Raw genomic sequence first — 56,079 nt, forward strand, 5'->3', positions numbered from 1 at the left:
TGGTTAAGCGTGACGTCGTTGAGTACCGCCAGCAACGCGCTACTTTGCTCCGCCAGCCGGGTTCGCGGCGAGGCCGAGTGAATTTCATCGAAGAAGTCATCATCCACCTGAAAATGACTCTGCACCCAGTGCTGCGCGCGGGCATGGTTCAGATTGATATGCAGCCAGAGAAAGCCGTCATCAGGAAGATGCTCACCGAGTTTAACTGCTTCACGGGCATTCAGGCGAACAGGAAGGGCATCGGGAGAAAAGAGATAACCATGAATGAGTCCTGCCACATCATCATCAAAATCACGTTTTTGTGGGGTAAGAACAATGTCTGTCGCCATGGCTATCCTGTCAGCATCATTAATAAAGAGGTTCAGCCTGCTGAAGTTTTGTTACAGCAAAATGACCTCTCACGGCGCAGATCATTTTTTTGTCACAAAAAGCGGGTATCACACAGCGTGAAACAGATGTAAATCCGCATCTGCATCCGCTATGAGGTTTTGCATGAGCGAAAACAGTTTACCCTCTTCAGGCCCGACTCATGGACGACCCGATTTCAATGGCAAAGGTAGCCGCTTCACAAAACCGATTTTCTTTCTTCTGCTGATCGCCGGTCTGGCCTTTGCCGGATTTAACCTGTTTCATGACGTAGAAAAAACCAACACGCCGGTCACCAGTTACTTACCCTTCTTTTTATTAGGCCTCGCGCTGCTGATTGCGCTGGGCTTTGAGTTTGTAAACGGTTTTCACGATACCGCAAATGCGGTCGCGACGGTCATCTATACCCACTCTCTGACGCCCGGTGTTGCCGTGGTCTGGTCGGGATTCTGCAATTTCCTTGGCGTGATGCTCTCCAGCGGTGTGGTGGCGTTTGGGATTATTTCGTTGCTGCCCGTCGAACTGATATTGCAGGCCAGCAGCGGCAACGGTTTTGCCATGATTTATGCCCTGCTCTTCTCGGCCATTATCTGGAACCTGGGCACCTGGTATCTTGGCCTGCCCTCCTCCTCCTCGCACACCTTGATTGGCTCGATCATCGGAGTGGGCGTTGCCAATGCCATGCTGCACGGGCGCAGCGGGCTGAGCGGTGTGGACTGGGAGCAGGCCCTGAAAGTCGGTTATGCCCTTCTGCTGTCGCCGGTGGTGGGGTTTGTCTGCGCCGCCCTGCTACTGTGGACGATGAAGCTGTTTATTCGTAACCGTCAGCTTTATCAGGCCCCGCAGAGCAACGAGCCGCCGCCCGTCTGGATCCGTGGACTGCTGATTCTGACCTGTACCGGCGTCTCTTTTGCCCATGGATCGAATGACGGACAAAAAGGCATGGGGCTCATCATGCTGATCCTGGTCGGCACCATGCCGATCGCCTATGCCCTGAACCGTTCCCTGCCGCCCGATCAGATCCCGCGCGTGGCCGCCCTGACCGACGTCACGGCGCGCCAGCTCCTGCACATTCAGCCTGCCACCACGCCCGCACCGGCCCCACGGGACGTGTTAACCGCGTTTGTCAGCAGCGAAAAAATGAATGCCAACGTGCTGCCGGCCCTGGCGATGACGCTGCACGACGTGGGCGAACAGATCCGCCGCTACGGCTCGATGGAAAATATCCCGGCGCAATCCGTGAGCAACACGCGCAATCAAATGTACCTCGCGTCGGAGTCCATTAAACATTTGCAAAGCGCCCACGTTGCCCTGCCGGACGACACTGAACGCAATTTAACCGCCGTGAAAACCGAGCTGGACAGCGCTACGCGCTTTATTCCTGTCTGGGTGAAGGTGGTCGTGGCGATTGCACTGGGGCTGGGCACAATGGTTGGCTGGCGTCGCATTGTGGTCACCGTGGGGGAACGTATCGGTAAAACCCATCTGACCTATGCGCAGGGTGCCAGCGCCGAACTGGTGGCGATGGTGACCATCGGTGCGGCCGACGCATTCGGTTTGCCTGTGTCCACCACGCACGTTCTCTCCTCCGGTGTGGCAGGCACCATGGCGGCGAACCGATCAGGCCTGCAAATGTCCACGCTGCGGAATCTGGCAGTGGCCTGGATATTGACGTTGCCGGTTTCAGTCTTACTTTCTGCCCTGCTCTACGGGCTGTTTATCCACATCTGACCAGGTGATTCGTTATGGCAACACACGATAACAGCTTCAACCGGGATACATTTAATCAGCGTCTGTTACAGGAGTTCTACGACAGCTACGATGAAGAACTGGAGATGGAACTCGACGACCTGCGTTTTGGCGAGACCACGCCTGACGGGAATGATGAGAAGGCCTGGCGTCGTCGCTATTTTCGCGAACTGCTGCACCTGCAGGGCGAACTGGTTAAGCTTCAGGACTGGGTGATGCGCACCGGCCATCGGCTGGTCATTCTGTTCGAAGGCCGCGACGCCGCCGGTAAAGGCGGTGTTATCAAACGCATCACACAACGCCTTAACCCGCGCACCTGCCGGGTTGCCGCCCTGCCAGCACCTAACGACCGCGAAAAAACCCAGTGGTATTTCCAGCGTTACATTGCTCATCTGCCCGCCGCCGGGGAAATGGTGCTGTTCGACCGGAGCTGGTACAACCGGGCGGGCGTGGAACGGGTGATGGGCTTTTGCAGTGAGGCTGACGTCGAGGAGTTCTATCGTAGCGTGCCGGAATTTGAAAAAATGCTGACCCGCAGCGGTATTCAAATCGTCAAATACTGGTTTTCCATTACGGACGAGGAGCAGGAACTGCGCTTTTTGAGCCGTATTCACGATCCGCTGAAGCAGTGGAAACTCAGCCCGATGGACCTGGAAAGTCGCCGCCGCTGGGAAGATTATACCGAAGCCAAAGAAGAGATGCTGAGCCGGACCCATATCCCGGATGCGCCCTGGTGGGTCGTTCAGGGCGTGGATAAAAAGCGTGCGCGACTGAACTGCATCAGCCACCTCTTGCAACAGGTGCCTTATGAAGACGCTACGCATGATGAAATTATTTTGCCACCGCGTGAACGATCGCAGGATTACCGCCGTAATGACGTGCCGGACACGATGATCGTGCCTGAAAAGTATTAATGGCAAGCGCGGCAGGACGCTGCGCTAACCGGTTTTCACCACATTGAAGGTTTCAGAGCTGGCCTGCTCTTGCAACCGGGCATAACGGTCGATGGCCGTGGCGATATCCTGGGATGATTTTAACGCGCGAATCTCACCGAACAGCTCACCGGCTTCAACGTAGGCTTTACGTAAATACCCGAGCCACTGTTTGATACGGGCAACATGGTACATGCCGGTATCGCCCTGTTTTTCCAGCCGGGTATATTTCTGTAACAGCGCCACCACCTCCGGCCAGGGCATGGGCGCGTCATTGTATTTGATGACCCGACTCAGGTTAGGCACGTTAAGCGCGCCTCGGCCAATCATCACGGCATCACAACCGGTGGTCCGCAGGCAGTCCTGGGCCGTTTGCCAGTCCCAGATCTCGCCATTCGCGATAACCGGAATACGTAGGCGCTGACGGATGTCGCCGATGGCCTGCCAGTTGATCGCCTCGGCACGATAACCGTCTTCTTTGGTTCGACCATGCACCACCAGCTCGCTGGCGCCGGCCTGCTGTACCGCATCCGCAATTTCCATACTGCGCGCGCTGGAATCCCATCCCAGCCGCACCTTCACCGTGACGGGCAACGAAGCCGGTACTGCTGCCCGCATGGCTTTTGCCGCGCGATAGATTAAATCGGGATCTTTTAACAGCGTGGCACCGCCGCCGCTGCCGTTGACCAGCTTTGACGGACAACCACAGTTCAGATCAACGCCCCAGGAGCCCAGAGTAACCGCTCGTGCGGCGTTTTCCGCCAGCCAGTCCGGATGCTGCCCCAGCAGTTGCAGACGGACCAGCGTGCCCGAGGGCGTGCGGCTGGCATGGTGCAGTTCAGGGCAGAGTCGATAAAAGGATTTTACCGGCAAGAGTTGATCCACGACGCGCAAAAATTCTGTAATGCACAGATCGTAGTCGTTGACCTCCGTTAACAGCTGGCGCACCAGAGAATCCAGTACGCCTTCCATCGGTGCCAGTAAAACCCGCATTGTCAGGCGTTTCCGCTACGCTTAGGCGCTGGGCGACGTGGACGCGCGGCTGGCTTGTCAGACGGGCCCGCTGCCGGTCCCTGACGACGGGGCTGTGAACGCTTGTCCCCTTGCGGACGCGCAGCGCCTGCACCCTGTCCGCCCTGGCTGCGACCACGGCCGCGTGGCTGCTGTGACTGACGGCCATTCACGATAGGTTCCGCTTTGATGCTTGGATCCGGCTCATAGCCAGGTACGGCCAGACGCGGAATTTCACGCTTAAGCAGACGTTCAATATCGCGCAGCAGTTTGTGTTCATCCACGCACACCAGTGACAGTGCGACGCCGGTTGCCGCCGCACGGCCGGTACGACCAATACGATGCACATAGTCTTCCGCTACGTTTGGCAGCTCATAGTTTACGACGTGTGGGAGTTCTTCAATATCCAGGCCACGGGCCGCGATATCGGTGGCCACCAGCACGCGAATTGCGCCGGATTTAAAATCAGCCAGTGCGCGCGTACGTGCACCCTGACTCTTGTTGCCGTGAATCGCCGCAGCGGTAATACCGTCTTTACCCAACTGTTCTGCAAGGTGGTTAGCCCCATGCTTGGTTCGGGTAAACACCAGCACCTGCTGCCAGTTACCTTCGCCGATCAGCTGCGACAGCAGTTCCCGTTTGCGTTTCTTATCAACAAAATGCACCTGTTGAGAAACCTGCTCCGAAGCGGTGTTGCGGCGTGCCACTTCCACCTGCTCCGGGTTATGCAGCAGTTTTTCTGCCAGGGTTTTAATCTCGTCCGAGAAGGTGGCAGAGAACAGCAGGTTCTGACGTTTGGCAGGCAGTTTTGCCAGCACACGGCGAATATCGTGGATAAAGCCCATATCGAGCATACGATCGGCCTCATCCAGAACCAGCACTTCCACCTGAGAGAGGTCAACCGCGTTCTGATGGACCAGGTCCAGTAAACGGCCCGGTGTTGCCACCAGAATATCGACCCCGCCGCGCAGCTTCATCATCTGCGGGTTAATGCTGACACCACCAAACACCACCAGCGAACGAAGCGGTAAATACTTACTGTATTCAACAACGTTTTCCCCGACCTGAGCGGCCAGTTCACGGGTAGGCGTGAGGATCAGCGCACGCACCGGACGACGTCCACGTACTGCGCCGGTATTCGCCGACAGCTTCTGTAGTAAAGGCAGCGTGAATCCGGCCGTTTTGCCGGTGCCGGTCTGCGCACTTGCCAGCAGATCGCGGCCGGACAGCACCACAGGAATCGCCTGGCGCTGGATAGGAGTCGGTTCGCTGTAGCCTTGCTCAGCAACCGCACGCAAAATATCGGCACTCAGGCCGAGAGAGTCAAAAGACATGACGAGTATTACTCCGGTCCACTCTGACCGTGTTTCACGGTGTAGTTTTCAGAGGGATAGTGACGCCAGCTGACGCTGACGCGTGAAAAGGGTGCAAACTACGATGCATAAGCGGCGGAGTGTAACAGCTTTAACGTTCCTGTGCGAGATAGCTCACAATTGATTACAAACGGCCTAAACAACAAAGCCACCTTACGGTGGCTTTGGTTATCGGACAGCTCAGTTAACTGCGTTTTTTCTCAATGCGTCGTGCAGGCTCTTTGGCCAGCAGAGAAACCAGTGCCGGGCCCAGTAGCATAACCATGCCCAGGCTGGCCAGCAGCAGATTGTTGTGGAAAATGCGAGAGACCAGGAACAGCGTCATCATCGCAGCGCCGAAGTAGTAGGTGGTCGTCGCCTCTTCGAGGTAATCACCGAGGGTACGCAAACGGGCACTACGCTGCGTGATCAGCATGGCGATAAACACCCCTGCATACGTCACCACCAGGGTACTGCACACTTCGACCAGTGCTTTGTGTTTCCAGCCCCATACCAGCGCGGCAATCACCAGCAGGTGCATAGCGATATGGGCCCAGGTTTGACCGGTAATAATTTGAAAGCGATTAGACAATTTCATTTTTTCTCCTGCAGACCTGGCGGGTTGCCTGAATGCAACCGGATCCGGCCAGGGACGGTTTCATCAATGTAAAGCAAATATCAGATAACGCCTTATTTATTCCTCTTCTTCACCCTCCATTTGTGACAAAGACTACACTTTGTGGTTGATGAAGATGAAAAGGAGCGCGTCGCGAGTATGCCACAAATCCAGCAAGGATTTTCATTTAAAGTCCTGACGATCAATACCCATAAAGGTTTTGCCCCGTTTAACCGACGCTTCATCTTGCCAGAATTGCGCGAAGCCGTACGCGCAACGTCGGCAGATATCGTCTTGTTGCAGGAGGTGATGGGAACACATGACATCCATCCTCTGCAACATGAAAACTGGCCCAATACCTCACATTACGAGTTTCTGGCTGACACCATGTGGAATGATTTTGCCTATGGGCGTAACGCAGTCTATCCGGAAGGACACCACGGCAATGCCGTGCTGTCGCGCTTTCCCATTGCCGAATATCAGAACCGCGATGTCTCGGTGGCCGGTAGTGAAAACCGGGGCATGCTGCACTGCCAGATTACGCTCCCCGCGCCCTACGGTACGCTGCACGTTATCTGCGTTCACCTGGGTCTGAAAGCGGCCCACCGTCGCGCCCAAATGGCAATGCTGAACGAGATGGTGCTGGCCCTGCCGCCGGATGCGCCCGTGGTGGTGGCTGGCGATTTTAACGACTGGCAGGGACGCGCCAATAAAATCCTGCAAAAAGGGGCCGGGCTAAAAGAGGTATTCAGCATCAAACATGGGCGACCGGCACGCACCTTCCCGGCCCGCTTTCCTCTTCTACGACTGGATCGTATTTATGTTCGCAACGCCACGGTGAGTCATCCCTGGGCGCTGCCGCGTAAACCCTGGTCACACCTTTCCGATCACGCGCCGCTGGCGGTGGAGATCCATCTATGAATTTTGACTGGCAAAACGGCAATAAACTGCGCCTGCTGGAAAACGGGGATACGTTTTTCCCCCGGGTTTTTGGCGCAATTCAGCGTGCCGAGCGCAGTGTGCTGTTGGAAACCTTTATCCTGTTTGAAGACGATGTCGGTAACGCTTTACACCGCGAGTTGCTGGCCGCAGCACAGCGCGGCGTCAAAGTTGAAATGATGGTGGATGGTTACGGATCGTCGGAGCTGTCAGACGACTTTGTGAACAGCCTTACCCAGGCGGGCGTCCGTTTTATTTACTACGATCCGCGTCCGCTGGTGATGGGCATGCGCACCAACGTCTTTCGCCGCCTGCATCGCAAAACCGTGGTGGTTGACGGGGTTATCGCCTTTGTCGGCGGGATTAATTTCTCCGCCGAGCACTACACCGACTATGGCCCTGAAGCCAAACAGGATTACACCGTTGAGGTGAAAGGGCCGGTAGTGGCGGATATTACCCGCTACCTGCAAGAGGCAATCGGCAGTCAGGCCACCACCCGCCGCTGGTGGGGACAGCGCTCACATCGTCCGGCTAAGAACGCCCTGCCCGGCGACGCGCAGGTGCTCTTCGTGTATCGCGATAATGATGATCACCGGGACGATATTGAACAGCACTATCTGGATATGCTGCGCAGTGCCAAACAGGACGTGATTATCGCGAATGCCTATTTTTTCCCCGGCTACCGACTGTTGCGGGAAATGCGCAATGCGGCACAGCGCGGGGTTCGGGTGCGTTTGATTGTGCAGGGCGAGCCAGATATGCCGATTGTGAAAGTGGGCGCAGAGCTGCTCTATAACTATCTGGTGGATGCTGGCGTGGAGGTCTACGAATACTGCCGTCGTCCGCTGCACGGTAAAGTGGCGGTGAAAGATCAGCAGTGGGCGACGGTCGGCTCCAGCAACCTCGATCCCTTAAGTTTGTCGCTAAACCTCGAAGCGAACCTGATCATTCACGATCGCCACTTTAATGAGACATTACGCGACAATCTTGAGCATTTACTGGCAGAAGATTGCCAGCGCGTTCAGGAGGATAAACTGCCGCCGCGTAACTGGTGGCAGTTGTCGAAAAGCGTCGTGGTGTTCCATTTCCTGCGCCACTTTCCTGCAATCGCCGGCTGGCTGCCGGCACACACGCCAAAACTGGCCCAGGTTGACCCGCCCGTGCAGCCTGAAATGGAGACGCAAGATCGCGTCGAAGCCAACAATGAAGGAGCGAAATCCTGATGGCAAACACGCATCCGCGCTGGAAACTGGCAAAAAAAATACTCACCGGCCTGTTCTTCGTGGCCGTCATTGTGCTGCTGGTCATCTATGCACGCAAGGTGAACTGGGATGACGTCTATAAAGTTATCGTCAACTACAACCGTTTCGTGGTGCTGACCGCCGCAGGCCTGGTGATCGTCAGCTACCTCGTGTATGGCTGTTACGACCTGATCGGTCGCGCCTACTGCGGTCATAAACTGGCCAGGCGCCAGGTGATGCTGGTGTCGTTTATCTGCTATGCCTTTAACCTGACCCTCAGTACCTGGGTTGGCGGCGTGGCTATGCGCTATCGACTTTACTCACGCCTTGGCCTGGACAGCGGTACCATTACGCGCATTTTCTCACTTAGCATTGCCACCAACTGGCTGGGCTATATCCTGCTGGCGGGCGTCGTTTTCAGCGCGGGCATGGTTTCCATTCCCAGCGGCTGGTTTATTGGCGAAACCACGCTACGGCTGATCGGGGTTGTCTTGCTGGTGCTGGTCGCCTTCTACCTCTGGTCCTGTGCCTTTTCAAAACGTCGCCGCTGGACGGTCAAAGGCCAGACGTTACAGCTGCCTTCATTACGTATGGCGCTGTTTCAGTTTGCCGTTTCCTGTGCCAACTGGATGGTGATGGGCACCATTATCTGGTTGCTACTGGGCCGGGATGTGGGCTATCCGATGGTGCTGGGGGTTTTATTGATCAGCAGTATCGCTGGCGTGATTATTCATATTCCGGCGGGGATTGGCGTGCTTGAGGCGGTGTTTTTAGCGCTGTTGAGCGGCGAAGATCTCTCTCACGGTACCATTATTGCCGCCCTGCTGGCCTACCGGGTGCTCTACTTTATTTTGCCCCTGCTGCTGGCGCTGGTGCTGTACCTGGGGCTGGAGAGTCGCGCTAAGCATATGCGGCATAAAAACGAACAGAAACTGCAGAAGTCGTAACCGGGGAGCGGCTGCTCTGGCAAACCAGAGCAGCCCGTTTTTTAGCGGCGATTGCCGAAAATACGCAGCAGCATCAGGAACAGGTTGATGAAGTCAAGGTAGAGCGTCAGCGCGCCCATGATCGAGTAGCGACGCAGGTTTTCCGTGTCGCGCGCATCAATCTGCTCGCCAATGTTTTTCAGTTTCTGCGTGTCATAGGCCGTCAGGCCCACAAACACCACCACGCCAATGTAGGTAATCGCCCACATCAACGCCGGGCTTTTCAGCCAGAAGTTCACCAGCGATGCCAGCAGAATACCGATCAGCGCCATAAACAGCAGGCTGCCCAGGCGGCTCAGATCGCGCTTGGTGGTGTAGCCATAGAAGCTCATGGCACCAAACATCCCCGCCGTGACAAAGAACGTACTGGCAATGGAGGAATAGGTGTACACCAGGAAGATGCTGGCCATGGTTAACCCGGTCAGGGCCGAGTAGAGCATAAATAACCCGGTCGCTACGGCACCGCTCAGGCGATGGACCATGCCAGAGAGGAAGAACACCAGCGCCAGCTGCACAATAATCAGGCCGAAGAAGGTAATGCGGTTTGCAAACACCAGCTCCATCACCGCCGGCGTGCGGGCGGCAAACCAGGAGACAAACGCGGTGAGTAATAAACCACAGGTCATCCAGCCATAAACCTGTGCCATGTAAGCCTGCAACCCGCGAGATGCAGGCTGAACTATTGAATCATTCTGTGGATATCGGTCCATGATGCACCTCTTGTTGAACAAATGGGTTATTCCCCTGACAGGGGAGCCTGGTTAAGTGTGGCACAGCTCTGTTCAACTGCGCCACAACGCCGTGCTTATTGACGTTTCATGCACTGCTGATAACGACCGTCCACGCGCTGAGCGAACCACGCGGTGGTTAAATTGCGGGTGATTTTAGGACTTTCAAGCTTAATGCCTGGCAACATTTCACGGGGCAGGCGCCGTCCGGCCATTTTATCTGCCAGCGCAAAGACCTGCTTCCACACGTCGCTGTTGCTGAATTCGGCCTTTTCGCCCTGCTCAAGATCGTCGCGAATTTCGCTGTTGCTCATATCCAGGCGTTTCGCCAGGGTGCGCACCGCCAGCTCCGTCGATCCCGCCTTGTCTGAGCCGTACTGAATGAGATCGCCATCCAGCGCCAGTTTCATGCCTGTCGCACGAGAGACTGCCGCCTGGAAAGCGGCATTGCGGCTGGCGTACCAGCCCGCGTTATAGTCCGCAAAGCGGTAAAGTGGCTTGCTGTAATCGGTAGGATAACCGAGCAGGTGCATCGTGCCGAAATAAACGCCGCCATGGCGGGTGAAGACCTCACGGCGGATGGAGCCGTCAACCGGCCATGGGTAGCCTTTGGCATGGGCTTCGGCAAACGCGATGCTCACCTGCATCGGCCCGCCGGTATGCACAGGGTTAAGGTTGCCAAACAATGTCTGCCCCATGGGCACCATCTCGATAAAGTCGTCGAAAATATCGCTCAGATCTTTTTCACTTTTGGCTTTATCCAGCCGCGCGGCATAGCTTTCGCCGTTGCTGGATTTGATGAGCAGCGCTGTGCGCACTAAAAACGCCGGCACGTGAACCTTCGCCGCGCGGCGGTCGATCTCGTCCCAGGCAATTTTTGACATGCCGGGCACGTTACCGCTGGCGTCAAAACCCGACTCCTGTCCCGCTACGGCAATGACCGCGCACAGGTTGCTGTCGCTGGCCTCAAGCCCCTGGGTGCGGAATGAGGTATAGATATCATCTGCCCAGCCTGATTTATTACTGACGTTGGCAGGCAGCAGGCGTTGGATCTGCGCTTTTACATCCTCAGGCTGCTTTGCAGGCGCTTCCGGCGTTTTTTTACTGCTACAGCCCGCCAGGATCAGCACGGCAAGCAGCGTCAGGCGTTTGGGTAAAGAAGTGAATGACATACCTGTCCTCTGAGGGGAAAAAGAGTAGCTTAACACTGCCCCGCTTCGCAGAGCAGGGTGGATTATCTGAACTCAGGTTATCGCTTTTCGCGCAACTGGCGGAAAAGGGATCTGTGATGTCAACGCGCTGGACGGTAACGTGATGCCGTTGCAACGCGACGAGGGCGGCGGCGAGCACGCGTAGGGAAAGATCCGGTTTGCCCCCGCAGCGCAACGCTCGCCCCTAATCCCAGCGCTGAGCGGCCTCATGATCGCTGTTGCGCGCATCCACCCAGCGGTCGCCCTGTTCGGTGGTTTCACGTTTCCAGAACGGAGCGCGGGTTTTCAGGTAGTCCATAATAAACTCCGCGGCGGCAAACGCGCTGCTGCGGTGTGCGCTGGTGACGCCAACAAACACAATTTCATCGCCGGGGAAGAGTTCACCAATGCGGTGAATCACGGAAACCCGCTGCAGCGGCCAGCGCTGGCGTGCGTCATCAATGATTTCCTGCAGCGCCTTTTCCGTCATGCCGGGATAATGCTCCAGCGTCAGGGCCGCCACATCATCCCCCAGATTATGATTGCGCACTTTGCCGGTAAAGGTCACCACAGCGCCGTCTTCTGGACATCCCGCCAGCCACTGGTACTCCTGAGCCATATCAAAGGCAGCCGGGCCCACCCGAATTTGCGTGTTCATTTATCCTCCCGTCACCGGCGGAAAAAAGGCCACTTCATCGCCGTCCTGCAGGGGATGATGCAGTGCGGTGAGCGTCTGGTTAACTGCGGCGAGTAAACGTTCGCTGTCCAAGGCCAACGCCCAGCGTTCGCCCCGCTGCGCCAGAGCAGCCCGCAGCGCCGCCACATCGGGGTAATCCGGAGCCAGGGTGAGCGAATCGGTGCCCACCAGTTCCCGCACCTGAGCAAAAAACAGCACCTTAATCATGGGCAACCGCCTGAAAATCGCCGCTTTTGCCGCCGCTTTTGTGCAGCAGGCGCAGTTGGTCGATGACAATGTCTTTTTGTACCGCCTTGCACATGTCATAGATGGTCAGCGCGGCTACGGAGGCCGCCGTCAGGGCTTCCATTTCTACCCCGGTTTTCCCGGTGAGCCGACACAGTGACGTAATGCGCACCCGGTTCCACGCTGGCTCAGCCACCAGCGCGACTTCCACTTTGCTCAGCATCAGCGGATGGCAAAGGGGGATCAGCTCCCACGTGCGTTTTGCCGCCTGAATACCGGCGATGCGCGCCGTCGCGAACACGTCACCTTTGTGGTGACTGCCCTCAATAATCATCTGTAAGGTTTCCGGCTTCATCAGCACCAGCACTTCAGCCTGTGCCTCGCGCACGGTGTCGTTTTTAGCGGAAACATCCACCATATGGGCTTCGCCAGCGGCGTTAATGTGGGTAAGTTGTGACATGCTCAAAGCTTCTTTAAATGGGTAACAAAGTTGCAGGGACGCGTACGGGCATCCAGTTGCTCGGCGATGATGCGCTCCCAGGCGCTGGTACAGGCCGATGTCGAGCCGGGAACCGCGAAAATTAACGTCTGGTTTGCCAGACCGGCGACCGCGCGGGACTGTAACGTCGAACCGCCGATGTCTTCATAGGAAATCATGCGAAACAGCTCGCCAAAGCCTTCGATTTCCCGATCGAACAGCGGCAGGAGCGCCTCAGGGGTGCTGTTTTTCAGGTTAAAGCCGGTGCCGCCGTTGACGATAACCACCTGCACATCCTCGCTGGCAATCCAGCGTGAGACAATAGCCCGAATGCGGTAAAGATTGTCGGGCACGATGGCGTGGTCGATGACGCTGTGTCCGGCTTCGGCCGCAGCCTCACGTAGATAATCCCCGGACGTATCATTACTGGCATCACGGCTGTCTGAGACCGTCAGCGTGGCAAGCTGTAACGGTTGAAACGCGCTGGCTGGTTTACCCATATTTGCTCCTGCAATTAACCGCCAATGTAAGAAAGATTCTGTGTGATACCGGTATTGCCCTGCAACAGGAAATGCGTCTGTTTCTTCTGGCCCAGGCTGCTGGCAATGCGCGCCTGCAATTCATCTTGCTGATCGTCGGACGCCAGTAAATCACGCAGCGGAATGCCGCCATCGCCAAACAGACACAGGTGCAGGTTACCCTGAGCGGAAACCCGCAGGCGGTTACAGCTGGCGCAAAAATCTTTGGAATACGGCATGATCAGTCCGATTTCACCCACGTAATCCGGATGATAAAACACCTGCGCCGGGCCATCGCTGCGGCCGCTGATACGGCGCTGCCAGCCCTGCGCGAGAAGTCGATCGCGGATCACCTCGCCCGACACGTGCTGCTCGCGAAACAGCGCACCGCCCTCACCGGTTTCCATCAGCTCAATAAAACGCAGTTGAATGGGGCGCGTACGGATCCAGTCAAGAAAGGTCGTGAGGTTGTGGCTGTTGACGTCGCGCATCAGCACGCTGTTCACTTTGACCTGGCTGAAGCCGGCCTCAAAGGCCGCATCAATCCCGGCCATCACCTGGTGGAATTTATCCTGACCGGTTATGGCATGAAACTGGCGTGCATCAAGGCTGTCCACGCTGACGTTCAGGGCGGTGAGTCCGGCATCGCGCCACTGCTTAACGTCACGCGCCAGCCGGTAACCATTGGTGGTGACGGCGATATGGCGGATAGCCGCGTTTTCTCTGACCGCCGCAATGATGTCGGTAAAATCGCGACGTAATGAAGGTTCACCGCCGGTCAGGCGCACTTTCTCCGTGCCCGCCGCCGCGAAGGCGCGCGTGACCCGACGAATTTCATCCAGCGAGAGAAAACTTTTATTGCGGATACCGTTTGGCTGATAGCCATCGGGCAGGCAATAGGTACAACGGAAGTTGCATACATCCGTGACCGACAGGCGCAAATAGTAAAATTTGCGCGCAAATGCATCAGTAAATTGTGACACCAGAACACCTTTCCAATTCGGGAGATGCAGTCATTTCTTCCTGCACCCTGGCAGCGCGTAGGCTACGGCCTGAATCCCCTATCCACCGACGTAGGCATTCAGGCTTGAGTGTACGTTGACCGGCTGGTCAACGCGGTATACAGATGGTAGCGCGATTAGTGGTGATGCGCCATCCACGGCTTTTACTCTGTGTGCTGCATAACGTTAACTTTCACCGTATTTCGCTCACAGGATAAGTTAAAATACCCGGTAAGCATTGACGTAAATTACCCCCGTCGGCATCAACCGGGCCGCTGGCCGGCGCAGACGTGAAAAGGAGAAGTATGAATCGAACACTGGCGGACCTGGATCGCGTGGTGGCCTTAGGTGGCGGACACGGATTAGGACGCGTGATGTCGGCCCTGTCCCCTCTGGGTTCACGCCTCACAGGCATTGTGACCACGACAGACAACGGTGGCTCCACAGGCCGCATTCGTCGCGCAGAAGGTGGCATCGCCTGGGGCGACCTGCGTAACTGTATTAACCAGCTGATCACGGAGCCGAGCGTGGCCTCCGCCATGTTCGAATATCGCTTTACCGGCAACGGTGAACTGGCCGGACACAATCTGGGTAACCTGATACTGAAAGCGCTGGATCACCTTAGCGTGCGGCCGCTGGAAGTGGTCAACATCATCAGAAACCTGTTGAAAGTTGACGCCTTTTTAATCCCCATGTCAGAGCATCCGGTTGATTTAGTTGCAACCGATAGCGAGGGCAACGCGGTGTATGGGGAAACCGCTATCGACGCCATGCAGCTTCCACCGCAGGAACTGATGCTGCATCCTGCCGTGCAGCCCACCCGCGAAGCGCTTGATGCCGTTGCAGAAGCCGATCTCATTCTGATTGGACCGGGCAGCTTTTACACCAGCCTGATGCCCATTCTGCTCATGAAAGAGATGGCGCAGGCATTACGCCGGACGCCCGCTAACATGGTGTTTATCGGCAACCTGGGCCGCGAGTTGAGTCCTGCGGCGGCAACGCTTACCGTGGCCGACAAACTGGCGATGATGGAGCACTACATTGGCAAGCGGGTGATCGACGCGATCGTAGTTGGCCCGTCCACTGACGTCAGCCGGGTGGAAAACCGCCTGATTATTCGTGAACCGCTGGAGGCCGCCGATATCAAGTACCGCCACGACCGCCAACTGCTGCGCGCCGCGCTGGAGCACGCCGTTCAGGGATTTAACTGAATCAGGACACCGCAATAAACAATGTGCGCAATTCCTGCAGCTGATCGCGCAGGCCCGCCGCCTGTTCGAACTCCAGGTTTTGCGCATGTTGCTGCATCTGCCCTTCCAGCTCGTGGATCTTTTTCTGCAACGCCTGGGGGGACAACGCCAGGTAATCGGCGTCTGCCTCAGCGGCATTGCGCTTAGCGGGCTTGGCTTTACCACGCGTTTTCACCACGTTATTGCCCAGTTCCAGAATATCGGTGATTTTCTTGTTCAGGCCCTGAGGCACGATGCCGTTTTCTTCGTTATGCCGCTGCTGCTTCTCACGGCGGCGTTCCGTTTCTTCAATCGCTCTGGCCATTGAAGGCGTGATCTTGTCGCCATACAGAATCGCTTTACCGTTAATATTACGTGCCGCACGGCCAATGGTCTGAATCAGCGAACGCTCCGAACGCAGGAAGCCCTCTTTGTCCGCATCCAGAATGGCCACCAGCGATACCTCAGGCATGTCCAGCCCTTCTCGCAACAGGTTGATCCCAACCAGTACGTCAAATTTGCCCAGACGCAGGTCACGAATGATTTCCATCCTTTCCACCGTGTCGATATCCGAGTGCAGATAGCGCACCTTTTCACCGTGCTCTTCAAGGTACTCTGTCAGATCTTCCGCCATGCGTTTAGTCAGGACGGTCACCAGGACGCGCTCGTTGATCGTAACGCGCTGGCGGATCTCAGACAGTAAATCATCAACCTGCGTCGCCACGGGGCGGACCTCAAGAATCGGATCCAGCAGGCCGGTTGGACGCACCACCTGATCGATGACCTCGTCGCCGGATTTCTCCAGCTCATATTTGCCCGGCGTTGCCGACACATAGATCGTCTGAGGGGCCAGCGCTTCAAACTCTTCGAACTTCATCGGACGGTTATCAAGCGCCGAAGGCAGTCGGAAACCGTACTCTACCAACGTCTCTTTACGTGCACGGTCGCCACGGTACATGCCGCCAATTTGGGGAATCGTGACGTGGGACTCATCCACCACCAGCAGGCCATCTGCGGGGAGATAGTCAAACAGCGTAGGCGGCGCCTCTCCCGGCCCACGGCCTGACAGGTAACGCGAGTAGTTTTCGATGCCGGAGCAGTAGCCCAGCTCGCCCATCATCTCCAGATCAAACTGGGTGCGCTGAGTGATGCGCTGCTCTTCCAGCAGTTTGTTGTTTTCCAGCAGGGTTTTACGCCGGTCGGCCAGCTCAACCTTGATGTCTTCCATGGCCTGCAGAATGCGCTCACGCGGCGTAACGTAGTGCGTTTTCGGATAGATGGTAAAACGCGGTACAACCGATTCAACCTGCCCGGTGAGCGGATCAAACAGGGACAGGCGCTCGACCTCTTCGTCAAATAACTCCACCCGCAGTGCCATATCATCGGACTCTGCCGGAAAAATATCGATGACCTCGCCACGCACCCGGAAGGTGCCGCGCTGAAACGCCTGGTCGTTGCGCGTGTACTGCAGCTCTGACAAGCGACGCAGAATGCTGCGCTGGTCGATGATCATACCGCGCGTCAGGTGCAGCATCATTTTCAGATAAAGATCGGGATCGCCCAGACCGTAAATGGCCGACACCGAGGCAACGACGATAACATCACGCCGCTCCAGTAATGCTTTAGTGGCGGAAAGACGCATCTGCTCGATGTGTTCGTTAACCGAGGCGTCTTTTTCGATAAAGGTGTCAGAGCTTGGGACATAGGCTTCAGGCTGGTAGTAATCGTAATAGGAGACAAAAAACTCCACCGCGTTGTCCGGGAAAAACTCCTTCATCTCACCATACAGCTGGGCCGCCAGCGTTTTGTTCGGTGCCAGCACCATGGTGGGCCGGTTAAGATCGGCGATCACGTTAGCCACGGTAAAGGTTTTACCCGATCCGGTAACGCCTAATAGCGTCTGGTGCGCCAGGCCATCTTCCAGTCCGGCTTCAAGACGACGGATCGCCTCTGGCTGATCGCCGGAAGGCTTGAAAGCGGAGTTCAGTTTAAAATCTTTACTCATGAATGCGGTTCCTGCAGATGAAAGACGGCGGGCAGCCCATTATTTTACTCTGCTATGGCGATTTTGCCAGAAAAAAATACTGGATATAATAACAGTATTGATGCACAGTAACGGCAACCACTTTACGCTTGACTCTTTGACATTATCGCGCGCGCTAACCGGATTCTGTTGCGCAAGGTTATCCCCAAGCCCGATATTGATTTAACATTTGTCAAGCATGTGTCATAAAATTGCAGTTTGATGAATCGGCCCCAATCCGGCAGGCTTGTTTTTTGCTAAGTCACTGAATTAATGTCGTTACTTTAAAAAGCCCAGATTCTCATCATCGGGTTACCAGGCCCCGTATTTCCTCGCTTCCAACCTGTTTTCATTACCTAATGCACAAGGTTATCCACAGGAATAGTGGATAACTAATGACAGCCCTTTGCACATCGGCTGTGTATAATTTTTTTCACTCTCCTTTGGGCGATAAAAAAATATTTTTTTTCGCTTATTTTCTGACGCTAACGGGTAGTGATTTAGCTATCAGCGCAATCCGTGCCTTGATCGGCGACAAGTGCGTCTCACTTTTCTTTTTTTTATTGCCCCATTAACGAGCAGGTGCACTTCCCGGCTTCATGAACCTGCACCAACGCTGTACCGCGTAAGCGTCCTGACGTGGAATTGTTAACTTTTATTTATCTTTAAACAGGGTGATTTTCACTGGTTAGCCCCGACTCCACTCGCCGTTGAGACTCTGGCCTGGTAATTGCATGCTCTCTCATCTGAGTGTTACAGGCAGTAGCCGCGTGAAATGCGCCGCTATCTCATTAGAGCGATTTACCAGAAATGAACGGCGAAAGCATTCAGGTTAATTATCTGGAAGGAGCGCGTCAGATGCTAAGTTTACGGTCGGTGAATCAGTTTTACGGTAAAAATCATATTCTCTGGAATGTGGATCTTGATCTGCCTCCCGGCACCTGCACCGGCATACTGGGACGCCCCGGTATGGGAAAAACCACGCTGGTGAACTGCATTATGGGCAAGCTACCGATTAACAGCGGGACGATCAGCTGGCAGCAGGATGGCTCGCCGCCGGAAGACCTGCTCTCGCAGCCTGCTGAGCTGCGGGCCCGACAGGGGATCGGGTTTGTTCCGCAGGGGCGCCACATTTTTACTCAGATGAGCGTTGAGGATAATTTACTGATTGCCTTACTGGCAGGTGCACAGGCGAATGACGCTTATCGGGCGATCCCGGAAATGATCTTTGATCTGTTACCCGCGCTCTATTCGCTGCGTCAGCAGCGCAGCGGCGACTTGCCGGTCTATCAGCAGCAGCAGTTGGCACTGGCCCGTGCGCTGGTGCTGCAGCCCCGCCTGTTGATTCTGGATGAGCCCGCCGACGGCATGGCGCCCTGGCTGGAAGAAGAGATGGGGAATCTGATTCGTCGCCTTAATCGTGACTACGGCCTGACGATTCTGCTGCTTGAACAGCGCGTCTCGCTGATTCGCCGCGTGGCTGACAACTTTCTCCTGCTGCATCGCGGGCGCAATGTAGCACAGGGTAACGTCGCCCAGCTGGATGACGCGACCCTGGAGAAGTGGTTAACGGTGGCCTGATCGATCCGGCAGCGTCAGATAATGTCCACAGTTTGCCTGCTGGTCTTCCTGGGTTAGCCAGGGGATCACGCCCAGGCAAGGTGCAGGAAGCCGCTGCGTTAAGGCCGCCAGGTAGGCCTGATAACGCTGGCCGGGTGGCTGTACCGTATTGGCGATCCAGCCCGCCAGGTGCAGGCCGCGTGCGCGAATCGCATCGGCAGTCAGCATGGCATGATTGATACATCCCAGCTTGACGCCCACCACCAAAATGACCGGTAGCTGCTCCTCCTCGACCCAGTCTGCATAGGTTTGCGTCTCAGAAAGCGGCGTGTACCAGCCGCCCGCACCTTCCACCAAAATCCATTCTGCCAGCGGCTCAAGTTCCCGCAGCCCCGCCGACAGCGTGGCAAACTCAATCGGTCTGCCCTCATCCGCGCTGGCGATATGAGGTGAAGTCGGCTCCATAAACGCCAGTGGATTGACCTGTTCGTAGCGCAGCGGGACGTTGCTGTAACGCTGTAAGGTCAGCGCATCACTGTTGCGCACGCCTGCTGCGGTGAGCTCGCAGCCTGAGGCCACAGGTTTATAGCCCGCGCTGCGGTAGCCTGCGGCGGTGGCAGCCTGCAGCAGCGCCGCACTGGCAACCGTTTTACCGACTTCGGTGTCGGTACCGGTAACAAACCAGCGATTCAACATTGTGTCACTCCAAACATAAGATGGTAACTGAGGCGGAAACCCTGCTCATCCCGCGGCCAGTGGGCTTCGAGCTGAGCAAGACGCTGGCGCGTTAATACGCAGCCAGACCGTCCGGTATGCAGATGCGTTGCCCCGATGCCCTTCAGGGAGCGCATTGCACTCAGCGCATCGGGAAAATGCAGGGTAAGGGTTTGCGCATGGCAGCGCAGACGCTGTGTTTCACAGGCGGCAGCAATCTCCTGTGCAGGCAAAAAGCGGTTCGCATGGAGACGGCCATCCACCTGTGACCAGGCCTGATGCACTTCTTGCAGGGAGCCCGCGCTCAGGGTGGAAAACAGCAGACAGCCGCCGGGCCTGAGTACCCGGTTAAACTGCATCAGCGCCGCCTGAAGATTCTCGCTCCACTGCACCACCAGATTGCTCCATACGAGGTCAACAGACTGGTCTGCCAGTGGCAGAGCATCAATATCGCCGGCCAGATAGTGATGCGCGGCCCCGTTTTGCCGGGCCTGTTGCAGCATCTGCGGGGAAAGATCCAGCGCCGTGACCTCTTTACCCCGATCGCGCCATATCCGGCTGTACCAGCCGGTTCCGCATCCGGCATCCAGCAGTTGCAAACCGCTGTGCGCTGGCACCTGCGCCAGTAGCGCGTCCCCGCTCAGCCGCTGGAGTTCAGCATAGTGATCATACTGAGATGCGGCGCGGCCAAATGCCCGTGCAACCGCGCCTTTATCAACCTGCAGCGTCATACAGCGCCTCCAGCAGGGCATCAATATCCTCTGGCTCATGGACGGCGGTAAGCGTGATGCGCAGACGGGCCGTGCCCGGCGGCACGGTCGGCGGACGGATCGCACTGACCCAGCAGCCCGCCCTGGCCAGGCGCGCAGACAGCGCCAGCGCCTCGCCGTTATCCCCGACGATTAATGGCTGAATGGCGCTGGACGACGCCATAAGTTGCCAGGGCAACGAGGCCGCGCCGTGCCGGAAATGGGCGATATTACGCGCGAGACGTTGACGGCGGTCATCACCCGCCTGCACCTGTTTCAGCGACGCTAACAGCGCACTGGCCTGGGCTGGCGGCATCGCCGTGGAGTAAATCAGATGACGGGAAAATTGCACAAAGTAATCGGCGGTCGCCTCATCACACAACAGCGCGGCCCCGCTTACGCCAAAGGCTTTGCCAAAGGTCACCACCAGCAGGTCGGGTTTCATGCCCTGTGCCCAACAGCTGCCACGTCCCTGCTCGCCCGTCACCCCTATGCCGTGCGCATCATCGACCAGCAAAAAGGCACCGGCATGTTTCGCCCGGTCGGCGATCGCCTGAAGGGGCGCGCTGTCGCCGTCCATACTGAAAACCCCTTCGGTTACCACCAGCGTTTGCCCTTCGCAGGGCGCATCGAGGCGCTTAGCCAGACTGAGAGGATCGTTATGGGTAAAGCGACGCAGCTGAGCAGGGCTTTGGCTGGCGGCCTCCAGCAGCGAAGCATGCGTCAGTTTGTCGGCCAGAATGCGGTCATTTTTCTCTGCCAGCAGGTGAATCACCGCCTGATTCGCCGCAAAGCCGGAAATAAACAGCAGCGCGCGCGAATAGCCCAGCCAGTCTGCCAGCTGTGCTTCCAGCTCGGCATGTAAACGATGAAAACCGGTTACATGGCCCGATGCACCCGCACCGGCACCGGCCTCGTCCACGCCTTGTTGCCAGCCCGCCATGACGGCGGGATGCTGGCTCAGCCCAAGATAATCGTTACTGGAGAAATGGCGAAAGGTCTGACCGGCATGGCGGATCAGGCGCGTCTGATTCTCTTCAATCACGCGCCGTTCGCGCCAGCCATCTTCAGCACGGCGCTGTATCAGCGCCTGCTGGATGCGTTGCTGCCAGCTCATTACAGCGCCGCGTTATAGAATGTTTCTGTATCGGCATGAAGCAGTTGCTCACTTAACTGCTGCTGCTGGGCATTGTCGCCGTTTGCGGTCTGCGTATGCTCAGGATTCAGCCCCAGCTTACGGAACAGCAGCATATCTTTGTCTTCTTCCGGGTTCGGCGTCGTCAGCAGCTTGCAACCGTAAAAAATGGAGTTTGCCCCGGCCATAAAGCACATCGCCTGGGTTTGCTCGTTCATCTGCTCACGGCCTGCGGACAGGCGAACATGCGAGGTGGGCATCATGATGCGCGCCACGGCGATGGTGCGGATAAAGTCGAACGGTTCAACGTCATCATTGTCTGCCAGCGGCGTGCCTTTCACCTTCACCAGCATGTTGATGGGCACACTTTCAGGCGGCGTCGGCAGGTTAGCCAGCTGTACCAGCAGTCCGGCACGGTCGTTTACGGTTTCACCCAAGCCCACAATCCCGCCCGAACAGACCTTGATGCCGGCGTCACGCACTTTCCCCAGCGTATCCAGTCGTTCCTGATAGCTGCGCGTTGTGATGATATTGCCGTAAAACTCCGGTGAGGTGTCCAGATTGTGGTTGTAGAAATCCAGTCCGGCACTGCCTAAACGCTGCGCCTGACTGTCGCTCAACGTGCCAAGCGTCATGCAGGTTTCCATGCCCATCGCTTTGACGCCTTCGACCATTTTTTCCAGGTAGGGCATATCGCGATCGCTGGGGTTTTTCCATGCCGCCCCCATGCAGAAGCGGCTGGAGCCTGCGGCTTTGGCTTTTTGCGCGGAACGCAGTACCTCGTCCACTTCCATCAGTCGCTCAGATTCCAGGCCCGTCTTGTAGCGGGCGCTTTGCGGGCAATATTTGCAGTCTTCCGGGCAGGCACCGGTTTTAATCGACAGCAGTGTGCTGACCTGCACCTGACGTGGATCGAAGTGCTGGCGGTGCACCTGTTGCGCTTCAAACATCAGTTCAAGAAATGGCCGATCAAACAGCGCCTGGGCCTGAGCCAGAGTCCAACGTTGTGACATTACTTACTCCAAAAAAGGTGTCATCCCGACAGTTAACGTGGTTATACTTGTAAACTAAATCTTTTTATTTTGGTTTACAACTCCGATGTTTACTTCTCAGGACGCTGAATTTGATCGCCAGCATATCTGGCATCCCTACACCTCAATGCAGCAGCCGCTGCCCTGCTATCCGGTTGTTGCGGCACAGGATTATCATCTGCAGCTGGCAGATGGTCGTACCCTGGTGGACGGAATGTCGTCCTGGTGGGCGGCGATACATGGCTATAACCATCCGCGCCTGAATCGCGCCCTGCAACAGCAGATGGGGCAGATGTCCCACGTGATGTTTGGCGGCATTACCCATCCTGCCGCGGTGGCGTTGTGTCGTCAGTTGGTCTCAATGACGCCAGACGCGCTGGAATGTGTATTTCTGGCCGATTCCGGCTCGGTCGCCGTTGAAGTCGCGATGAAAATGGCGCTGCAATACTGGCTTGGGCGAGGCGAGACGCGTCAGCAATTTTTGACGCTCAAACGCGGTTATCACGGCGATACCTTTGCCGCGATGTCGGTATGCGATCCGGATAATTCCATGCACAGCCTGTGGCGCGGCTACCTGCCGGAACACCATTTCGCCGCGGCGCCGCAGTGCGGTTTTGATGACGAGTGGGATGCGCGTGATGCAGAGGATTTTATCCGGCTGATCCAGCAGCATCGGGGGCAGCTGGCCGCGGTGATTCTGGAACCCATCGTTCAGGGTGCCGGGGGAATGCGTTTTTACCATCCGCGCTATTTGCAGTGTGTACGAGAAGCCTGTGATCGCTACGGCATTCTGCTGATCGCCGATGAGATCGCAACCGGCTTTGGCCGCACCGGTACGCTGTTCGCCTGCGAACATGCGGCGATTTCACCGGACATTATGTGCGTAGGCAAGGCCCTGACCGGCGGCACGATGAGCCTCGCCGCTACCCTCACCACCCGTGACGTGGCCGATACCATCAGCCTCAGTCCGGCGGGCTGCTTTATGCACGGCCCCACCTTTATGGGCAATCCGCTGGCGTGCGCGGTGGCGTCAGAAAGCCTGGCAATGGTGCAGGAAGGTGACTGGCGTCAGCAGGTTGCGGCGATCGAGCGTCAGCTGCGTGGCGCGCTGCTGCCCCTGCGTCACGCGCCCGCGGTGGCTGACGTGCGCGTGCTGGGAGCCATTGGCGTGGTGGAAACGCATCAACCGGTCAATATGGCGGCGCTGCAACAGTTCTTTGTCAGTCAGGGCGTCTGGATTCGCCCTTTTGGCCGCCTGATTTATCTGATGCCGCCTTATGTCATCTCCCCTGAGGCGCTGGATAAGCTGGTCAATGCGATTGGGGCGGCACTGGAGCAGCCCGCTCACTTTCTTTCTTAATGTTGCAACGGCTGGACGTAAACCGGCTTTTGGTTAAGATGAAAAGGCAGTGACCATTAACGCAAGGAGATGTAATGCGAGTTTACAGCCAGGATTTACACGACGGCGACAAGATGCCGGAGAAACACGTTTTTAACGGAATGGGTTATCAGGGCGATAATCTTTCCCCTCACCTTGCCTGGGAAGATGCGCCAGAAGGCACCAAAAGTTTTGTGATCACCTGCTTCGATCCGGATGCGCCTACCGGCTCAGGCTGGTGGCACTGGGTGGTGGCGAATATTCCGGCCGAGACCACATCGCTGCCTCAGGGTGCCGGTTCGGGTAAAGCCGCACTGCCCGCCGGGGCGCTACAAACACGCACGGATTTCGGTCAGGCCGGATACGGCGGCGCAGCACCGCCTGCCGGTGAAACCCATCGTTATATTTTCAGCGTTCATGCGCTGGATGTGGACAAAATCGACGTCGATGAGGGTGCCAGCGGCGCCATGGTCGGGTTTAACGTGCATTTTCACGTGCTAGCCAGCGCATCGCTGACCGTTCATTACGTCTGATCGCCGCATAAAAATGCCGCTTCCGGCCTGTCGAACGATTCCGGAAGCGGCAATTTGCAGGTTATCCTGCCAGCTGATGTACCACTACCCACATCGGACCCTGTCCAACGGCGTAACGGCCCACCGGCTTCAGTAAGCCCTGTGGCTCAGTGATATTGTAGACTTCAATGTGGTGTGACTTCTGCCCCGCCGCCACCAGGAACTGGCCCGCGTGATCGATATTGAATCCGCGCGGCTGCGTTTCGGTCGGCTGAAACCCTTCGACTGTCAGCACGGCACCGTCTTCGCTGACGCTAAATACCGTTAAGGTGCTGCTGGTGCGATCGCAGGCGTACAGGAAACGTCCGTCTGGCGTCAGATGAATATCGGCAGCCCAGCGGGTACCGGTAAAATCAGGCGGCATCATATCCAGCGTCTGTACCGACTCAACCTTGCCCTGCGCATTGTTCAGCGCCCAGACCTCGACCGTGCTGTTCAGCTCATTGACGCTGTAGGCGTACTGTCCGTTGGCATGAAACGCCATGTGGCGAGGCCCGGCGCCTTCCGACGTGGTAACCTGCTCCTGCGAATGCGGGGTTAACTGACCGTCTGCGCCAAGGGTAAACAGGCAAATGCGATCCTGCTTCAGGGCAGGCACGTACAGCGTCCGATCGGCATTGTCGATATTGGCGGAGTGGCATCCCGCCAGGCCGTTAATGACCTGGCTCGGTGCCTGTGGCACGCCGTCATCCCCTATTGGGCTGATACTGACGCACGCATCGTTGTAAGAGCCGCAAAACAGGAAACGGCCGGCATGATCGGTGGAAATATGGGTCGGGCTGCCCGGCAGAGGCGCCTGTCCGGCTTCGGTCAAGGTGCCGTCTGAGGCGATGCGAAACGCCAGTACACGGAAGTCGGGGCGCACGCCTACATACAAGAAATCTTTTTTTGGACTCACCACCATAGGCTGAACCTGACCGGCGACGTCCGTAACCTGCAGGAGCGTTAAGGTGCCATCTTCATTCAACTGCCAGACATGGATTTGTTGACTCTCGGGACTGGCGGTGTAGACAACCTGCTTCATGTATTCTCCTTTTTCGCTGACTCATGTTGTTCTGTGGGTCACTGTAGCGCGTTTTTTTCTGTCTCGCTGGAATGATTTGTGCCCTGATTTTTGTTTCTGTACCACGGTCAGGTGTAGACTTACTGTTCTGCTAACCCATCCCGATGAGAGGATTAATGAGCTATCGTGTAATCGCCCTCGACCTTGACGGCACGCTGTTAACCCCGACGAAAACCATTCTGCCCCAATCCGTGGAAGCGATTACTCAAGCGCGTCAGGCTGGCGTCAAGGTGATTATCGTGACCGGCCGTCATCATTGCGCTATCCATCCTTTCTACCAAACGTTAGCCCTGGATACGCCTGCAATCTGCTGTAATGGTACCTATTTGTATGACTATCCGGCCAAAAAAGTGCTGGCCGCTGACCCGCTGGACGTCGGCAGCGCGGTGCGCGTCATTGAGATGCTGGACGAACATCAGATTCACGGCCTGCTGTATGTAGACGATGCAATGCTGTATCAAACGCCAACCGGCCATGTGATTCGCACACTGAAGTGGAGTGAGTCGCTTCCGCCGCACCAGCGTCCTGTGTTTAAGCAGGTGGACAGCCTGGCGCAGGCGGCCAGAGAGGCCGGGTCGATCTGGAAGTTTGCCCTGTCTCATGAGAACACCACCGAACTGCAGCAGTTTGCGCAGCGCGCGGAAACCGAACTCGGGCTGGCCTGTGAATGGTCATGGCACGATCAGGTCGATGTAGCCCGCGGCGGCAACAGCAAAGGCAAGCGCCTGGCGCAGTGGGTAGAATCCGTGGGGCTGAGCCTGCAGGACGTCATTGCCTTTGGCGACAACTATAACGACCTGAGCATGCTGGAAACGGTGGGGCTGGGCGTGGCAATGGGAAATGCGGATGACGTGATTAAATCCCGGGCAAAAATGGTCACTGGCACCAACCTGGAAACCAGTATCGCCGACACGCTTTACCAGTACGTCCTGTAATCCTGCCCAACCCGGCAAGGCACGCCTGCCGGGTTCAGGCCGTCACCGACACGCTTTTAATCTGGGCATACAGCCACTGTGACGGCCGGATATTGAGCTCGTCGCGCGCCCAGGGCGAGATGCGCGCCCACAGTTCGCTTACGCCAATGCGCAACCTGACCTCAACCTGATCGCCCACCTCAATGAGTTCGACGACCTGCGCAGGCAGGATATTGCGGATAGAGCTGTGCTGAGCCGGTTGCAGCGTCAGGGAGACGTCCGCCGAGGCAATACGGATCCGCAATGCCGATTTAACGGGCAAATTCACCCGACTGACCCAAATATGTTGATCGCCCAGAGACAGCGCCGACATAGGATAATCAGGATGGTGCTCCAGCACCTGCACACGCAGCACGCTGGTCAGATCGCTGGCGGGCAGCCATGGCCGCATTGCGCTGCTGCTCCAGACGCGCTCCAGCGGACCAAAGGCTTTAACCTTACCCTGATCCAGCACCAGCACGTTATCCGCCAGCTGCAGAATCTCCTCCAGGCTATGGGAGACGTACAACACGGGAATATCAACCTGCTTCGCCAGCTTCTGCAGATAAGGCATCAGCTCACGCTTGCGCGGTAAATCCAGCGACGCCAGCGGCTCATCCATTAACAGAATATCGGGTGCACTGAGCAGGGCGCGGCCAATAGCAACACGCTGCTTTTCTCCGCCCGACAGCGACAGCGGAAAACGATCCAGCAGCGGCTCAAGGCCCAGTAACGCCACCAGCGAATCAAACTGGCCCTTCATGCTGGCCGAGAGGCCGTAACGTAAATTCCCCCGAACCCGGTAGTGCGGAAACAGCCGTGCGTCCTGGAAAACGTAGCCGATGCGGCGCTTTTCCGGCGGCAAGGCGATCTGCTGATCGGCATCAAACAGTATTCGCTCATTCAGCTGAATGCGTCCGCGCTGAGGTTGGGTTAAGCCGCCAATCGCGTTAATCAGTGAGGTTTTGCCCGCGCCCGACACGCCGAATATCGCGGTGATACCGCTGGCGGGGATCGTCACATCAACCTCAAGCTGATGCTCGCCCAGGCGTTGAGCCATGTTCAGCGTCAGCATGAAGCCCCCATCCGTTTACGCCCCCACTGCGCCAGCCATTCAGACGCCAGTAAGGAAGCCAGTGCCAGAACGATCGCGATAACGCACAGACGTGCGGCGGCCCCTTCCGCCCCGGGCGTTTCAATCAACGTATACATCGCCAGAGGAATGGTGCGGGTTTCGCCGGGAATGTTGGAAACGAAGGTAATAGTGGCACCGAACTCGCCAAGGGAACGGGCAAAGGCCAGTACGGTGCCGACAATAATACCGGGCAGCGTTAACGGCAGCGTAATGGTAAAAAAGACCCGCCAGCGTCCGGCACCTAAGGTGCGCGCAGCCTGCTCCAGCCGGCTATCCACCGCCTCCAGCGCCAGACGAATGGCCCGCACCATCAGGGGAAAGGCGATAACCGCAGAGGCCAGCGCCGCGCCGCGCCAGCTAAAGGCGAAGCTGAAGCCAAACCATTCATACAGTTTTTCACCGATCATACCGCGCCGACCCAGGCCAATCAGCAACAGGTAACCCACCACCACCGGCGGCAGTACCAGAGGCAAGTGGATCACACTGTCTAGGATGGCTTTACCGGGGAAACGGCAACGTACCAGCACCCATGCCATCAGGATACCGAATGGCAGACTGCACAGTACGGCAATGCCTGACACCTGCAGGCTGAGCAGGACCGCCTGCCATTCAACATCACTGAGTATCATTTTTTAGGCGAGAATCCGTATTGTTTGAACACTGCGGCCGCTTCAGGCCCTTTCAGGTAGTTATAGAAAGCCTTAACGGCAGCGTTGTCGCGATCGTTAACGATTGCGACAGGATATTCGACCGGCTTGTGGCTGTCTTCCGGAAAGGTGCCCACCACCTGAACTTTTTTACTGGCTACAGCATCTGAGCCGTACACAATGCCATAAGGCGTTTCATTACGTTCCACCAGCGCCAGGGCGGCGCGCACATTACTGGCACGCGCCAGCGCCGGGGACACAGAAGACCAGGCACCCAGCTTTTGCAGCGCTTCTTTAGCATAGATGCCCGCCGGCACGTGATCGGGATCGCCCACGGCCAGACGTTCGCCCTTTAACAGGCTTTTCCAGTTGGTTTGATCGTTGATCGTCACCGGTTTGGCGCTGTCGCTGCGCGGTGCAATCAGCACCAGGTCATTGCCCAACAACGTATAGCGGGTGCTGTCGATCATACTTTTTTTAGCAACGGCATCGTCCATCCACTGTTGATCGGCTGAGATAAACAGATCGGCAGGTGCGCCCTGCTCAATCTGACGCGCCAGTACCGAGGACGACGCAAAGGATGAGACAACGTCAGTGCCGTGCGTTTTTTTGTACTGTGCTGCAATCTCTTCCAGCGCGTTAGTGAGTGACGCCGCCGCAAACACGGTGACCTTATCAGCCGCCAGCGCCTGGCCTGCCAGTGAAACGCTCATTACCAGCGCAATGCTCAGACGACGAAAGGGTAAACGCATGATTTTTCTCCAGTGATCGTTATATATTGAATAATACAACGCATTATCTGACAGCGGCGTCAAATTAGCAAAAAAGTAAAAAGAGGCGTTCAGGGCGAGGACAACGTCCGCACTGAGGCGGACGTTGTGTGGGGATTAGTTCTGTGAGCGGGCGTTGTTGTTATCGCGGCGACCCGTTTTAGAGATGAGGTTAAACACTTCACCCAGGCCGTAGATCAGGCCTAACATAATCGCCATTACCACAGGTACCATGATCACTGCCACGGCGAGGCTTTTGATGAGTTCCAGCATGAAGAGTCCCACTTTGCGTGTAAAAAAAGAGATTGTAACGGCTTAGTAAAACTTTGCGCAGACCTTTTCGTGCTTTTACTTTGAGGCTGAAAGCTCGTTATCATCTGCCTGATTACGCGATTCATTCTTTGCAGGAGCCACCATGCAAGCCGAACTCACCCTTCACATCCGCCTGCAGCAAAAGCTGTTTGCCGATCCACGCCGCATTGAACTGTTAAAGCGCGTGCAGCAAACCGGTTCGATTAGCCAGGGCGCGAAGCTGGCGGGCATCAGTTACAAAAGCGCCTGGGATGCCATCAACGAGATGAACCAGCTGGCTGAACAGGAAATGGTGACGCGGGCAACCGGTGGCAAAGGCGGCGGTGGCGCGCAGTTAACCCGCTATGGCGAACGTCTGGTACAGCTGTTCGGCCTGATGGAAAAGATTCAACAACACGCCTTTGATGCTCTGCAACAGGACTCGCTGCCGCTGGACAGCCTGCTGGCCGCTATCGCCCGCTCTTCATTGCAAACCAGCGCACGTAATCAACTGTTCGGCACCGTGGTGGATAACGACGCGCAGCATATCCAGCAGCACCTGACCATTCTGCTCTCGGATGGCGTAACCCGGCTCAACGTCGCCCTGACCACGCGCAGCGCAGAACGCCTGCATCTCAAGGCCGGCAAAGAGGTGCTGGTTCTGATTAAAGCCCCGTGGATCAGCCTTCATACTGATGCAACCGGGGCGGATAATCAGCTGGCCGCCACTATAAGCGCTATCGAAACCGGTGAGCAGGTCAGTGAAGTCCTGATGCGCCTGCCGGGCGGTGAAACGCTGTGTGCCACGCTGGAAAACGCGGAAATTGCGCGTCGGCAGTGGCAACCGGGTCACGCCGTGATCGCCAGCTTTAGCGCCAGCCACGCCATCGTCGCCGCTTTGCGTTGATTTATCATTCCGGTTTGACTTCGTTCGAAGCAGTGGCTACAACAACGGTTAACGCTGCAAAAAATGGAACGAATCATGGCTTCATTGCATATTTCGCAAGGCATATTTCATCTTAATGATGCGCGAGTGTTGTCGCTGACCGATGTACACCTTCAGCCCGGCGAGCGCTGGGCATTTGTCGGTGCCAACGGCAGTGGTAAATCCTCACTGGCGCGCGCCCTCTCGGGTGAACTGGCACCGCTGTCAGGTCAGGTAACCTGTGATTTTCAACGTCCCAGCCGCCTGTCGCTGGAGCAGTTGCAGAAGCTGGTCGCCGATGAGTGGCAACGGAATAACACCGACCTGCTGAGCGAAGGTGAGGATGATACCGGCCGCACAACGGCTGAAATCATTCAGGATGAGGTTAAAGACAGGGTGCGCTGCGAGCAGCTGGCCACGCAGTTTGGTATCACCGGCCTGCTTAACCGCCGTTTTAAATACCTCTCTACCGGTGAAACGCGCAAAACATTACTGTGCCAGGCGCTGATGAAGCAGCCCGACCTGCTGATTCTGGATGAGCCTTTCGACGGCCTGGATGTCGAATCGCGCGCGAATCTGACCGCCACGCTGCACCAGTTGCCGCAGGCGGATTTTACCCTGGTGCTGGTGCTGAACCGCTTCGATGATATTCCGGACTACGTTGACCAGGTTGGCGTGCTGGCAGAATGCAGCCTGACGCATGTCGGACCCCGTGAGGAAATTCTGGCGCAGGCGCTGGTGGCCCAGTTGGCGCGCAGTGAGCAACTGGCTGGCATGGCGCTGCCGGAAGCCGACGTCCCGGATGCGCTACCGCCGCTGGCAGATGACGCGCCGCGAGTGCTTTTGCGTAACGGCATCGTATCCTACAACGACCAGCGTATTATCGACGGCCTCGACTGGCAGGTTAATACCGGGGAGCACTGGCATATTCTCGGGCCAAACGGCGCGGGCAAATCCACATTACTCAGCCTGGTTACGGGCGACCATCCCCAGGGCTACAGCAACGATTTAACCCTGTTTGGCCGGCGCCGTGGCAGCGGCGAAACCATCTGGGATATCAAACAGCATATTGGCTATGTCAGCAGCAGCCTGCATCTTGATTACCGCGTAAGCGTCAACGTCCGGACCGTGATCCTGTCCGGCTTTTTTGACTCGATTGGTCTTTATCAGGCCGTCTCCGATCGCCAAATGGCGCTGGCGCGTCAGTGGCTGGCTCTGCTGGGCATGGATAGCAGAATGGGGGATATGCCCTTTCACGGTTTATCCTGGGGCCAGCAACGGCTGGTGTTGATCGCCCGGGCGCTGGTTAAGCATCCTACGCTGTTGATACTGGATGAACCCTTGCAGGGGCTTGATCCACTCAACCGCCAGTTGGTAAGACGTTTCATCGATATTTTGATTGGTGAAGGCCGTACTCAACTGCTGTTCGTTTCACATCATGCTGAGGACGCGCCCCAGTGTATTACCCACCGTCTGCATTTTGTGGCCCAGCCTGACGGCGGCTATCGCTACCAACAGGACAGGATTTGAGTGCCCTGACGCCGTACCAGCGGCGTTGTTGACCACCAGATGTAAACGCTACCATTTAAACCTGTTTTTTAGCGATGCGATGTGCGGATCCGCCTTTAAATAAGAATATTCAGCTTGTGTAAACGATACCACTTATCCAGACTGGATCACGTTTTTGACTCACCCGATGTGCTATTTTTTCTTGATGACTTTTTAATTTTGACGCTTACCAGGATGCAACATGGAAAAATTTAACCCGGCCGATCATCCTCATCGCCGTTACAATCCCCTGACCGATCAGTGGATTTTGGTTTCTCCTCATCGTGCCAAACGTCCCTGGCAGGGGGCTCAGGAAACGCCCGCAGTGAATACGCTGCCGTCACACGATCCTGACTGTTTCCTGTGCGCAGGCAACACGCGCATCACGGGCGATGTGAATCCTGATTATCAAGGCACCTACGTTTTTACGAATGATTTTGCCGCGTTAATGACGGATACGCCCGACGCGCCTGAAAGCGATGACATGTTGATGCGTTGCGAAAGCGCGCGCGGTACCAGCCGCGTCATCTGCTTTTCGCCCGATCACAGTAAAACCCTGCCCGAAATGTCACTGAGCGCCTTACAGGACGTCGTCCGCACCTGGCAAGAACAGACGGCTGAACTGGGTCAGCACTATCCCTGGGTGCAGGTCTTTGAGAACAAGGGCGCCGCGATGGGCTGTTCTAATCCTCATCCCCATGGACAAGTGTGGGCCAACAGCTTTCTGCCTAATGAAGCCCAGCGCGAAGACGATCTGCAGCGCCGCTATTTTGCCCAAAAGGGCTCGCCGATGCTGGTGGATTACCTTGAGCGTGAACAGCAGGATGGCAGCCGCACCGTTGTTGAAACCGAACACTGGCTGGCCGTGGTGCCCTGGTGGGCGGCGTGGCCGTTTGAAACCCTGCTGCTGCCAAAAACCCATGTTAAGCGCCTGACCGATTTGACCGATGCGCAGCGTGACGATCTGGCTTGTGCCATCAAGCGCCTGACCAGCCGTTACGACAACCTGTTTCAGTGCTCCTTCCCCTATTCCATGGGCTGGCACGGCGCGCCGTTCAACGGTGACGACAATGAACACTGGCAGCTGCACGCCCACTTTTATCCGCCGCTGCTGCGTTCCGCAACGGTGCGCAAATTTATGGTCGGCTACGAGATGCTGGCTGAAACCCAACGCGATTTAACCGCAGAACAGGCAGCCGAACGCCTGCGTTCCGTGAGCGATATTCATTTCCGTGAGGCAAAACAATGAGCTTAAAAACCATCACGCAGCAGGTGTTTACTGAGACCTTTGGCTATGCGCCTACCCACGCGATTCAGGCCCCAGGCCGCGTTAATTTGATTGGCGAGCACACCGATTACAACGACGGTTTCGTGCTGCCTTGCGCTATTGATTATCAAACGGTTATCGCCTGTGCAAAACGCGACGATCGGCAGGTACGCGTGGTTGCCGTGGATTACGATCAGGCGCAGGACACCTTTTCACTGGATGCCCCGATTACCAGCGTAAAAGAACCCATGTGGGCGAACTATGTACGCGGCGTCGTCAAGCACCTTCAGCAACGCGCACCGGATTTTGGCGGCGTCGATATGGTGATTAGCGGCAACGTGCCTCAGGGCGCGGGCCTTAGCTCTTCCGCCTCGCTGGAAGTGGCGGTCGGAACGGTTTTCCAGCAGCTGTTTAACCTGGCACTGGACGGCGCCGCCATCGCGGTCAACGGTCAGGAAGCAGAAAACCAGTTCGTGGGCTGTAACTGCGGCATTATGGATCAGCTGATTTCCGCGCTGGGCCAGAAAGATCATGCCATGCTGCTGGACTGCCGGACGCTGGGCACGACACCGGTTTCGATGCCGGACGATATTGCCGTGGTCATCATCAATTCCAACTTCCGTCGCAGCCTGGTGGGAAGCGAATACAACGTTCGCCGTGAGCAGTGTGAAACCGGCGCACGCTTCTTTAACAAAAAGGCGCTGCGGGATGTCGACCTGGCCGAGTTCAACGCGGCTGAGTCTCAGTTAGATCCGCAGGTTGTCAAACGCGTACGTCACGTCATCACTGAAAACGCCCGTACGCTGGAGGCCGCCAAGGCGCTGTCTCGCGGCGATTTAGCCCGCATGGGCGAACTGATGGCGGAATCTCACGCCTCAATGCGTGATGACTTCGAAATTACCGTGCCGCCGGTGGATACCCTGGTCGAGATTGTTAAAGCCGAGATCGGCGATCGTGGCGGTGTTCGCATGACCGGCGGTGGCTTCGGTGGCTGTATTGTCGCCCTGATGCCGCTTGATCTGGTAGACCAGGTTCAGGCCGCCGTCGCCAGCCAGTATGAAGCCAAAACGGGCATCAAGGAGACCTTCTACGTGTGCAAAGCATCAGAAGGAGCGGGCCAATGCTAAACGATGTGAACTCCCATGCGCCGGACGGTCAGCCGTGGCGCATCACCGTATTACGTAATGCCAATGGCATGATTGCCACCTTTATGGACTGGGGCGCAACCTGGCTGTCGGCGCGAGTCCCACTGCAGGACGGTCACGTGCGTGAAGCCCTGCTGGGCTGTGCAACCCCTTCCGACTATCTGCATCAGGATGCCTATCTGGGTGCCACGGTAGGCCGTTATGCAAACCGTATTGCCGGCGCAAAACTGAATAAAATCAGCCGCCAGTTGAGCGCCAATCAGGGCGAACATCAGTTACACGGCGGCCCAGAAGGGTTTGATAAACGCCGCTGGCAAATTGTCAGTCAGTCAGAAACGGAAGTGCATTATCGTCTTGATTCGCCCGATGGCGATCAGGGCTACCCGGGCAACCTTATTGCTGATTTGCGCTATGTGCTGGATGACGATAACTGCCTGTCCATTCACTATCAGGCGCAGTGCGACCAGCCCTGCCCGGTCGGTCTCACCAACCATGCTTACTTTAATCTTGATGCGCATCATGGTGATGCGCGCCAGCATCGGTTACAACTGCACGCCGATCGTTACCTGCCCGTGGATAGCGAGGGGATTCCCAACGGCCCACTGAAGGCAGTGGACGGCACCAGCTTCGATTTCCGTCAGGCCAAACGCATTGAGCAGGATTTTCTTGCCGATGACGATCAGAAGGCAGTTAAAGGCTATGACCATGCTTTCCTGCTGAACAGTGCAGGCGATAGCAGCCAGCCTGCCGCTGAACTCTGGTCAGAGGACGGCAAGCTCCAGTTGAGCGTGACCACGTCAGCGCCCGCGTTACAGTTCTACAGCGGTAACTATCTGGCCGGCACGCGCGCCCGGGAGCAGGAAAGCTATACTGCTTTTCAGGGGATCGCGCTGGAGAGTGAATTTTTACCGGATTCGCCTAATCATCCCGAGTGGCCACAGGATGATTGCTGGCTGCAACCGGGAGATCGTTGGGAATCCGTCACGCGCTATCGCTTTACACCACGCTGAGCCACCGTGTGAAAAACGCGCAGTGCGTCACAGACAGACTTACGCAGTGCGCCGTTTTCCGCTATGGTAGAACGCAATTGGTCAGCCAACGGGCTGGCGACAGCAGGTTTCCATTATCTCAGAAACATCAAGTATTAAGGAGTTAAGCTATGGCTGTAACTAAGCTGGTTCTGGTGCGACACGGCGAAAGCCAGTGGAACAACGAAAACCGCTTCACCGGATGGTATGATGTAGACCTTTCTGACAAGGGCCGTACCGAAGCTAAAGCAGCCGGACAGCTGCTGAAGAAAGAAGGTTTCGTGTTTGATTTCGCCTACACCTCTGTGCTGAAACGCGCCATTCACACCCTGTGGAATGTGCTGGATGAGCTGGATCAGGCCTGGCTGCCCGTTGAGAAATCCTGGCGTCTGAACGAACGTCACTATGGCGCGCTGCAGGGCCTGGACAAAGCTGAAACCGCCGCAAAATACGGCGACGAGCAGGTTAAACAGTGGCGTCGTGGCTTCGCGGTGACTCCGCCAGAGTTGGACCGCAGCGATGAGCGTTTTCCTGGACACGACCCGCGTTATGCTTCACTGAAGCCTGAGCAGCTGCCCACCACCGAAAGCCTGGCGCTGACCATCGAACGCGTGATCCCTTACTGGAACGAATCCATTCTGCCACGTATCAAAAGTGGTGAGAAAGTGATCGTGGCGGCCCACGGTAACTCACTGCGTGCGCTGGTGAAATACCTGGACAACATGAGCGAAGAAGAGATTCTTGAACTGAATATCCCGACCGGCGTTCCGCTGGTGTACGAGTTCGATGAAAACTTCAAACCGATCAAACATTACTACCTGGGTGATGCTGACGAGATCGCAGCGAAAGCCGCGGCCGTTGCCAATCAGGGTAAAGCGAAGTAATTTTGCTTCCGTGCAAAAAGGGCCAGACAATGTCTGGCCCTTTTTTATTGCGCCCTGCTTACCTGCGACGCTTTATAACCGCATCGGCCAGCTGACGCAGCACCTTTTCGGTATCGGCCCAGCCAATACAGGCATCCGTGACGCTCTTGCCATAGACCAGCGGCTCGCCGCTTTCCAGGCTCTGATTCCCTTCAACCAGATGGCTTTCAATCATCACGCCGATAATACCGCGCTCACCGTTGATCATCTGCTGTGCCACATCGTCCGCCACCTGCATCTGCTTCTGAAACTGCTTGCTGCTGTTAGCATGGCTGAAGTCGATCATTACCTGCTGAGGCAACCCGGCTTTTTCCAGACCGGCTTTCACCGCGCTGACATGACTGGCGCTGTAGTTCGGCTCTTTACCGCCGCGCAGGATGATATGGCAGTCGCCGTTACCGCGGGTTTCCACAATCGCGGAGTGACCGTATTTGGTCACTGACAGGAAACAGTGCGGTGAACCGGCTGCGTTGATGGCATCAATCGCCACTTTAATGGTGCCGTCCGTACCGTTTTTAAACCCTACCGGGCAGGAAAGGCCGGAAGCCAGCTCGCGGTGAACCTGTGACTCGGTGGTACGGGCACCGATGGCCCCCCAGCTCATCAAATCCGCCACGTACTGCGGCGTAATCATATCCAGGAATTCGCCAGCGGCAGGCAGGCCGGAATCGTTGATCTCCAGCAGCAGCTTACGCGCCAGGCGCAGGCCGTCGTTTAGCTGAAAGGAGCCATCCATGTAAGGGTCGTTGATCAGCCCTTTCCAGCCAACGGTGGTACGCGGTTTTTCAAAATAAACGCGCATGACCACTTCCAGCTCGCCTTTAAGCTGCTCACGCAGGGTTAACAGGCGCGCCGCGTACTCTTGTGCGGCTTCCGTATCGTGAATTGAGCAGGGCCCAATGACCACCAGCAGGCGATCGTCCTGGCCGGTCAGAATCTGGTGAATGGCCTGGCGAGCCTGAGACACGGTCTGCGCTGCACGTTCGGTGGCAGGAAATTTCTCCAGTAAGGCTACGGGGGGCAGGAGCTCTTTGATCTCTTTGATGCGTAAGTCATCGTTCTGGTAATTCATACTCATTCCATATAATTTCTGGCCCGGCGCCCGCCGGACACAACCCAGCCAATGTAGCCCGAAGCGCACAGGGTGTAAATTCCTGATGAGCGCATAATGTATGCGTGAAATTTGCATAAATGGGTTATGCGTCTAGACTTTTAAAGGTAATCACTGAGGAACGGTGGCTTACTTTTATTAACACCTGTCTTTAAGCTAACCAGCGAAATTTTATTTCGCTCAGGGCGCTTTTTCTCTGAACCTTATCTGGCAGCGGTTAGAGACAGCAAATATCATTTATTAACGGGAGCATAATGATGAATAAGTTTGCAATAATTTTTCTGACGGCAGCAATGACTCTGGGCAGTGGCGCAGCAATGGCTGCCAACGGAAACTCTAACCAGGCCGCAGCAGCAGGCGCAGTCGCCGGCGGCGCGAATGAGAATCTGCCACCGAACAAAGTGGATAACAGCAAAATTAATAACACCGGCACTGAGATGTCTTCTCCAACCCGAGACAGCACCTCCAGCAGCAAACACATGACTGCCGATGAAATTGACAAGAACACGCAGTGTAAAGATGGCAAATGCCCTGACATGAATAAAAAAGTGCATACCAAAAAAGGTGGCGGTCACGTTAATACCAAAACTGACGGCACCACGCAGTAATCACTGACTGTTGAGCTGATAAGGAGAGCCTGGCTCTCCTTTATTTTATCCCGCCGCAACTTCCGCTATGCTGAGCCTGTTAACTTGACAGGGAAATGTTCATGGCCTCACTGCTTCTGATAGACGATCATCCACTGGTTGAAGTAGCACTCGAAGCTGCATTGGCTAAATCCCCCATTCCTCTTCAACTTTATTCCGCCTGCAGCGAACAGTCTGCCCGCGCTTTTCTCTCGCTTCCGCCCGATATCATCGTGCTGGACATCGGCTTGCCCGATGGTGATGGGCTGGAGATCCTGCGTCGCCTGAAGATCCATTTACCCGACTGCCCGGTGCTGATTTATTCTGCCCAGCAAACTAGCCACTACGTCAGGCGCGCTCAGGCCCTGGGCGCGGCAGGCTATGTGGTGAAGAGCCAACGCATGGAGCAGTTACTCAGCGCGATTCTGGCGGTACTCGGTGGACACGTCGCCTTCCCCGACTGTCCTGACGAGCCGGAACTGCCGTTGACCAGTAAAGAGCGCCAGATACTGGCTTTGCTGGCCAGTGGCTTATCCAATCTGCAAATTGCCGAGCGGCTGCATATCAGTAACAAAACCGTCAGCACTCACAAAAAGAATATTCTGGAAAAAACCGGCACCCGCTCCGTCGTTGAGCTGGCTGATTTATGGAAAGCACAGCAGTGAGACGCTGGCTGCTCCTGTTCCTGCTGATGTTTACCACGCTAGCGCAGGCCGATGTGCGCCCGGTCAGCAGCATCAGTCTACCAATGATGATGCCGGTCAAAGGCGCCGAGCTGATGCAGGGCAAAGTCTTGCGGGTCGGCCTGCTGGAGGAGAATAATGCGCCCTGGACAATGCGGGTGGGTAACGATCTCTACGGCATCGATGCCGATTACCTGGCCGCGCTGCACCAGTTAACCGGGGCGCAGTTCACGCTCAGTCTTTATGCCACTCAGGCTGACTTATTAGGCGCACTAACGGACGGCCGGATAGATTTTGCTTTGGGAATGATTGCCCCGCCCCTGCCAGCCAATACGGTCGCCAGCGACAGCTGGTTTAGCAGTCCGTTGCGTATTTATCGCAATCAGCAGAACCAGCGTGCCGTGATGTTCAATAGTCATAATGCTCAGTTGGCTATCAGTCATCTCACGCTGGCCCAGCTGCCCCCGGCCCTGGCGGCCCGTCATCAGTGGCGAACCTACGGCAGCGATCTTCAGGCGCTCTATACGTTGTTGAATCAGCAGAACGATTACGTTGTGGCGGATGAAACCAGCGCGGGTTTTCTGTTGAGTCAGTTGCAACAGGGACAAATCTACCAAATCGCTTCCGGCATCGATGCCGGTCAGCTCAACCTGCGCGCCGTGGCGCGCGATCCGGCGCTTATCGCGTGGCTGAACGAGAGTCTGCGCCAGCTTCCCGCCGAGCTGATGAGTACCCTGCAGGCGCGCTGGAGCAGCAGTCTTCCCCGCTATCAGGACACGCAGACGCTGATGCTTAGCGCCAGCGAGCGCGAGTGGATAACGGCCCACCCGGTTGTGGCCTACGCCGCTGAAGCGGATAACTATCCCTGGAGTTACCGTGACAGCAACGGCACCGCGCGGGGCTACGGTATTGATCTGCTCAACGCGGTGGCCCAAAGCACAGGATTACGTTTTACCCCGCGCTGGGTCAGTAACCCTCAGGAGGCCGCCAGTCTGATCGCTCAGCACCAGGTGATGTTACAGCTGATGCAACCGCTTAACGGCGAAACGCAAAGTACCAGCCTGCCGGTCTGGCGCGCGCTGTGGGGCATTTATATCCGCCAGCCAGCTGACTGGTCGCACTGGAGCGATCTGGCAGGCAAGCGCATCGGAATTCTGCAGAATGACCTGGCGCAACGCCTTATTCCTGAGAACGCGCAGGTTCAACGCTACAGCGACCGAAACAGCCTGTACGATGCGCTGGCAACCGGGCAGATTGACGCCTTAGTGGATAACGTGTTGTCCGCGCGCTGGCGGATTGCCAGCCGTAACGATCCGCAGATTCATCTGGCTTTTGCCGCCAGCGATATTGCGTGGCCCATCGCGGTGGGCATCGCGCCCGATCGGCCCGAGCTGCGTTCCCTTCTGGATCGCGCATTGCAACAGATCCCCGCCGATACGCAAAACCAGATGCGCGATCGCTGGTCGATGCCACCGCAACCTGGCAGCGTTGCGGCGATGCGTGTTCTGCCGGTGGCCGTATTGTTGACGGGCGGCGTCGCCATCGTGATTTTGCTGGTGCTGCTTGCCCGGCGTTACTGGCAACAGCGACGTGACCGTCAACAGCGTGAGCAGGCCGAACGCGCCAACGCGATGAAAAGCCAGTTTTTAGCGACGGTCAGTCACGAACTGCGCACGCCCATGCAGGCGATACTGGGCTTGCTGGAGCTGGAAAAACAGCAGCGTTCCAGTGACAACCTGCAACTGCTGCACCGCAGCGCGCAGTCACTGATGACGCTGCTTAACGATCTGCAGGATCATGCGCGTATTGAAAATAACAGTTTTGCCCTGTCGCCCCGTCCGCTGGCGCTAGCCCCCTGGCTGGCGCAGCAGCGCCATTTCTACCACCCGTTGATGCGCCCGGAGGGGCCGCGGCTGCAGGTTGAAGCCCTGACCCCGCTGCCTGACGCGATTATGATGGATGCCGATCGCCTGCAGCAGGTCGTGAATAATCTCATCACCAACGCGTTTAAATTTACCCGGCAGGGCCTGATTCGCCTGACGCTGTCGGCCACGGACAGGTTGCAGTTAACCGTGAGCGACAACGGCAGCGGCATCCCGGCAGAGGAGCAGCGTAAACTGTTCGATCCCTGGTACCAGGCACCGTCGGGAAAAGCCGTATCGGTCCAGGGCAGCGGACTGGGGTTGTTTATCTGTCGGGAGATGGTGCAGCGGATGGGCGGCGATATTGCACTCCATTCCGTACCCGGCAAAGGCACGGATGTCACGATCGTGCTGCCACTGATCCCCTGTGATCCCGTTCCTGACAGCGACCCGACCGCCCTGCCGGGCTTTCCGGGGCTGCGCGTGGCGGTGGTTGACGATCATCCCACCAACCTGATCGTCATGGAGCAGCAGCTTGCCCGCTTTGCTGTTCAGGCTGACTGTTTTGAGCATGGCCGCGATCTGCTGCTGGCCGATGCGCGCTGCCCTTACGACCTGCTGTTTATCGATCAGATGATGCCGCGTCCTGATGGCACGCTGCTGCTGCGCCTGTTACGCCGTCGGCAACGACAGCGTGGCGGCAGGCAGCGACGGGTGCTGTGTTCCGCCGATGCGCAGTTACTTAACGTGCAGCTGGCTGCGAACGAGCGCGTGCTGATTAAACCGGTTCAGCTACAGGATATCGGCGAGATACTGGCAGACTTCCGCGACGATCCGCTGGCGTCAGTGGAGGACAATCTGTGGCAGCTGGCACAGCAAAACGAGAAATTTCTTAACCGACTGGGTAAAACATTACGTGATACCCTGGAGAAAGATCGGGCACAGCTGTATGCCGCGCACCAGACCGGTGACGCGACGCAGCTGGCCGAGTCAGCACACCGTATGAAAGGAAGCTGGCTGTTGATTGGCATTGAAGAAGGGGCAAGGCTCTGTCAGCAGCTGTCTGACAAGGCGAAGCACCAGCAGGACAGCTCAGCAGAATGGCAATTGCTGATATCATTGACCGACAGGTTATTACTCAAACTGGATACTTATGGCACACACCCACTCTCATAGCGGTCAGGACACCAACCGTAAGCGCCTGATGGCGGCCTTTGCCGTGACGGCGCTCTTTATGGTCGCGGAAGTGATTGGCGGCTGGATTTCAGGCTCACTGGCCCTGCTGGCGGATGCAGGTCATATGCTGACCGACGCCGCCGCGCTGCTGATGGCATTACTGGCCGTACAGTTTGCCAAACGTAAACCCAACGATCGTCATACCTTTGGTTTGCTGCGGCTTACCACGCTGGCCGCCTTCGTTAACGCTATTGCCCTGATCCTGATTACCTTCCTGATTGTCTGGGAAGCCATTGAACGCTTCTCCCATCCGCAGCCCATCACCGGCGGCCTGATGCTGGGCATTGCTATTGGCGGGCTGCTGGCGAATATTCTCTCATTCTGGCTGCTGCACCACGGCAGTGAAGAGAAGAACCTCAACGTGCGGGCGGCCGCCTTGCATGTGATGGGCGACCTGCTGGGTTCGGTAGGTGCCATCGTAGCGGCGGTCATCATTCTGTTGACGAACTGGACGCCTGCTGACCCTATTTTGTCGATTCTGGTGTCACTGCTGATACTGCGTAACGCCTGGGCGCTGCTGCGGGAGAGTTTTCATGAGCTACTGGAAGGCGCGCCTGATTCGCTGGATGTGACTAAGCTCAGACGCGATCTGAAGCGTAATATTGCAGAGGTGCGCGATGTTCATCATGTGCATGTCTGGCAGGTGGGCGAGAAGCCGATTTTAACGCTGCACGTTCAGGTGATCCCGCCACGCGATCATGATGGTTTACTGCGCCGCATTCACACCTATCTGCACGACCATTATCAAATTGAACACGCGACGGTGCAGATGGAGTTTCAGCCCTGTGTGGGACCGGACTGCGCGCTTAACACGCCGGTGATTGAGGGTGCTCACCACCATCACGAGCACGGTGAGCACGCACATCATCACTGAGCAGACAGCGCACGAGAACCCTGTTTTCGTGCGCTGATTATCCACATCCTCGAGCCATTGAGCGCAATCAACGTCAAAATAGCGTACTCCAGCGCCATCGCGTAAACCCCCTGACGGGCAAATATCATCACGCTGATGACGTTGATAATCACCCAAAGCAGCCAGTTCTCGACGTACTTACGCGTCATCAGCACCATGGCCACAATCGACAGCACCATCAGGCAGGCGTCCCAGAAGGGAAACGCATCCGGCTGCAGCGTGGGCATCGCCACGGCAAAGCCCGCCGCATTCATGAGGCTCACCGCCATTTGAGTGAGAAAGGCAAAGACCGGATCGATATACACCGTCATAAACGCAATCGCGATCACGCAGCCAACCGCCCAGCCAATGGCTTTTGCGCGCGGTAACCAGCGTATAGTTAACTCGGCCTGATGATCCGACGTTTGCCGACTCCAGGCGTACCAGCCATAAACGTTAGCCGCAAAAAAGAACAGCTGTAACAGCAGGCTGGCATAAAGCTGAATTTGAAAAAAGATCACCGCAAACAACGTGACGTTTAGCAGACCAAACGCATAGTTGACGATCTTTTCCAGACTGGCGAGCCAGATACACAGCAGGCCCGCCAGTGTCCCAATGGCTTCAATCCATGAGAGATCGTAGCCCGTGGCCCCCAGGGGGATGTGCACTAAAATATTTTGTGTGCTAAAAAAATCCATATCAGCCACCTGTCAAAGACGCGCGTTACGCGTTTCCTTTCACGTTATGTTTGAGATTTGCAGCAAAGGATAGCATACGGTTCAGCGGTACCAGTGCGGCTTCACGCAGCGCCGCATCCACGTGAATTTCATGTGCCTGCCCACCTGACTCCAGCGCCTCGGCAATGGCTTGCAGTCCGTTCATGGCCATCCAGGGGCAGTGCGCACAGCTTCGGCAGGTCGCACCTTCGCCTGCCGTCGGCGCTTCCAGCAATATTTTGTCGGGCACCGCCTGCTGCATCTTGTAAAAGATACCGCGATCGGTCGCCACGATCATCTGCGGATGCGGCAGGCTTTTGGCAGCCTGAATCAGCTGGCTGGTCGAGCCTACCGCATCGGCCAGATCCACAATCGCCTGGGGCGATTCGGGATGAACCAGCACCGCCGCATCCGGATAAAGCGCCTTCATCCGCTGCAGTGCCTGGGTTTTGAACTCATCATGGACGATGCAGGCGCCCTGCCAGCACAACACATCGGCCCCGCTTTTTTGACTGACGTAGCGCCCCAGATGCCGATCGGGTGCCCAGATAATCTTCTCACCCAGGCTATCCAGATGCTCGATTAATTCCACCGCGATACTGGAGGTGACCACCCAGTCGGCGCGCGCTTTCACCGCCGCCGAGGTATTCGCGTAAACCACGACTGTACGATCGGGATGGGCATCGCAAAAGGCGTTAAATTCCTCAATCGGACAGCCAAGATCCAGCGAGCATTCGGCTTCAAGCGTGGGCATCAGGACGGTTTTTTCCGGGCTGAGGATTTTGGCCGTTTCCCCCATAAACCGGACGCCGGCCACCAGCAGCGTACCGGCCGCATGCTGGCTGCCGAAGCGCGCCATTTCGAGCGAGTCAGAGACGCAGCCACCGGTTTCTTCCGCCAGGGCCTGAATCTCAGGATCGGTGTAGTAATGCGCCACCATCACGGCATTGCGAGCCTTAAGCAGCGCTTTAATTTTTTCCCGATAAAAGGTTTTTTGCTCGTCGTTCAGCCGGGCAGGCTTCGGGGGAAAAGGATAAACAGCATTTTCTGGATCAAAGATTGCGCTCATGACACCGCTCTCGTTCTGTAAAATTAACGAAAATCGCCAGTTATGGCTCAACAGGACGTAAATATCGCCATCGTGTTTTATATGCTAAACACGATAGCGGAAAAGCGGCAGAGTGTCGTGTTTTATTTGTTCGCTACGATGAAGAGAGGCCGACAAGCCCCTGCTGGGGCGCTTCCAGCTTGAGTAAGAAGGCTTTGACCGCCAGCCCGCCCGCAAAGCCGGTCAGTTTGCCATTCGTCCCAATCACCCGATGACAGGGCGCCACAATCGACAGCGGGTTTCGGCCATTCGCCGCGCCCACCGCGCGCACCGCGGCAGGATGACCAATCGCCTCGGCAATTTGTCGATAACTGCGCGTTTCGCCAAAGGGAATGGTGAGCAGTGCCTGCCACACTTTTATCTGAAAGTCGGTTCCGGCGAAATCCAGCGGTAAGGTAAAACGCTGGCGCGTCCCCGCGAAATACTCGTGCAGCTGGGTTTCGGTTTCGCGCAGCACCGGATGGTTATCGTCGCGTTCTACCGGCGATAAGCGGGGATGTCTGCGCACTTCGTCCTGCCATAAAATGGCCGCCAGACCGCGATCGCTGGCGATAAGCGTGAGTTCGCCGACCGGGGTTGTCACAGGTTTGCAGTAATACATGCTGTTCCTCCCATCATCATTCTGTCGGGCATTATCGCACTTTTTTAGCGTCAAACTGGCTGTTTTCGGTCATTACAATAAACTGATGTGCTGTCCGAAAACAGCCAGTCAATCTCATCCGCCAGCGCTACGCTGTCGCTATTTGCCGGAGAGCAACCATGTTTGATCCAGATACGGCTTACCAGGCGTTAACGTCGCGGGATACGCGTTTTGACGGCGTGTTTTTTGTTGGCGTGACCTCAACCGGCATTTATTGTCGTCCGATATGTCCGGTTAAGCCGCCGATGCAAAAAAACTGCGTGTTCTTTAGCAGTGCTGAGGCCGCGGAGAAAGCACGTTTTCGCCCCTGCCTGCGCTGTCGTCCTGAACTGGCACCTGGTAATGCGCCCGTCGACAATGCCCACAGAGTCGCTGACCGTCTGGTGCAGCGCATTGAAGAGGGGTTGCTGGAAGAGCACGCAGGGCTGGACGACATCGCCACCGAGTTTGGCATGAGTGCCCGTCAGCTGCGGCGGATTGTGCAGCAGGAGTTAGGCGTCACCCCACTGGAGCTGAAACAGACACGCCGCATGTTGCTGGCCAAGCAGTTACTGACTGAAACCACGCTCCCGGTTACCGATGTTGCCTACGCCAGCGGCTTCGGCAGTTTACGGCGCTTTAATGACGTGTTCCAGGCCCGCTATCGCATGACACCCGGCGCCTTGCGAAAAACCGCGCCGCAAGCCACACAGCAGCCAGGCGATACCATGCAACTGCAGCTCAGCTATCGCCCGCCCTATGACTGGCAGGCGATGCTGGATTTTCTGCAGTTGCGGTTGATGAAAGAGATTGAAGCCGTTGAGGACCAAACCTACCGCAGAACCGTGGCGCTGGGTCAGTATCGCGGCTGGGTCAGCGTTTCACCGCTCCCGGCCAGGCATGCGCTCCGCGTTGAGTTCACGCTGTCCCTGACGCCGGTATTACCTGCACTCCTGCGCCGCCTGCGCGATCTGTTCGACCTGAACGCGCAGCCGCAGCGAATTGCGGCTCACCTGCAGCAGGATCCTCTGCTGGCACAAAGCCTTCATGACGCTCCCGGCCTGCGCGTGCCTGGCGCGTTTGACAGCGTTGAAATGGGCGTCCGTGCCATTCTGGGTCAACAGGTCACCGTGAAAGCGGCGACCACCCTCAGCAGCCGTTTTGCCCAGGCGTTTGGTGAGCCCTGCTCGACGCCATTCCCGGACCTGTCCCGCTATACTGTCCAGCCACAGCGCATCGCACAGGCGACGGTCGATGAGATTGCCAGCCTTGGGATTGTCAGCGCGCGAGCCAGAGCGATTCTGGCGTTTGCAGGTGCCTGTGTTGAGGGCAGCCTGCGTTTTAACGCTACGCTCACGCCCGATGAGATCATGACGCGGCTGGTCGCGCTGCCGGGCATTGGCCCCTGGACCGCGCATTACATCGCCATGCGCGCACTGCGCTGGCCTGATGCTTTTCCCAAAGAGGATATTGCCATACGCAATAAGCTGGGAGGCCTGACACCTAAGGCCGCAGAAGTTCGTTCGCAGCAGTGGCGCCCGTGGCGCAGCTATGCCGTGATGCATATCTGGAAAAGCCTGTAAGCCTTACGCGGCGCGCTCATAATTTCTGCATTATCAAAAAAATAACCGCGTTCTTACTAAACTCCTGCCCTGTGCAACCGATAACCAATTTGGCTTAACATCGTTGACATGGGCAGGAGGCAGAAGTCATGGGGTTGCGGTTAGAAAATACAAAAATTGCGCACAAACTCAGTTTAGGATTTGGACTCGTTTTATTGTTAGTGGTGGGCTCGGGCAGTATCAGCGTATTACGCTTTAAAAATATTCGTGATGTTTATGAACAAAGCACCCTGATTTACGATATCAACATTGATGTCTTTCAGGCCAAAGTCAACCGGCTCAAACTGCTGTATGGGGATGAAAAAGCCGGCAAAGTGATGGCAGATTACATTGCCCACGCCTCTCAGCTCACTCAGGATGCTCAGCAGTTCACATGGCAGCCTGAACAGCAGGCTGAACTTCAAGCTATCGCCAGTCAACTCAGTCACTTTCAAAGCAGCATCACCACCATGACCCAGGCAGTCCAGACGTTGGCCGCCACGGGTAAACAGCTCGATCAGCGCAACATGCAAAGCCAGTCAACCCTGTACGAAGCGTTAATTAAAACGCAGATGACCGATGCCAGCGTACTGTTCCAGCAGCTTCTCGCCATCAGCCAGCTACGCGATCAGCTTCAGTTACTGCGCTACGACCCGGTTAATGCCGCTACGCTTCAGGTGCAGCTTGAACAGCAAGCCAGGACGATTCAGTCCAGCCTCTCCGCCTTATTACCGCAGTTGCCCCCGGAGGCACAGACGCAGTTGAACGCACTGTGGAGCGCAACGCTTGACGTGAAACAACTCAGTGAGCGTTACGCGGCAGGCTTTCGCGAACTCAGCGTTGCGGAAAGCGCCGTTAAAACGGACGGTGATAAAAGCAGTGCCATCATTAAAATGCTTCTGCAGCAGATGAAAGTGGAAAACAGCAACCTGACCCACGGTTCAATTAATCTGACGCTGCTGACGGTCAGCATTGCGGTTCTGCTGGGTATTCTCATCGCCTGGCTGATCAGCCGTCAGATCACCGCCCCTGTCCGAAACAACCTGCTGCTGGCCGAGCGTATCGCCAGCGGGGATTTAAGTGCCGATATCAAACCGGGCGGCCGTGATGAGCTTGGCAAGCTGGCCGGTGCAATGGGCGCAATGAATCACCGCCTGCGGACGATGATTCAGGAAGTCCGCGACAGCGTCTTTACCGTCTCCCAGGCGGCGAGCAGTATTAACAGCGACAACCACAACCTTTCCTCACGGACTGAGCAACAGGCAGCGGCTGTCGTGCAGACTGCTGCCAGCATGGAGCAGCTCACCGTGACGGTGAAGCACAACGCGGATAACGCTCGCCATGCCAGCCAGATAGCGGCGGAAGCCTCTTTGCAGGCTGAGCAAGGCGGTGCTGCGGTGAGTGAAGTGGTGCAAACCATGGGCGACATCTCTGCCAGTTCCAAAAAAATTGCCGAGATTACTGCCGTCATTAACAGCATCGCGTTTCAGACCAATATCCTGGCACTGAATGCGGCGGTTGAAGCGGCGCGGGCGGGCGAACAGGGGCGCGGATTTGCGGTGGTCGCCAGCGAAGTGCGTAATCTGTCTCAGCGAAGCGCTCAGGCGGCGAAAGACATTGAGCAGCTCATCAGTGCATCCGTTGGTCAGATTGCCGAAGGCAATAACCGCGTTGCGCGTGCGGGCGAGAGAATGGGACAGGTGGTGAATGCCATTTCCCGCGTCAATCATATTGTGGGTGAGATCTCTTCGGCTTCTGACGAGCAAAGCCGCGGTATTGAGCAGATCGCCCGGGCGGTATCGGAGCTGGACAGCACCACGCAGCAAAACGCCTCGCTGGTCTCCGCCTCTGCCCTGTCCGCCAATGCCCTGGAAGATCAGGCGCTGCGGCTCGAAACGCTGCTGAAACAGTTCAATCTCGAACCGGGCCAGCAGACCGCCGCACGCTAATCCTGCTGATGCCTCACGCCACACAAGCGCCCACAGGGCGCTTTTTTTATGGCAGATAGCAGCAAGGAGGCGGATGATTCAGTCGGCCTGTGGCGGGCGCTTATCGCACGTTTAACCGCACTGCACGCCTGACGAAATGCCCGGTGGGCGTGCTTTTCTGAATGGGTGGGTCGTGCAGGATTGCCTCAGCGGGCGGGCCTCGCCCTCCGGGTAATGCTGACGCATCAGCCTGAATCGCTGCCCGATTCAGTCGAACCTGCTGCAGGTTCTCATCCCACACGTTTTACGCATAGCAAAAAGGCGCCTTTAGGGCGCCTTTCAACATTGGTGGGTCGTGCAGGATTGCCTCGGCCCAGCGGGCCTCGCCCTCCGGGTGATGCTGACGCATCAGCCTGAATCGCTCCGCGATTCAGTCGAACCTGCTGCAGGTTCTCATCCCACACGTTTTACGCATAGCAAAAAGGCGCCTTTAGGGCGCCTTTCAACATTGGTGGGTCGTGCAGGATTGCCTCGGCCCGGCGGGCCTCGCCCTCCGGGTGATGCTGACGCATCAGCCTGAATCGCTCCGCGATTCAGTCGAACCTGCTGCAGGTTCTCATCCCGCACGTTTAACTATGCGGCGCGACAAACGAAAAGAGCGCCCGCTGGGCGCTCTTTTCTGAATTGGTGGGTCGTGCAGGATTGCCTCGGCCCGGCGGGCCTCGCCCTCCGGGTGATGCTGACGCATCAGCCTGAATCGCTGCGCGATTCAGTCGAACCTGCTGCAGGTTCTCATCCCGCACGCTTAACTACGCGACGCGACAAACGAAAAGAGCGCCCGGAGGGCGCTCTTTTCTGAATTGGTGGGTCGTGCAGGATTCGAACCTGCGACCAATTGATTAAAAGTCAACTGCTCTACCAACTGAGCTAACGACCCGCTCGGGGCTGACAACCGCTCAAACACATTCACCAATAATGCCTGAGGTTAAGATGGTGGGTCGTGCAGGATTCGAACCTGCGACCAATTGATTAAAAGTCAACTGCTCTACCAACTGAGCTAACGACCCATCTTAAGGTTGTGAAGCAATACTGAAGGTTCTCTTGGGGAACAACGTCCTGCGGGAGATGGTGGGTCGTGCAGGATTCGAACCTGCGACCAATTGATTAAAAGTCAACTGCTCTACCAACTGAGCTAACGACCCATCTTCAGGCTTGCCAGACACATCTGCAATGTGTCCCGGCAACGGCGGCATATATTACTGATTTACCGAGGTAGCGCAACCCTTATTTTCTGTTAAAGGGTTCAATTGCCTACCTTTCATGCGGCAAGACCAGAAATCACTCGATATCCGGTCAAACCTGCACAAATTACATACCAGACAACCGTTTTTGCGCCTGCTTAGCAGATTCGGTATCAGGATAAAGTTTGATCACCTGTTGATAAACGGCTTTGGCTTTCGCCGTGTCGTTTTTCTCCTGCATGATCACGCCAACCTTTAACAACGCTTCAGCAGCCTTGGGGGATTTTGGATACTGCTTCACCACCGTGGCGTAATAATACGCGGCGTCGTCTTTCTTGCCTTTGTTATAAAACAGCTGCCCCAGCCAGTAATTGGCATTCGGCTGATACGTCGAATCCGGATAGCGTTTCACCCACGCCTGTAGCGCAGCGATCGCCTGGTCATACTGTTTTTTCTCCAGAATGAGCGCGACAGCAGCATTGTAATCGCTGTTGGCATCGCCACTCTGTACCGGCGCACTGCCGCCGGCTGCAGCGGCACCGGAATCCGTGCCAGAGGCTGCTGCCGCGCCCGCACCGGTGCCATCACCGGCACCTGCGGCTGGCTGGCTGGCGTTGCTGTTATTGCTGCTCAGACTGTCGATCTGCTGATAGATCTGCTTCTGGCGCTCAACAACCTGGTTCAGCTGATAGGTATTTTGCTGGATTTCCCCACGCAACGAGTCGATATCCCGCTGGTTATCACTCATCTGCTGCTGCAGTTGCTGCATCAGCTGTGCCTGGGCGTTTGAGATTCTTTCTAGACTGGTGACGCGGTCTTCGACCGAGCCGGAGCCAACGCTACTGATTGACGCTTGGGCATTAGCGGCCCAGGGGGCCGCTACGCCAATCAGTAACGACAGACTCAACAGGTGATGTCTGAAGTTACTAACCATATGATTCTCTTAGTATACCAGTACGGCACGACGGTTTTTAGCGTAAGCCGCTTCGTCGTGGCCCAGAACGGCCGGCTTCTCTTTACCGTAAGAAACGATAGACATCTGGTCAGCTGACACGCCTTTACCTTGCAGATACATCTTAACGGCGTTAGCACGACGCTCGCCCAGGGCGATGTTGTATTCTGGCGTACCGCGCTCATCCGCATGACCTTCGATGGTCACTTTGTATGATGGATTGCTACGCAGGAAGTTAGCGTGCTGATCCAGCATCTGAGCGTAGTCAGACTGAACATCATATTTGTCCAGACCGAAGTAAACGATGTTGTTCTGTTGCAGCTGTTGCATCTGCAGACGCGCCTGCTCATCAGAAGACATGTTACCGTTGCCGTTCATGCCAGAGTTAGCACCGTAAGCGCCATCAGCACCTGCGCCAGACTGGTCATTGTTGTTATTTTTGTGTGAGCTACACGCCGCAACTGCCATGATTGGCAGAGCCAGCATTAAACCCTTCAGTACTTTGTTCAGTTGCATTTGAAAATTCCCATTATTGTTTATTTTTTTGTAATGTCAGAAAGCTCAAACATTACAGGTACGGCGACCAGGCAGGAAATTTGACCTGTCCATCAGTTGCCGGAAGACGCGCTTTGAAACGACCGTCAGTCGAGACCAACTGCAACACGGAACCCATGCCCTGAGTAGAGCTGTAGATCACCATAGTGCCGTTTGGTGCCAGGCTCGGCGTTTCATCCAGGAACGTGTCCGTTAACGTTTGAACGGCTCCCGTTACCAGATCCTGTTTGGCGACGTGTTGAGCACCGCCACTGGTGCTAATCATCACCATTGATTTACCATCGCTGGCCACATCAGCATCCTGGTTCTGAGCCCCTTCCCAGGTAATACGCTGTGGTGAACCACCATTGATACCAATCTTATAAATTTGTGGTGCGCCAGCCTGGTCAGAGGTGTAAGCCAGCGTCTGGCTGTCCGGGAACCAGGTCGGTTCAGTACTGTTATAACGGCCGTCGGTGATCTGACGAATCTGACCAGAAGCCAGGTCCATTACGTAAAGATTCAGGCTACCGGTTTTCGATAAGGCGAACGCCAGTTTGGTGCCGTCAGGCGAGAACGCCGGTGCACCGTTATGACGTGGGAATGAAGCCACCTGACGCACCGCGCCGTTGGAGAGCGTCTGAATAACCAGCGCCGACTTGCCGCTTTCAAAGGTTACGTAGGCCACTTTGCTGCCGTCTGGAGACCAGGCCGGCGACATCAGTGGCTGTGGTGAACGATGCACGACGAACTGGTTATAGCCGTCGTAGTCCGCCACGCGCAGTTCGTAAGGGAACTGACCGCCGTTGGTCTGCACCACATAGGCGATACGAGTACGGAATGCCCCTTTGATGCCCGTCAGTTTCTGGAACGCTTCATCACTCACCGTATGCGCCGCGTAACGCAGCCACTGTTTCGTGATTTTGTAAGAGTTCTGCGCCAGCACGGTACCCGGAGCACCTGCCGTATCGACCAGCTGGTAAGATACCTGATAGCTGCCGTCGGCGTTAGGCTGAATCTGTCCTACGACGACAGCATCAATGCCCAGTGCACTCCATGCAGCAGGCTGAACTTCCTGCGCGCTGGTCGGCTGCTGTGGCAGGCGAGAACGATCGAGCGGATTAAACTTACCGCTGTTACGCAGGTCAGCCGCGACGATGCCACCGATATCTTCCGGTGCCGCGCCAGGGCCTGCCCACTTGAACGGAACCACACCAATGGGACGCGCGCTGTTGACGCCCTGGGTGATTTCAATGCGAACCTCTGCGTGCAGCACTGCTGCCCACAACAGGATAAAAAAGCCTAACGTTACGCGAAGAGCTTGCTTCATTTTATCTCCCTTATCTGAACCTGAGTCCGCGATAATTGGCACTGTTCCTGAAAACCACGAGTACAACTAGAGTACGGCAAGCTAACCATAGATCAACCTGCCGCCGGTTACTGCATTATTGCGGTCTGAAACGCATCGGCGCGTTTTTAAACACTTCGTACACCGCTTGTGAAGGCGGCTTCGGAATACGTGCCTGCTTCGCTGCCGCGATGGCAGCCTGACAGAGCGCCGGATCGCCCCCTTCTGATTTCACATCAATCAGCATACCGTCAGGAGCAAGTTTAATACGTAAGTCACAGCTTTTGCCGCTATACAGGTCCGCATCGTAAAAACGGCTCTGGATAGCACTGGTAATCTGGCCAAGGTACGCGTTCACATCTGCGCCAGAGGCACCCGCTTTCTTCTGGTTGCCCTGCCCTGCAGCACCGCCAGAGGCGCCGCTTTTCGGTGCATTCTTACCGGACGCTAAGCCGCCCAGCAGATCGTCGACGTCGCTGTCGTTCGCTGCCTCAGCCGCCGCTTTCGCTTTTGCTTCCGCTTTTGCCTTCGCGTCTGCTTTGGCTTTTGCGGCAGCATCGGCCTTGGCTTTTGCTGCGGCTTCGGCTTTTTCTTTCGCGGCTTTCTCTTTGGCTTCAGCCGCCGCTTTCTCTTTAGCTTCCTGCGCGGCCGCGGCTTTCGCTTCGGCGGCGGCTTTCGCTTCTGCCGCTTTGGCTTCTTTAGCGGCTTCCGCTTTAGCCTGCTTCGCGGCTTCAGCCTTGGCCTGTTTCGCGGCCTCGGCAGCCTCGGCTTTCGCCTGTTGTTCAGCCTGTTTCTTTGCTTCGGCCGCGGCGGCTTTCGCCTGTTGCTCAGCCTGCTTCTTCGCCTCGGCCGCAGCCTGCTTCGCGTCTTCCTGAGCCTTTATTTTCGCGTCAGCGGCGGCTTTGGCCTGGGCATCGGCTTCCGCTTTAGCATCCGCTTTGGCTTTCGCGGCGGCCGCCTCGGCCGCTTTCTGCTGAGATTCAGCCTGTTTCGCCGCCGCTTCGGCTGCTTTCTGCTGTTCAGCCTGGGCTTTCGCCTGCTGCTTCGCGTCTTCCTGGGCCTGCAGGCGTTCTTTTTCCAGCTCTTTCAGCCGCTGTTGTTCAGCCGCCTGCTTCTGCTGGAGCTCTTCGGCCTGCTGTTGTGACTGTTTCTGGCGCTGCTGCTCGGCACGCTGACTGTCGCTTTGCTGATTCTGCTGACGATTATATTGCTCAACCACCGCACCGGGATCGACCATAACTGCCTCGATATCGCTCCCGCCGCCGCCGCCGCTGGCTTCAATGTGCTCATTAAATGAGCTCCATATCAGCAGCGCAATCAGCACGATATGCAGAATCACCGAAATGATTATCGCGCGCTTTAATTTTTCGTTTTGCTCGGTTGCCTTCGACACACTCGGTTCCCAAAAACGGTTCGACTTTAAATCGGCTGCGTCATCAAACCGACAGATTTAACTCCAGCCTGATGCAGCAGGTTCAGCGCCTTAATGATTTCATCATAAGGGACCTCTTTGGCACCGCCGATCAGAAAGACAGTTTTCGGATTGGCTTCCAGACGACGTTGCGCTTCGCTAATCACCTGTTCAGGGGGTAGCTGCGATAAACGATCGTGATCCACCACCATGCTGTATTGGCCCACACCGGACACTTCTACAATTACAGGCGGATTATCATCACTGGAAACCGTCTTCGAATCCGCATCCGGCAAATCCACTTCCACGCTTTGGGTAATGATCGGGGCCGTCGCCATAAAAATCAGCAACAAGCACCAGCAAGACGTCCAGCAGTGGAACAATGTTGATTTCCGACTTTAGCTCGCGGCGACCGCGACCACGCACTCGGGCCATCATTTACCTCTGTTTACTTAGCGCTGTCGCTGGAAAAAGCCTGACGATGCAGGATAGCCGTGAACTCTTCCATGAAGTTGTCATAGCCCTGTTCCAGTTTATTGACGCGCTGGTTCAGTCGGTTATAAGCCATTACCGCAGGAATTGCCGCGAATAAACCGATAGCGGTCGCGATCAACGCTTCTGCGATACCCGGCGCAACCATCTGTAGCGTGGCCTGCTTTACGGCCCCCAGGGCAATAAAGGCATGCATAATCCCCCACACCGTACCAAACAGACCAATATACGGGCTGATGGACCCCACGGTGCCAAGGAAGGGAATGTGATTTTCCAACGCTTCCAGCTCACGATTCATGGAAATGCGCATCGCCCTGCTCGCCCCTTCCACTGCCGCCTCAGGCGCATGGTTGTTGACCCGATGCAGACGTGCGAACTCTTTGAAGCCGGCGTAAAAGATTTGCTCCGAGCCTGCCAGCTCTTCGCGACGCGCCTGACTTTCCTGATACAGGCGAGAAAGCTCAACGCCGGACCAGAATTTGTCTTCAAAGGCATCAGCTTCCCTTCCCGCCGCATTCAGAATACGCGTGCGCTGGATAATGATTGCCCATGAAGCAATCGAAAAGCCGATCAAAATCAACATGATAAGTTTGACCAGAAGGCTCGCCTTCAGGAACAAATCAAGAACGTTCATGTCAGTCACTGCTTGAACTCCGCGACAATAGACTTGGGAAGCGCAATCGGCTTCATTAGGTGTGGGTTGATGCAGGCAATCAGGACTTCTGCCTCATTGAGCACTTTGCCTTCTGCATTCACGATACGCTGGGTAAATGTCATCGTCGCCCGGGTCATTGATGTCACTTCACTCTGAATTTCCAGAAGATCGTCAAGACGCGCCGCCGAAAGATAGTCCACCGTCATGCGCCGCACCACAAAAGCAATCTGCTGTTCTAACAGCGTCTGCTGATTGAAATGATGCTGACGCAACATTTCGGTACGTGCTCGTTCATAAAAAGCGATATAGCTGGCGTGATAAACCACACCACCGGCATCGGTATCTTCATAGTAGACCCGAACCGGCCAGCGAAACAGCGTTGTACTCACTCTACATCCCGGCCTCGTTTTAAACGTTGCTACTATACGCAAGACAATTGGGGTTGGGAATGGGCTGCCAGGGCCAGGAGAAAATAATTATCAGTTGGTTACAACCGGAAGGCTTTAGTGGAGGTTTCTTGACCAGACGCTGAAGTAAACTCACGCTTCAGCGTAAAATGCTGACGGGCTGTCAGAGATAAAACCGGCTTACGCCCCACAAGAGTATCACTAATGCGGGTAAAGGGGTAAACAGAGCACGCCAGCGTAATCGTCGCGGACGAAACCCAACACCGTAAATCACGCCGGTGCATACCGCCCAGATGAGCAACACGCCCTGCCACAGCAGAATGCCGCCAGCACCGCTGGCATAACGTGCGGGATTCCACAGCAGACATCCCGCCAGCCAGAGTGCCAGCACCAGTGAAAGGGCCCGGAACGGGCCCTTATCCATCAGACGACAGGTCGTCTGTAGCCATCCGCTCATCAGGATTGTCGATCCGATGCGGCGCTGTCTTCGATATGCTCTATGGCCAGCGCCGTGATGATACCAAAGGCGCAGGCCAGCAAGG

55 protein-coding genes, 3 tRNA genes, 4 other RNA genes, 1 pseudogene and 1 riboswitch (2 of these 64 only partly in view) are annotated in these 56,079 nt (G+C 56.4%); of the genes and pseudogenes, 22 read left to right on the top strand and 41 right to left on the bottom strand.

Annotation, left to right across the window (positions count from 1 at the left end; all coding sequences use genetic code 11):
* Nucleotides 1-329 carry the 5' portion of a transporter gene (locus P9J57_RS14175; protein ID WP_483279265.1) on the bottom strand. The gene continues 694 nt to the left of window position 1, outside the view, so only the first 329 of its 1,023 coding nucleotides appear in the window; it begins with the start codon at nt 327-329; its stop codon lies beyond the left edge, outside the window.
* A 163-nt stretch (nt 330-492) separates the two neighbouring features.
* On the opposite strand from P9J57_RS14175, the gene P9J57_RS14180 reads away from it, so the two are divergent.
* Nucleotides 493-2,097: an inorganic phosphate transporter gene (locus tag P9J57_RS14180; RefSeq protein WP_014606264.1), complete on the top strand. Its 1,605-nt coding sequence runs from the start codon at nt 493-495 to the stop codon at nt 2,095-2,097.
* Between the two features lie 14 nt (nt 2,098-2,111).
* Nucleotides 2,112-3,029, top strand: coding sequence for a polyphosphate kinase 2 (gene ppk2, locus P9J57_RS14185; RefSeq protein WP_013025123.1), 918 nt, complete (start codon nt 2,112-2,114; stop codon nt 3,027-3,029).
* Between the two features lie 24 nt (nt 3,030-3,053).
* Here ppk2 and dusC read toward each other — a convergent pair whose 3' ends face one another.
* The 3 genes from dusC to P9J57_RS14200 form a co-directional block, all read right to left on the bottom strand.
* Nucleotides 3,054-4,040 carry a tRNA dihydrouridine(16) synthase DusC gene (dusC, locus tag P9J57_RS14190; RefSeq protein ID WP_116584338.1) on the bottom strand — a complete coding sequence of 329 codons (987 nt, stop codon included), beginning with the start codon at nt 4,038-4,040 and terminating at the stop codon, nt 3,054-3,056.
* Nucleotides 4,041-4,042: 2 nt separating this feature from the next.
* A complete protein-coding gene (rhlE, locus tag P9J57_RS14195; protein ID WP_014593234.1) occupies nt 4,043-5,392 on the bottom strand; it encodes an ATP-dependent RNA helicase RhlE in 1,350 nt (449 codons plus the stop codon).
* Between the two features lie 223 nt (nt 5,393-5,615).
* The gene (locus P9J57_RS14200) at nt 5,616-6,008 is read right to left on the bottom strand and encodes a YbhQ family protein (RefSeq protein WP_013025119.1); all 393 of its coding nucleotides are present in this window, start codon (nt 6,006-6,008) and stop codon (nt 5,616-5,618) included.
* Nucleotides 6,009-6,185: 177 nt separating this feature from the next.
* On the opposite strand from P9J57_RS14200, the gene P9J57_RS14205 reads away from it, so the two are divergent.
* The 3 genes from P9J57_RS14205 to P9J57_RS14215 are packed head-to-tail and all read left to right on the top strand — an operon-like array spanning nt 6,186 to nt 9,153.
* Entirely contained in the window at nt 6,186-6,947 is a 762-nt protein-coding gene (locus P9J57_RS14205) for an endonuclease/exonuclease/phosphatase family protein (protein WP_014593233.1), read from the top strand.
* On the top strand, nt 6,944-8,188 hold the full coding sequence (gene clsB, locus P9J57_RS14210) for a cardiolipin synthase ClsB (protein WP_014606268.1): 1,245 nt from the start codon (nt 6,944-6,946) through the stop codon (nt 8,186-8,188). The genes P9J57_RS14205 and clsB overlap by 4 nt, the downstream gene beginning before the upstream one ends.
* Complete coding sequence (locus P9J57_RS14215) at nt 8,188-9,153, top strand: lysylphosphatidylglycerol synthase domain-containing protein (RefSeq protein WP_014593231.1); 966 nt, start codon at nt 8,188-8,190, stop codon at nt 9,151-9,153. The genes clsB and P9J57_RS14215 overlap by 1 nt, the downstream gene beginning before the upstream one ends.
* A gap of 41 nt (nt 9,154-9,194) precedes the next feature.
* Here the strand turns inward: P9J57_RS14215 and P9J57_RS14220 are convergent, their stop codons facing one another.
* The 7 genes from P9J57_RS14220 to moaA all read right to left on the bottom strand — a co-directional run bounded on the left by P9J57_RS14220 (nt 9,195) and on the right by moaA (nt 14,014).
* Nucleotides 9,195-9,902 (bottom strand): Bax inhibitor-1/YccA family protein, encoded by a 708-nt coding sequence (locus P9J57_RS14220; RefSeq protein ID WP_014593230.1) that lies wholly within the window; start codon nt 9,900-9,902, stop codon nt 9,195-9,197.
* Nucleotides 9,903-9,997: 95 nt separating this feature from the next.
* Nucleotides 9,998-11,092: a DUF1615 domain-containing protein gene (locus P9J57_RS14225; protein ID WP_014593229.1), complete on the bottom strand. Its 1,095-nt coding sequence runs from the start codon at nt 11,090-11,092 to the stop codon at nt 9,998-10,000.
* Between the two features lie 223 nt (nt 11,093-11,315).
* Nucleotides 11,316-11,768 carry a molybdopterin synthase catalytic subunit MoaE gene (gene moaE, locus P9J57_RS14230; protein WP_014593228.1) on the bottom strand — a complete coding sequence of 151 codons (453 nt, stop codon included), beginning with the start codon at nt 11,766-11,768 and terminating at the stop codon, nt 11,316-11,318.
* Nucleotides 11,769-12,014, bottom strand: coding sequence for a molybdopterin synthase sulfur carrier subunit (gene moaD / locus P9J57_RS14235; protein WP_019106149.1), 246 nt, complete (start codon nt 12,012-12,014; stop codon nt 11,769-11,771).
* Nucleotides 12,007-12,492 (bottom strand): cyclic pyranopterin monophosphate synthase MoaC, encoded by a 486-nt coding sequence (gene moaC, locus P9J57_RS14240; RefSeq protein ID WP_014593226.1) that lies wholly within the window; start codon nt 12,490-12,492, stop codon nt 12,007-12,009. The genes moaD and moaC overlap by 8 nt, the downstream gene beginning before the upstream one ends.
* Before the next feature lie 2 nt (nt 12,493-12,494).
* Nucleotides 12,495-13,010: a molybdenum cofactor biosynthesis protein B gene (gene moaB, locus P9J57_RS14245; protein WP_024470897.1), complete on the bottom strand. Its 516-nt coding sequence runs from the start codon at nt 13,008-13,010 to the stop codon at nt 12,495-12,497.
* Between the two features lie 14 nt (nt 13,011-13,024).
* On the bottom strand, nt 13,025-14,014 hold the full coding sequence (gene moaA, locus P9J57_RS14250) for a GTP 3',8-cyclase MoaA (protein ID WP_165971849.1): 990 nt from the start codon (nt 14,012-14,014) through the stop codon (nt 13,025-13,027).
* Nucleotides 14,001-14,134: riboswitch (molybdenum cofactor riboswitch) on the bottom strand. (Overlaps the previous gene by 14 nt.)
* A gap of 200 nt (nt 14,135-14,334) precedes the next feature.
* On the opposite strand from moaA, the gene P9J57_RS14255 reads away from it, so the two are divergent.
* On the top strand, nt 14,335-15,240 hold the full coding sequence (locus P9J57_RS14255) for a gluconeogenesis factor YvcK family protein (protein WP_014593223.1): 906 nt from the start codon (nt 14,335-14,337) through the stop codon (nt 15,238-15,240).
* A gap of 1 nt (nt 15,241) precedes the next feature.
* Here the strand turns inward: P9J57_RS14255 and uvrB are convergent, their stop codons facing one another.
* The gene (gene uvrB, locus P9J57_RS14260; RefSeq protein ID WP_013025107.1) at nt 15,242-17,263 is read right to left on the bottom strand and encodes an excinuclease ABC subunit UvrB; all 2,022 of its coding nucleotides are present in this window, start codon (nt 17,261-17,263) and stop codon (nt 15,242-15,244) included.
* A gap of 876 nt (nt 17,264-18,139) precedes the next feature.
* Between uvrB and P9J57_RS14265 the strand changes: the two genes are divergently transcribed.
* Nucleotides 18,140-18,862 carry an ABC transporter ATP-binding protein gene (locus P9J57_RS14265; protein WP_029568538.1) on the top strand — a complete coding sequence of 241 codons (723 nt, stop codon included), beginning with the start codon at nt 18,140-18,142 and terminating at the stop codon, nt 18,860-18,862.
* Here the strand turns inward: P9J57_RS14265 and bioD are convergent.
* Genes bioD through bioB form a run of 4 tightly spaced genes read right to left on the bottom strand, consistent with a single transcriptional unit; the run spans nt 18,848 to nt 22,452 of the window.
* Nucleotides 18,848-19,537, bottom strand: a complete 690-nt coding sequence (bioD, locus tag P9J57_RS14270; protein WP_014593221.1) for a dethiobiotin synthase — start codon at nt 19,535-19,537, stop codon at nt 18,848-18,850. The genes P9J57_RS14265 and bioD overlap by 15 nt on opposite strands.
* The gene (bioC, locus tag P9J57_RS14275) at nt 19,531-20,286 is read right to left on the bottom strand and encodes a malonyl-ACP O-methyltransferase BioC (RefSeq protein ID WP_019106145.1); all 756 of its coding nucleotides are present in this window, start codon (nt 20,284-20,286) and stop codon (nt 19,531-19,533) included. The genes bioD and bioC overlap by 7 nt, the downstream gene beginning before the upstream one ends.
* On the bottom strand, nt 20,270-21,421 hold the full coding sequence (gene bioF, locus P9J57_RS14280; RefSeq protein ID WP_483279266.1) for an 8-amino-7-oxononanoate synthase: 1,152 nt from the start codon (nt 21,419-21,421) through the stop codon (nt 20,270-20,272). Before bioF ends, bioC begins: the two co-directional genes overlap by 17 nt.
* Nucleotides 21,421-22,452 (bottom strand): biotin synthase BioB, encoded by a 1,032-nt coding sequence (bioB, locus tag P9J57_RS14285; RefSeq protein ID WP_013025102.1) that lies wholly within the window; start codon nt 22,450-22,452, stop codon nt 21,421-21,423. The genes bioF and bioB overlap by 1 nt, the downstream gene beginning before the upstream one ends.
* An 85-nt stretch (nt 22,453-22,537) precedes the next feature.
* Between bioB and bioA the strand changes: the two genes are divergently transcribed.
* Together bioA and P9J57_RS14295 are read left to right on the top strand one after the other, a co-directional pair.
* Nucleotides 22,538-23,830 (top strand): adenosylmethionine--8-amino-7-oxononanoate transaminase, encoded by a 1,293-nt coding sequence (gene bioA / locus P9J57_RS14290; protein WP_133344343.1) that lies wholly within the window; start codon nt 22,538-22,540, stop codon nt 23,828-23,830.
* A 74-nt stretch (nt 23,831-23,904) separates the two neighbouring features.
* Complete coding sequence (locus tag P9J57_RS14295) at nt 23,905-24,381, top strand: kinase inhibitor (RefSeq protein ID WP_013025100.1); 477 nt, start codon at nt 23,905-23,907, stop codon at nt 24,379-24,381.
* Between the two features lie 61 nt (nt 24,382-24,442).
* Here the strand turns inward: P9J57_RS14295 and pgl are convergent, their stop codons facing one another.
* On the bottom strand, nt 24,443-25,444 hold the full coding sequence (gene pgl / locus P9J57_RS14300) for a 6-phosphogluconolactonase (RefSeq protein ID WP_064352697.1): 1,002 nt from the start codon (nt 25,442-25,444) through the stop codon (nt 24,443-24,445).
* A 155-nt stretch (nt 25,445-25,599) separates the two neighbouring features.
* Here pgl and P9J57_RS14305 point away from each other — a divergent pair, with 155 nt between their 5' ends.
* Nucleotides 25,600-26,418, top strand: coding sequence for a pyridoxal phosphatase (locus P9J57_RS14305; protein WP_014606276.1), 819 nt, complete (start codon nt 25,600-25,602; stop codon nt 26,416-26,418).
* Nucleotides 26,419-26,452: 34 nt separating this feature from the next.
* On the opposite strand, the gene modC is transcribed toward P9J57_RS14305, so the two are convergent.
* The 4 genes from modC to P9J57_RS14325 form a co-directional block, all read right to left on the bottom strand.
* Entirely contained in the window at nt 26,453-27,511 is a 1,059-nt protein-coding gene (gene modC / locus P9J57_RS14310) for a molybdenum ABC transporter ATP-binding protein ModC (protein ID WP_014593216.1), read from the bottom strand.
* Nucleotides 27,505-28,200, bottom strand: a complete 696-nt coding sequence (modB, locus tag P9J57_RS14315; protein WP_013025096.1) for a molybdate ABC transporter permease subunit — start codon at nt 28,198-28,200, stop codon at nt 27,505-27,507. The genes modC and modB overlap by 7 nt, the downstream gene beginning before the upstream one ends.
* Nucleotides 28,197-28,970, bottom strand: coding sequence for a molybdate ABC transporter substrate-binding protein (gene modA, locus P9J57_RS14320; protein WP_028714954.1), 774 nt, complete (start codon nt 28,968-28,970; stop codon nt 28,197-28,199). The genes modB and modA overlap by 4 nt, the downstream gene beginning before the upstream one ends.
* A gap of 135 nt (nt 28,971-29,105) precedes the next feature.
* Nucleotides 29,106-29,261, bottom strand: a complete 156-nt coding sequence (locus P9J57_RS14325) for an AcrZ family multidrug efflux pump-associated protein (RefSeq protein ID WP_014606279.1) — start codon at nt 29,259-29,261, stop codon at nt 29,106-29,108.
* Nucleotides 29,262-29,403: 142 nt separating this feature from the next.
* Here P9J57_RS14325 and modE point away from each other — a divergent pair, with 142 nt between their 5' ends.
* From modE to gpmA, 6 genes are all read left to right on the top strand, one after another.
* Complete coding sequence (gene modE / locus P9J57_RS14330; protein WP_133344346.1) at nt 29,404-30,186, top strand: molybdenum-dependent transcriptional regulator; 783 nt, start codon at nt 29,404-29,406, stop codon at nt 30,184-30,186.
* Nucleotides 30,187-30,261: 75 nt separating this feature from the next.
* Nucleotides 30,262-31,734, top strand: a complete 1,473-nt coding sequence (gene modF, locus P9J57_RS14335; protein ID WP_078828556.1) for a molybdate ABC transporter ATP-binding protein ModF — start codon at nt 30,262-30,264, stop codon at nt 31,732-31,734.
* Nucleotides 31,735-31,954: 220 nt separating this feature from the next.
* Complete coding sequence (galT, locus tag P9J57_RS14340; RefSeq protein WP_133344348.1) at nt 31,955-33,001, top strand: galactose-1-phosphate uridylyltransferase; 1,047 nt, start codon at nt 31,955-31,957, stop codon at nt 32,999-33,001.
* The gene (gene galK, locus P9J57_RS14345) at nt 32,998-34,146 is read left to right on the top strand and encodes a galactokinase (protein WP_024472421.1); all 1,149 of its coding nucleotides are present in this window, start codon (nt 32,998-33,000) and stop codon (nt 34,144-34,146) included. The genes galT and galK overlap by 4 nt, the downstream gene beginning before the upstream one ends.
* The gene (gene galM / locus P9J57_RS14350; protein WP_024472422.1) at nt 34,140-35,174 is read left to right on the top strand and encodes a galactose-1-epimerase; all 1,035 of its coding nucleotides are present in this window, start codon (nt 34,140-34,142) and stop codon (nt 35,172-35,174) included. Before galK ends, galM begins: the two co-directional genes overlap by 7 nt.
* Before the next feature lie 149 nt (nt 35,175-35,323).
* Nucleotides 35,324-36,076 (top strand): 2,3-diphosphoglycerate-dependent phosphoglycerate mutase, encoded by a 753-nt coding sequence (gpmA, locus tag P9J57_RS14355; RefSeq protein ID WP_013025088.1) that lies wholly within the window; start codon nt 35,324-35,326, stop codon nt 36,074-36,076.
* A gap of 58 nt (nt 36,077-36,134) precedes the next feature.
* On the opposite strand, the gene aroG is transcribed toward gpmA, so the two are convergent.
* Nucleotides 36,135-37,187 carry a 3-deoxy-7-phosphoheptulonate synthase AroG gene (aroG, locus tag P9J57_RS14360; RefSeq protein WP_014606285.1) on the bottom strand — a complete coding sequence of 351 codons (1,053 nt, stop codon included), beginning with the start codon at nt 37,185-37,187 and terminating at the stop codon, nt 36,135-36,137.
* 293 nt (nt 37,188-37,480) lie between these two features.
* Here aroG and P9J57_RS14365 point away from each other — a divergent pair, with 293 nt between their 5' ends.
* From P9J57_RS14365 to zitB, 4 genes are all read left to right on the top strand, one after another.
* The gene (locus P9J57_RS14365) at nt 37,481-37,834 is read left to right on the top strand and encodes a YbgS-like family protein (RefSeq protein ID WP_013025086.1); all 354 of its coding nucleotides are present in this window, start codon (nt 37,481-37,483) and stop codon (nt 37,832-37,834) included.
* Between the two features lie 101 nt (nt 37,835-37,935).
* Nucleotides 37,936-38,517, top strand: coding sequence for a LuxR C-terminal-related transcriptional regulator (locus P9J57_RS14370; RefSeq protein WP_015700728.1), 582 nt, complete (start codon nt 37,936-37,938; stop codon nt 38,515-38,517).
* On the top strand, nt 38,499-41,573 hold the full coding sequence (locus tag P9J57_RS14375) for a hybrid sensor histidine kinase/response regulator (protein WP_014593207.1): 3,075 nt from the start codon (nt 38,499-38,501) through the stop codon (nt 41,571-41,573). Before P9J57_RS14370 ends, P9J57_RS14375 begins: the two co-directional genes overlap by 19 nt.
* Complete coding sequence (gene zitB / locus P9J57_RS14380; protein WP_013025083.1) at nt 41,551-42,507, top strand: CDF family zinc transporter ZitB; 957 nt, start codon at nt 41,551-41,553, stop codon at nt 42,505-42,507. Before P9J57_RS14375 ends, zitB begins: the two co-directional genes overlap by 23 nt.
* Here zitB and pnuC read toward each other — a convergent pair.
* The 3 genes from pnuC to P9J57_RS14395 form a co-directional block, all read right to left on the bottom strand.
* Complete coding sequence (gene pnuC, locus P9J57_RS14385) at nt 42,501-43,223, bottom strand: nicotinamide riboside transporter PnuC (protein WP_014593205.1); 723 nt, start codon at nt 43,221-43,223, stop codon at nt 42,501-42,503. The two genes, zitB and pnuC, sit on opposite strands and share 7 nt — an antisense overlap.
* 25 nt (nt 43,224-43,248) lie before the next feature.
* Nucleotides 43,249-44,310, bottom strand: a complete 1,062-nt coding sequence (gene nadA, locus P9J57_RS14390) for a quinolinate synthase NadA (protein WP_014593204.1) — start codon at nt 44,308-44,310, stop codon at nt 43,249-43,251.
* Nucleotides 44,311-44,443: 133 nt separating this feature from the next.
* Entirely contained in the window at nt 44,444-44,950 is a 507-nt protein-coding gene (locus tag P9J57_RS14395; RefSeq protein WP_019106133.1) for a methylated-DNA--[protein]-cysteine S-methyltransferase, read from the bottom strand.
* 158 nt (nt 44,951-45,108) lie between these two features.
* Between P9J57_RS14395 and alkA the strand changes: the two genes are divergently transcribed.
* Together alkA and P9J57_RS14405 are read left to right on the top strand one after the other, a co-directional pair.
* Nucleotides 45,109-46,551 carry a DNA-3-methyladenine glycosylase 2 gene (gene alkA, locus P9J57_RS14400; RefSeq protein ID WP_089517488.1) on the top strand — a complete coding sequence of 481 codons (1,443 nt, stop codon included), beginning with the start codon at nt 45,109-45,111 and terminating at the stop codon, nt 46,549-46,551.
* Between the two features lie 128 nt (nt 46,552-46,679).
* Complete coding sequence (locus tag P9J57_RS14405; protein ID WP_014593201.1) at nt 46,680-48,518, top strand: methyl-accepting chemotaxis protein; 1,839 nt, start codon at nt 46,680-46,682, stop codon at nt 48,516-48,518.
* A 163-nt stretch (nt 48,519-48,681) separates the two neighbouring features.
* Here P9J57_RS14405 and P9J57_RS14410 read toward each other — a convergent pair.
* The 16 genes and pseudogenes from P9J57_RS14410 to cydX all read right to left on the bottom strand — a co-directional run.
* Nucleotides 48,682-48,812: non-coding RNA, RtT sRNA (locus P9J57_RS14410), on the bottom strand.
* A gap of 31 nt (nt 48,813-48,843) precedes the next feature.
* A non-coding RNA gene (locus P9J57_RS14415) (RtT sRNA) lies at nt 48,844-48,975 on the bottom strand.
* A gap of 31 nt (nt 48,976-49,006) precedes the next feature.
* A non-coding RNA gene (locus P9J57_RS14420) (RtT sRNA) lies at nt 49,007-49,138 on the bottom strand.
* A 44-nt stretch (nt 49,139-49,182) separates the two neighbouring features.
* Nucleotides 49,183-49,314: non-coding RNA, RtT sRNA (locus tag P9J57_RS14425), on the bottom strand.
* Between the two features lie 44 nt (nt 49,315-49,358).
* Nucleotides 49,359-49,434 (bottom strand) — tRNA-Lys (locus tag P9J57_RS14430).
* Between the two features lie 54 nt (nt 49,435-49,488).
* Nucleotides 49,489-49,564 (bottom strand) — tRNA-Lys (locus P9J57_RS14435).
* A 59-nt stretch (nt 49,565-49,623) separates the two neighbouring features.
* Nucleotides 49,624-49,699: transfer RNA gene (locus P9J57_RS14440), tRNA-Lys, on the bottom strand.
* 166 nt (nt 49,700-49,865) lie between these two features.
* Nucleotides 49,866-50,672 carry a cell division protein CpoB gene (gene cpoB, locus P9J57_RS14445; protein ID WP_028714944.1) on the bottom strand — a complete coding sequence of 269 codons (807 nt, stop codon included), beginning with the start codon at nt 50,670-50,672 and terminating at the stop codon, nt 49,866-49,868.
* 9 nt (nt 50,673-50,681) lie between these two features.
* On the bottom strand, nt 50,682-51,206 hold the full coding sequence (gene pal, locus P9J57_RS14450; protein ID WP_014593199.1) for a peptidoglycan-associated lipoprotein Pal: 525 nt from the start codon (nt 51,204-51,206) through the stop codon (nt 50,682-50,684).
* A gap of 52 nt (nt 51,207-51,258) precedes the next feature.
* Entirely contained in the window at nt 51,259-52,554 is a 1,296-nt protein-coding gene (gene tolB / locus P9J57_RS14455) for a Tol-Pal system beta propeller repeat protein TolB (RefSeq protein ID WP_014593198.1), read from the bottom strand.
* A 115-nt stretch (nt 52,555-52,669) separates the two neighbouring features.
* Nucleotides 52,670-53,965, bottom strand: coding sequence for a cell envelope integrity protein TolA (tolA, locus tag P9J57_RS14460; RefSeq protein WP_013025074.1), 1,296 nt, complete (start codon nt 53,963-53,965; stop codon nt 52,670-52,672).
* A 26-nt stretch (nt 53,966-53,991) separates the two neighbouring features.
* A pseudogene (tolR, locus tag P9J57_RS14465) lies at nt 53,992-54,418 on the bottom strand (colicin uptake protein TolR).
* Nucleotides 54,419-54,431: 13 nt separating this feature from the next.
* Entirely contained in the window at nt 54,432-55,118 is a 687-nt protein-coding gene (tolQ, locus tag P9J57_RS14470; RefSeq protein ID WP_013025072.1) for a Tol-Pal system protein TolQ, read from the bottom strand.
* A complete protein-coding gene (ybgC, locus tag P9J57_RS14475) occupies nt 55,115-55,519 on the bottom strand; it encodes a tol-pal system-associated acyl-CoA thioesterase (protein ID WP_013025071.1) in 405 nt (134 codons plus the stop codon). Before ybgC ends, tolQ begins: the two co-directional genes overlap by 4 nt.
* A 181-nt stretch (nt 55,520-55,700) precedes the next feature.
* On the bottom strand, nt 55,701-55,994 hold the full coding sequence (gene ybgE, locus P9J57_RS14480) for a cyd operon protein YbgE (protein WP_014606292.1): 294 nt from the start codon (nt 55,992-55,994) through the stop codon (nt 55,701-55,703).
* A protein-coding gene (cydX, locus tag P9J57_RS14485; protein WP_013025070.1) for a cytochrome bd-I oxidase subunit CydX crosses the window boundary here: on the bottom strand, nt 55,994-56,079 show its 3' portion. Its footprint extends 28 nt past the window's final position; 86 of the gene's 114 nt are visible here — the last part of the coding sequence; the start codon falls outside the window, past its right edge; the stop codon is at nt 55,994-55,996. Before cydX ends, ybgE begins: the two co-directional genes overlap by 1 nt.

It is taken from the genome of Pantoea sp. nfd-35 (genome assembly GCF_056892255.1).

Excerpts from the sequence above, each read along its gene's own strand:
- P9J57_RS14180 (WP_014606264.1), top strand. The coding sequence starts at position 493 with ATGAGCGAAAACAGTTTACCCTCTTCAGGCCCGACTCATGGACGACCC.
- ppk2 (WP_013025123.1), top strand. The coding sequence starts at position 2,112 with ATGGCAACACACGATAACAGCTTCAACCGGGATACATTTAATCAGCGT.
- dusC (WP_116584338.1), bottom strand. The coding sequence starts at position 4,040 with ATGCGGGTTTTACTGGCACCGATGGAAGGCGTACTGGATTCTCTGGTG.
- rhlE (WP_014593234.1), bottom strand. The coding sequence starts at position 5,392 with ATGTCTTTTGACTCTCTCGGCCTGAGTGCCGATATTTTGCGTGCGGTT.
- P9J57_RS14200 (WP_013025119.1), bottom strand. The coding sequence starts at position 6,008 with ATGAAATTGTCTAATCGCTTTCAAATTATTACCGGTCAAACCTGGGCC.
- P9J57_RS14205 (WP_014593233.1), top strand. The coding sequence starts at position 6,186 with ATGCCACAAATCCAGCAAGGATTTTCATTTAAAGTCCTGACGATCAAT.
- clsB (WP_014606268.1), top strand. The coding sequence starts at position 6,944 with ATGAATTTTGACTGGCAAAACGGCAATAAACTGCGCCTGCTGGAAAAC.
- P9J57_RS14215 (WP_014593231.1), top strand. The coding sequence starts at position 8,188 with ATGGCAAACACGCATCCGCGCTGGAAACTGGCAAAAAAAATACTCACC.
- P9J57_RS14220 (WP_014593230.1), bottom strand. The coding sequence starts at position 9,902 with ATGGACCGATATCCACAGAATGATTCAATAGTTCAGCCTGCATCTCGC.
- P9J57_RS14225 (WP_014593229.1), bottom strand. The coding sequence starts at position 11,092 with ATGTCATTCACTTCTTTACCCAAACGCCTGACGCTGCTTGCCGTGCTG.
- moaE (WP_014593228.1), bottom strand. The coding sequence starts at position 11,768 with ATGAACACGCAAATTCGGGTGGGCCCGGCTGCCTTTGATATGGCTCAG.
- moaD (WP_019106149.1), bottom strand. The coding sequence starts at position 12,014 with ATGATTAAGGTGCTGTTTTTTGCTCAGGTGCGGGAACTGGTGGGCACC.
- moaC (WP_014593226.1), bottom strand. The coding sequence starts at position 12,492 with ATGTCACAACTTACCCACATTAACGCCGCTGGCGAAGCCCATATGGTG.
- moaB (WP_024470897.1), bottom strand. The coding sequence starts at position 13,010 with ATGGGTAAACCAGCCAGCGCGTTTCAACCGTTACAGCTTGCCACGCTG.
- P9J57_RS14255 (WP_014593223.1), top strand. The coding sequence starts at position 14,335 with ATGAATCGAACACTGGCGGACCTGGATCGCGTGGTGGCCTTAGGTGGC.
- uvrB (WP_013025107.1), bottom strand. The coding sequence starts at position 17,263 with ATGAGTAAAGATTTTAAACTGAACTCCGCTTTCAAGCCTTCCGGCGAT.
- P9J57_RS14265 (WP_029568538.1), top strand. The coding sequence starts at position 18,140 with ATGCTAAGTTTACGGTCGGTGAATCAGTTTTACGGTAAAAATCATATT.
- bioD (WP_014593221.1), bottom strand. The coding sequence starts at position 19,537 with ATGTTGAATCGCTGGTTTGTTACCGGTACCGACACCGAAGTCGGTAAA.
- bioC (WP_019106145.1), bottom strand. The coding sequence starts at position 20,286 with ATGACGCTGCAGGTTGATAAAGGCGCGGTTGCACGGGCATTTGGCCGC.
- bioF (WP_483279266.1), bottom strand. The coding sequence starts at position 21,421 with ATGAGCTGGCAGCAACGCATCCAGCAGGCGCTGATACAGCGCCGTGCT.
- bioB (WP_013025102.1), bottom strand. The coding sequence starts at position 22,452 with ATGTCACAACGTTGGACTCTGGCTCAGGCCCAGGCGCTGTTTGATCGG.
- bioA (WP_133344343.1), top strand. The coding sequence starts at position 22,538 with ATGTTTACTTCTCAGGACGCTGAATTTGATCGCCAGCATATCTGGCAT.
- P9J57_RS14295 (WP_013025100.1), top strand. The coding sequence starts at position 23,905 with ATGCGAGTTTACAGCCAGGATTTACACGACGGCGACAAGATGCCGGAG.
- pgl (WP_064352697.1), bottom strand. The coding sequence starts at position 25,444 with ATGAAGCAGGTTGTCTACACCGCCAGTCCCGAGAGTCAACAAATCCAT.
- P9J57_RS14305 (WP_014606276.1), top strand. The coding sequence starts at position 25,600 with ATGAGCTATCGTGTAATCGCCCTCGACCTTGACGGCACGCTGTTAACC.
- modC (WP_014593216.1), bottom strand. The coding sequence starts at position 27,511 with ATGCTGACGCTGAACATGGCTCAACGCCTGGGCGAGCATCAGCTTGAG.
- modB (WP_013025096.1), bottom strand. The coding sequence starts at position 28,200 with ATGATACTCAGTGATGTTGAATGGCAGGCGGTCCTGCTCAGCCTGCAG.
- modA (WP_028714954.1), bottom strand. The coding sequence starts at position 28,970 with ATGCGTTTACCCTTTCGTCGTCTGAGCATTGCGCTGGTAATGAGCGTT.
- P9J57_RS14325 (WP_014606279.1), bottom strand. The coding sequence starts at position 29,261 with ATGCTGGAACTCATCAAAAGCCTCGCCGTGGCAGTGATCATGGTACCT.
- modE (WP_133344346.1), top strand. The coding sequence starts at position 29,404 with ATGCAAGCCGAACTCACCCTTCACATCCGCCTGCAGCAAAAGCTGTTT.
- modF (WP_078828556.1), top strand. The coding sequence starts at position 30,262 with ATGGCTTCATTGCATATTTCGCAAGGCATATTTCATCTTAATGATGCG.
- galT (WP_133344348.1), top strand. The coding sequence starts at position 31,955 with ATGGAAAAATTTAACCCGGCCGATCATCCTCATCGCCGTTACAATCCC.
- galK (WP_024472421.1), top strand. The coding sequence starts at position 32,998 with ATGAGCTTAAAAACCATCACGCAGCAGGTGTTTACTGAGACCTTTGGC.
- galM (WP_024472422.1), top strand. The coding sequence starts at position 34,140 with ATGCTAAACGATGTGAACTCCCATGCGCCGGACGGTCAGCCGTGGCGC.
- gpmA (WP_013025088.1), top strand. The coding sequence starts at position 35,324 with ATGGCTGTAACTAAGCTGGTTCTGGTGCGACACGGCGAAAGCCAGTGG.
- aroG (WP_014606285.1), bottom strand. The coding sequence starts at position 37,187 with ATGAATTACCAGAACGATGACTTACGCATCAAAGAGATCAAAGAGCTC.
- P9J57_RS14365 (WP_013025086.1), top strand. The coding sequence starts at position 37,481 with ATGATGAATAAGTTTGCAATAATTTTTCTGACGGCAGCAATGACTCTG.
- P9J57_RS14370 (WP_015700728.1), top strand. The coding sequence starts at position 37,936 with ATGGCCTCACTGCTTCTGATAGACGATCATCCACTGGTTGAAGTAGCA.
- P9J57_RS14375 (WP_014593207.1), top strand. The coding sequence starts at position 38,499 with ATGGAAAGCACAGCAGTGAGACGCTGGCTGCTCCTGTTCCTGCTGATG.
- zitB (WP_013025083.1), top strand. The coding sequence starts at position 41,551 with ATGGCACACACCCACTCTCATAGCGGTCAGGACACCAACCGTAAGCGC.
- pnuC (WP_014593205.1), bottom strand. The coding sequence starts at position 43,223 with ATGGATTTTTTTAGCACACAAAATATTTTAGTGCACATCCCCCTGGGG.
- nadA (WP_014593204.1), bottom strand. The coding sequence starts at position 44,310 with ATGAGCGCAATCTTTGATCCAGAAAATGCTGTTTATCCTTTTCCCCCG.
- P9J57_RS14395 (WP_019106133.1), bottom strand. The coding sequence starts at position 44,950 with ATGTATTACTGCAAACCTGTGACAACCCCGGTCGGCGAACTCACGCTT.
- alkA (WP_089517488.1), top strand. The coding sequence starts at position 45,109 with ATGTTTGATCCAGATACGGCTTACCAGGCGTTAACGTCGCGGGATACG.
- P9J57_RS14405 (WP_014593201.1), top strand. The coding sequence starts at position 46,680 with ATGGGGTTGCGGTTAGAAAATACAAAAATTGCGCACAAACTCAGTTTA.
- cpoB (WP_028714944.1), bottom strand. The coding sequence starts at position 50,672 with ATGGTTAGTAACTTCAGACATCACCTGTTGAGTCTGTCGTTACTGATT.
- pal (WP_014593199.1), bottom strand. The coding sequence starts at position 51,206 with ATGCAACTGAACAAAGTACTGAAGGGTTTAATGCTGGCTCTGCCAATC.
- tolB (WP_014593198.1), bottom strand. The coding sequence starts at position 52,554 with ATGAAGCAAGCTCTTCGCGTAACGTTAGGCTTTTTTATCCTGTTGTGG.
- ybgE (WP_014606292.1), bottom strand. The coding sequence starts at position 55,994 with ATGAGCGGATGGCTACAGACGACCTGTCGTCTGATGGATAAGGGCCCG.